The 55111-nt window shown below is 62.7% G+C and carries 59 protein-coding genes (2 of these 59 running past the window's edge); 27 read left to right on the top strand and 32 right to left on the bottom strand.

Annotation, left to right across the window (positions count from 1 at the left end):
• On the bottom strand, positions 1-345 hold the 5' portion of the coding sequence (locus D3D01_RS24905; protein ID WP_121511391.1) for a 2Fe-2S iron-sulfur cluster-binding protein. Its footprint begins 240 nt before the window's first position; 345 of the gene's 585 nt are visible here — the first part of the coding sequence; it begins with the start codon at positions 343-345; the stop codon falls past the left edge of the window.
• A 190-nt stretch (positions 346-535) separates the two neighbouring features.
• Between D3D01_RS24905 and D3D01_RS04535 the strand changes: the two genes are divergently transcribed.
• Positions 536-985, top strand: a complete 450-nt coding sequence (locus tag D3D01_RS04535) for a type IV pilin N-terminal domain-containing protein (RefSeq protein ID WP_101351006.1) — start codon at positions 536-538, stop codon at positions 983-985.
• An 18-nt stretch (positions 986-1003) separates the two neighbouring features.
• Here D3D01_RS04535 and gnd read toward each other — a convergent pair whose 3' ends face one another.
• On the bottom strand, positions 1004-1903 hold the full coding sequence (gene gnd, locus D3D01_RS04530) for a phosphogluconate dehydrogenase (NAD(+)-dependent, decarboxylating) (protein ID WP_121511390.1): 900 nt from the start codon (positions 1901-1903) through the stop codon (positions 1004-1006).
• A 271-nt stretch (positions 1904-2174) separates the two neighbouring features.
• On the opposite strand from gnd, the gene D3D01_RS04525 reads away from it, so the two are divergent.
• Positions 2175-3272, top strand: coding sequence for an aminopeptidase (locus tag D3D01_RS04525; protein ID WP_121511389.1), 1098 nt, complete (start codon positions 2175-2177; stop codon positions 3270-3272).
• Positions 3273-3538: 266 nt separating this feature from the next.
• On the opposite strand, the gene flaJ is transcribed toward D3D01_RS04525, so the two are convergent.
• From flaJ to D3D01_RS04475, 10 genes are all read right to left on the bottom strand, one after another.
• Positions 3539-5287 (bottom strand): archaellar assembly protein FlaJ, encoded by a 1749-nt coding sequence (gene flaJ / locus D3D01_RS04520; RefSeq protein WP_121511388.1) that lies wholly within the window; start codon positions 5285-5287, stop codon positions 3539-3541.
• A 2-nt stretch (positions 5288-5289) separates the two neighbouring features.
• Positions 5290-6963 (bottom strand): type II/IV secretion system ATPase subunit, encoded by a 1674-nt coding sequence (locus D3D01_RS04515; RefSeq protein WP_053967201.1) that lies wholly within the window; start codon positions 6961-6963, stop codon positions 5290-5292.
• Positions 6964-6977: 14 nt separating this feature from the next.
• Positions 6978-7739: an ATPase domain-containing protein gene (locus D3D01_RS04510; RefSeq protein ID WP_053967200.1), complete on the bottom strand. Its 762-nt coding sequence runs from the start codon at positions 7737-7739 to the stop codon at positions 6978-6980.
• Complete coding sequence (locus D3D01_RS04505; protein WP_121511387.1) at positions 7736-8188, bottom strand: CARDB domain-containing protein; 453 nt, start codon at positions 8186-8188, stop codon at positions 7736-7738. Before D3D01_RS04505 ends, D3D01_RS04510 begins: the two co-directional genes overlap by 4 nt.
• A 1-nt stretch (position 8189) precedes the next feature.
• Positions 8190-8627 carry a flagellin gene (locus tag D3D01_RS04500; protein WP_101351011.1) on the bottom strand — a complete coding sequence of 146 codons (438 nt, stop codon included), beginning with the start codon at positions 8625-8627 and terminating at the stop codon, positions 8190-8192.
• The gene (locus tag D3D01_RS04495; RefSeq protein WP_121511386.1) at positions 8611-10209 is read right to left on the bottom strand and encodes a FlaD/FlaE family flagellar protein; all 1599 of its coding nucleotides are present in this window, start codon (positions 10207-10209) and stop codon (positions 8611-8613) included. Before D3D01_RS04495 ends, D3D01_RS04500 begins: the two co-directional genes overlap by 17 nt.
• Before the next feature lie 241 nt (positions 10210-10450).
• Positions 10451-10972, bottom strand: a complete 522-nt coding sequence (locus tag D3D01_RS04490) for a chemotaxis protein CheD (RefSeq protein WP_121511385.1) — start codon at positions 10970-10972, stop codon at positions 10451-10453.
• A complete protein-coding gene (locus tag D3D01_RS04485; RefSeq protein ID WP_121511384.1) occupies positions 10972-12189 on the bottom strand; it encodes a chemotaxis protein CheC in 1218 nt (405 codons plus the stop codon). Before D3D01_RS04485 ends, D3D01_RS04490 begins: the two co-directional genes overlap by 1 nt.
• Positions 12190-12549, bottom strand: coding sequence for a chemotaxis protein CheY (cheY, locus tag D3D01_RS04480; RefSeq protein ID WP_004515265.1), 360 nt, complete (start codon positions 12547-12549; stop codon positions 12190-12192). It abuts the gene before it with no gap.
• 147 nt (positions 12550-12696) lie between these two features.
• Positions 12697-13260, bottom strand: a complete 564-nt coding sequence (locus D3D01_RS04475; RefSeq protein ID WP_121511383.1) for a hypothetical protein — start codon at positions 13258-13260, stop codon at positions 12697-12699.
• A gap of 89 nt (positions 13261-13349) precedes the next feature.
• Here D3D01_RS04475 and D3D01_RS04470 point away from each other — a divergent pair, with 89 nt between their 5' ends.
• Positions 13350-13946, top strand: a complete 597-nt coding sequence (locus D3D01_RS04470; protein ID WP_049938970.1) for an archaellin/type IV pilin N-terminal domain-containing protein — start codon at positions 13350-13352, stop codon at positions 13944-13946.
• Between the two features lie 222 nt (positions 13947-14168).
• On the opposite strand, the gene D3D01_RS04465 is transcribed toward D3D01_RS04470, so the two are convergent.
• The 6 genes from D3D01_RS04465 to D3D01_RS04440 all read right to left on the bottom strand — a co-directional run bounded on the left by D3D01_RS04465 (position 14169) and on the right by D3D01_RS04440 (position 19595).
• The gene (locus D3D01_RS04465; RefSeq protein ID WP_121511382.1) at positions 14169-15443 is read right to left on the bottom strand and encodes an RNA-guided endonuclease TnpB family protein; all 1275 of its coding nucleotides are present in this window, start codon (positions 15441-15443) and stop codon (positions 14169-14171) included.
• A 434-nt stretch (positions 15444-15877) separates the two neighbouring features.
• A complete protein-coding gene (locus tag D3D01_RS24920) occupies positions 15878-17245 on the bottom strand; it encodes an archaellin/type IV pilin N-terminal domain-containing protein (protein WP_121511381.1) in 1368 nt (455 codons plus the stop codon).
• 250 nt (positions 17246-17495) lie between these two features.
• Entirely contained in the window at positions 17496-17771 is a 276-nt protein-coding gene (locus tag D3D01_RS04455; protein WP_004590763.1) for a hypothetical protein, read from the bottom strand.
• A gap of 83 nt (positions 17772-17854) precedes the next feature.
• A complete protein-coding gene (locus tag D3D01_RS04450) occupies positions 17855-18190 on the bottom strand; it encodes a helix-turn-helix domain-containing protein (protein ID WP_004515272.1) in 336 nt (111 codons plus the stop codon).
• A gap of 156 nt (positions 18191-18346) precedes the next feature.
• On the bottom strand, positions 18347-19072 hold the full coding sequence (locus D3D01_RS04445; RefSeq protein ID WP_101351020.1) for an ATPase domain-containing protein: 726 nt from the start codon (positions 19070-19072) through the stop codon (positions 18347-18349).
• Positions 19073-19160: 88 nt separating this feature from the next.
• Positions 19161-19595: a chemotaxis protein CheW gene (locus D3D01_RS04440; RefSeq protein WP_101351021.1), complete on the bottom strand. Its 435-nt coding sequence runs from the start codon at positions 19593-19595 to the stop codon at positions 19161-19163.
• Positions 19596-19765: 170 nt separating this feature from the next.
• Here D3D01_RS04440 and cheB point away from each other — a divergent pair, with 170 nt between their 5' ends.
• The 8 genes from cheB (at position 19766) to D3D01_RS04400 (ending at position 27694) form a co-directional block, all read left to right on the top strand.
• Entirely contained in the window at positions 19766-20875 is a 1110-nt protein-coding gene (gene cheB / locus D3D01_RS04435; RefSeq protein ID WP_101351022.1) for a chemotaxis-specific protein-glutamate methyltransferase CheB, read from the top strand.
• Positions 20876-20877: 2 nt separating this feature from the next.
• Positions 20878-22860, top strand: coding sequence for a chemotaxis protein CheA (gene cheA / locus D3D01_RS04430; protein ID WP_121511380.1), 1983 nt, complete (start codon positions 20878-20880; stop codon positions 22858-22860).
• The gene (locus tag D3D01_RS04425; protein WP_121511379.1) at positions 22857-23666 is read left to right on the top strand and encodes a protein-glutamate O-methyltransferase CheR; all 810 of its coding nucleotides are present in this window, start codon (positions 22857-22859) and stop codon (positions 23664-23666) included. Before cheA ends, D3D01_RS04425 begins: the two co-directional genes overlap by 4 nt.
• 6 nt (positions 23667-23672) lie before the next feature.
• Complete coding sequence (locus D3D01_RS04420) at positions 23673-24905, top strand: HEAT repeat domain-containing protein (protein ID WP_121511378.1); 1233 nt, start codon at positions 23673-23675, stop codon at positions 24903-24905.
• A 59-nt stretch (positions 24906-24964) separates the two neighbouring features.
• Positions 24965-25828: a CheF family chemotaxis protein gene (locus D3D01_RS04415; protein ID WP_101351026.1), complete on the top strand. Its 864-nt coding sequence runs from the start codon at positions 24965-24967 to the stop codon at positions 25826-25828.
• A 66-nt stretch (positions 25829-25894) separates the two neighbouring features.
• Positions 25895-26281: a 30S ribosomal protein S6e gene (locus tag D3D01_RS04410; protein WP_053967184.1), complete on the top strand. Its 387-nt coding sequence runs from the start codon at positions 25895-25897 to the stop codon at positions 26279-26281.
• Positions 26282-26286: 5 nt separating this feature from the next.
• A complete protein-coding gene (locus tag D3D01_RS04405; protein WP_121511377.1) occupies positions 26287-26715 on the top strand; it encodes a hypothetical protein in 429 nt (142 codons plus the stop codon).
• A gap of 100 nt (positions 26716-26815) precedes the next feature.
• On the top strand, positions 26816-27694 hold the full coding sequence (locus D3D01_RS04400; RefSeq protein WP_101351028.1) for a CheF family chemotaxis protein: 879 nt from the start codon (positions 26816-26818) through the stop codon (positions 27692-27694).
• A 22-nt stretch (positions 27695-27716) separates the two neighbouring features.
• On the opposite strand, the gene D3D01_RS04395 is transcribed toward D3D01_RS04400, so the two are convergent.
• Complete coding sequence (locus tag D3D01_RS04395; protein WP_121511376.1) at positions 27717-28139, bottom strand: dCTP deaminase; 423 nt, start codon at positions 28137-28139, stop codon at positions 27717-27719.
• A gap of 104 nt (positions 28140-28243) precedes the next feature.
• Here D3D01_RS04395 and D3D01_RS04390 point away from each other — a divergent pair, with 104 nt between their 5' ends.
• Positions 28244-28675, top strand: a complete 432-nt coding sequence (locus D3D01_RS04390) for a DUF5807 family protein (protein ID WP_121511375.1) — start codon at positions 28244-28246, stop codon at positions 28673-28675.
• Between the two features lie 7 nt (positions 28676-28682).
• On the opposite strand, the gene D3D01_RS04385 is transcribed toward D3D01_RS04390, so the two are convergent.
• The 4 genes from D3D01_RS04385 to D3D01_RS04365 all read right to left on the bottom strand — a co-directional run bounded on the left by D3D01_RS04385 (position 28683) and on the right by D3D01_RS04365 (position 33453).
• A complete protein-coding gene (locus D3D01_RS04385) occupies positions 28683-29120 on the bottom strand; it encodes a hypothetical protein (protein WP_121511374.1) in 438 nt (145 codons plus the stop codon).
• Positions 29121-29406: 286 nt separating this feature from the next.
• Positions 29407-30498, bottom strand: a complete 1092-nt coding sequence (locus D3D01_RS04380) for a DHH family phosphoesterase (RefSeq protein ID WP_121511373.1) — start codon at positions 30496-30498, stop codon at positions 29407-29409.
• Positions 30499-30582: 84 nt separating this feature from the next.
• Positions 30583-32892 (bottom strand): PAS domain S-box protein, encoded by a 2310-nt coding sequence (locus tag D3D01_RS23635; RefSeq protein WP_158600436.1) that lies wholly within the window; start codon positions 32890-32892, stop codon positions 30583-30585.
• Between the two features lie 96 nt (positions 32893-32988).
• A complete protein-coding gene (locus D3D01_RS04365) occupies positions 32989-33453 on the bottom strand; it encodes a universal stress protein (RefSeq protein WP_101351036.1) in 465 nt (154 codons plus the stop codon).
• Between the two features lie 123 nt (positions 33454-33576).
• Between D3D01_RS04365 and D3D01_RS04360 the strand changes: the two genes are divergently transcribed.
• Complete coding sequence (locus D3D01_RS04360) at positions 33577-34011, top strand: universal stress protein (protein WP_101351037.1); 435 nt, start codon at positions 33577-33579, stop codon at positions 34009-34011.
• On the opposite strand, the gene D3D01_RS04355 is transcribed toward D3D01_RS04360, so the two are convergent.
• The gene (locus D3D01_RS04355; protein WP_101351038.1) at positions 34008-34529 is read right to left on the bottom strand and encodes a GNAT family N-acetyltransferase; all 522 of its coding nucleotides are present in this window, start codon (positions 34527-34529) and stop codon (positions 34008-34010) included. The two genes, D3D01_RS04360 and D3D01_RS04355, sit on opposite strands and share 4 nt — an antisense overlap.
• Positions 34526-34897 carry a universal stress protein gene (locus D3D01_RS04350; RefSeq protein ID WP_101351039.1) on the bottom strand — a complete coding sequence of 124 codons (372 nt, stop codon included), beginning with the start codon at positions 34895-34897 and terminating at the stop codon, positions 34526-34528. The genes D3D01_RS04355 and D3D01_RS04350 overlap by 4 nt, the downstream gene beginning before the upstream one ends.
• 123 nt (positions 34898-35020) lie before the next feature.
• Between D3D01_RS04350 and D3D01_RS04345 the strand changes: the two genes are divergently transcribed.
• Together D3D01_RS04345 and D3D01_RS04340 are read left to right on the top strand one after the other, a co-directional pair.
• Positions 35021-35752: a DUF5806 family protein gene (locus D3D01_RS04345; protein WP_101351040.1), complete on the top strand. Its 732-nt coding sequence runs from the start codon at positions 35021-35023 to the stop codon at positions 35750-35752.
• Positions 35753-35763: 11 nt separating this feature from the next.
• A complete protein-coding gene (locus D3D01_RS04340; RefSeq protein ID WP_121511372.1) occupies positions 35764-36204 on the top strand; it encodes a hypothetical protein in 441 nt (146 codons plus the stop codon).
• Positions 36205-36221: 17 nt separating this feature from the next.
• Here the strand turns inward: D3D01_RS04340 and D3D01_RS04335 are convergent, their stop codons facing one another.
• Entirely contained in the window at positions 36222-36740 is a 519-nt protein-coding gene (locus D3D01_RS04335; protein WP_121511371.1) for a hypothetical protein, read from the bottom strand.
• A gap of 86 nt (positions 36741-36826) precedes the next feature.
• Here D3D01_RS04335 and D3D01_RS04330 point away from each other — a divergent pair, with 86 nt between their 5' ends.
• The 5 genes from D3D01_RS04330 (at position 36827) to D3D01_RS04310 (ending at position 43727) form a co-directional block, all read left to right on the top strand.
• On the top strand, positions 36827-39499 hold the full coding sequence (locus tag D3D01_RS04330; protein WP_121511370.1) for an ABC transporter ATP-binding protein: 2673 nt from the start codon (positions 36827-36829) through the stop codon (positions 39497-39499).
• Between the two features lie 97 nt (positions 39500-39596).
• Positions 39597-41333 (top strand): ABC transporter substrate-binding protein, encoded by a 1737-nt coding sequence (locus D3D01_RS04325; protein ID WP_101351044.1) that lies wholly within the window; start codon positions 39597-39599, stop codon positions 41331-41333.
• A 20-nt stretch (positions 41334-41353) separates the two neighbouring features.
• On the top strand, positions 41354-42436 hold the full coding sequence (locus D3D01_RS04320) for an ABC transporter permease (RefSeq protein ID WP_101351045.1): 1083 nt from the start codon (positions 41354-41356) through the stop codon (positions 42434-42436).
• Positions 42433-43362: an ABC transporter permease gene (locus D3D01_RS04315; protein ID WP_101351046.1), complete on the top strand. Its 930-nt coding sequence runs from the start codon at positions 42433-42435 to the stop codon at positions 43360-43362. The genes D3D01_RS04320 and D3D01_RS04315 overlap by 4 nt, the downstream gene beginning before the upstream one ends.
• Entirely contained in the window at positions 43362-43727 is a 366-nt protein-coding gene (locus tag D3D01_RS04310) for a hypothetical protein (RefSeq protein WP_121511369.1), read from the top strand. Before D3D01_RS04315 ends, D3D01_RS04310 begins: the two co-directional genes overlap by 1 nt.
• On the opposite strand, the gene D3D01_RS04305 is transcribed toward D3D01_RS04310, so the two are convergent.
• Both D3D01_RS04305 and D3D01_RS04300 read right to left on the bottom strand, forming a co-directional pair.
• Complete coding sequence (locus D3D01_RS04305; RefSeq protein WP_121511368.1) at positions 43719-45050, bottom strand: dihydroorotase; 1332 nt, start codon at positions 45048-45050, stop codon at positions 43719-43721. The two genes, D3D01_RS04310 and D3D01_RS04305, sit on opposite strands and share 9 nt — an antisense overlap.
• 24 nt (positions 45051-45074) lie before the next feature.
• On the bottom strand, positions 45075-45758 hold the full coding sequence (locus D3D01_RS04300) for a lipoate--protein ligase family protein (RefSeq protein WP_121511367.1): 684 nt from the start codon (positions 45756-45758) through the stop codon (positions 45075-45077).
• Between the two features lie 227 nt (positions 45759-45985).
• On the opposite strand from D3D01_RS04300, the gene D3D01_RS04295 reads away from it, so the two are divergent.
• Entirely contained in the window at positions 45986-46840 is an 855-nt protein-coding gene (locus D3D01_RS04295; protein ID WP_101351050.1) for a hypothetical protein, read from the top strand.
• On the opposite strand, the gene D3D01_RS04290 is transcribed toward D3D01_RS04295, so the two are convergent.
• Complete coding sequence (locus D3D01_RS04290) at positions 46841-47323, bottom strand: DUF4385 family protein (protein WP_101351051.1); 483 nt, start codon at positions 47321-47323, stop codon at positions 46841-46843. It abuts the gene before it with no gap.
• Positions 47324-47326: 3 nt separating this feature from the next.
• On the bottom strand, positions 47327-47899 hold the full coding sequence (locus tag D3D01_RS04285; RefSeq protein ID WP_121511366.1) for a cysteine hydrolase family protein: 573 nt from the start codon (positions 47897-47899) through the stop codon (positions 47327-47329).
• Between the two features lie 145 nt (positions 47900-48044).
• Here D3D01_RS04285 and D3D01_RS04280 point away from each other — a divergent pair, with 145 nt between their 5' ends.
• The 5 genes from D3D01_RS04280 (at position 48045) to D3D01_RS04260 (ending at position 52756) form a co-directional block, all read left to right on the top strand.
• On the top strand, positions 48045-49502 hold the full coding sequence (locus D3D01_RS04280) for an Hvo_1808 family surface protein (protein WP_121511365.1): 1458 nt from the start codon (positions 48045-48047) through the stop codon (positions 49500-49502).
• The gene (locus tag D3D01_RS04275; protein ID WP_121511364.1) at positions 49495-50856 is read left to right on the top strand and encodes an Hvo_1808 family surface protein; all 1362 of its coding nucleotides are present in this window, start codon (positions 49495-49497) and stop codon (positions 50854-50856) included. Before D3D01_RS04280 ends, D3D01_RS04275 begins: the two co-directional genes overlap by 8 nt.
• Before the next feature lie 52 nt (positions 50857-50908).
• Positions 50909-52069, top strand: a complete 1161-nt coding sequence (locus D3D01_RS04270) for a nicotinate phosphoribosyltransferase (RefSeq protein WP_121511363.1) — start codon at positions 50909-50911, stop codon at positions 52067-52069.
• Positions 52070-52103: 34 nt separating this feature from the next.
• On the top strand, positions 52104-52388 hold the full coding sequence (locus D3D01_RS04265; RefSeq protein ID WP_058994208.1) for a DUF6360 family protein: 285 nt from the start codon (positions 52104-52106) through the stop codon (positions 52386-52388).
• A gap of 68 nt (positions 52389-52456) precedes the next feature.
• Positions 52457-52756 (top strand): CPCC family cysteine-rich protein, encoded by a 300-nt coding sequence (locus tag D3D01_RS04260; protein ID WP_101351056.1) that lies wholly within the window; start codon positions 52457-52459, stop codon positions 52754-52756.
• A gap of 6 nt (positions 52757-52762) precedes the next feature.
• Here the strand turns inward: D3D01_RS04260 and D3D01_RS04255 are convergent, their stop codons facing one another.
• Together D3D01_RS04255 and D3D01_RS04250 are read right to left on the bottom strand one after the other, a co-directional pair.
• Positions 52763-53617, bottom strand: a complete 855-nt coding sequence (locus D3D01_RS04255) for a ZIP family metal transporter (protein ID WP_101351057.1) — start codon at positions 53615-53617, stop codon at positions 52763-52765.
• A gap of 97 nt (positions 53618-53714) precedes the next feature.
• Positions 53715-54851 carry a site-2 protease family protein gene (locus tag D3D01_RS04250; RefSeq protein ID WP_121511362.1) on the bottom strand — a complete coding sequence of 379 codons (1137 nt, stop codon included), beginning with the start codon at positions 54849-54851 and terminating at the stop codon, positions 53715-53717.
• 97 nt (positions 54852-54948) lie between these two features.
• Between D3D01_RS04250 and D3D01_RS04245 the strand changes: the two genes are divergently transcribed.
• Positions 54949-55111 carry the 5' portion of an MBL fold metallo-hydrolase gene (locus D3D01_RS04245; protein WP_121511361.1) on the top strand. It continues 584 nt past the right edge of the window, so only the first 163 of its 747 coding nucleotides appear in the window; the start codon lies at positions 54949-54951; its stop codon lies beyond the right edge, outside the window.

Here is a 55111-nt window from a genome sequence, read left to right as displayed (position 1 = left end):
GACCTCGATTGTCTCGCCTTCCTTGGCGAATTCGATTTCGTAGTACTCGACCTCGTCGTCGGCGATGTCGTCGGGGTCGAAGCCGTCGTCCTCCTCTTCGACCTCTTCGCCTTCGCCGAGTTCGCCTTCGGCCTCACCGGCCGGAATCGCTGTGGCACCGCCACCGCCGATAGAGCGGTTGTACGGCTCCGGGAAGTCCGTCTCGGGGACTGTCGCGGCCCGCTGCTCAAGGACCTCCTGAGAGATATCTTCCGGTGCCTCCCAACCGGTCCCTTTGGCGTAGTGGAGCGCGACCACTATCAGGGTAAGCGTGGCCCCGGCGGCGAGTCCAACGAGTTCTACCATGTGCACGACTATGGAATACTGGTTTAATTAGCTGTTGTTTCACCCGCAGCCACCCGCGAACGGCCCGGCCATATTAGCTGTTGTTTCACCCGCAGCCACCCGCGAACGGCCCGGCCATCAGACAACAGTGTGCCCGATGGAGGCGATTAATTTCCATACTGTTTAGTTCTATCAATTAATGGGGAGTGACATGAGAGTAAAAGAGTCGTGGAACAATCTCGGTACCGCTGGAAAGGTACTCGTCGGAATCGGTGTCAGTATGGCTGTTCTGGTCATCCTCATTCCGATTATCATCGTCGTCTCGGCGGTAATTGCGTCTTTCGTGCTGGGAATGGGTAGCGGTGGGGGCGACGTATCTGTGGCCCCACAGGCCTCGTTCTCGTTCGAGCACGAGCAGACACCAGACGGTGTGGTTACTGTTGTAACCCACGACGGTGGTGAGACGATCAGCGCGGAGCAACTCACTATCGAAGTGACGGACGGACAAACAGTGGGGTGGGACGATGACGACGGCAGAGTGACTGTCGGCGATCAGTCGAGCGTTAACGTCGAGGGCGGAACCGAAGTCAGCCTCGTCTGGCACGGAGACGACCAGACAACAGTGCTCGCAAGAAGCACTGCTCCAGCAAACGAATCCTGAAGCGACACGGTAGCACACTCACTCCCGTCGTGGGACGTCGTGGCGACCGAAGCCGTACCTGAGCCGGCTTGCGAGGCGGCGCGAGAAGCGGCCGTCGTCGGCCCGCGAACCGAACCGCTCGGCCAGCGCCTGGTAGATGAGCGGCACCGGGACTTCCTGTTCGAGCGCCTCTTGGACGGTCCAGGTCCCCGTCGACCCGCCCTCGACGCGGTCGGCCACGTCACCGAGGTCGTTGCCCTCCTCGCGGAACGCCTCCTCGCAGAGTTCCAGCAGCCACGACCGGATGACCGCGCCGTTGTTCCAGGTGTTGGCGACCGATTCGAGATCAAGGTCATAACGGCCGTTGGCCAACAGTTCGAAGCCCTCGCCGTAGGTCTGCATCAGTGCGTACTCGACACCGTTGTGTACCATCTTGACGTAGTGGCCCGAGCCGGCCGGTCCCATCCGGTCGTGGCCGTCGGGGCCGGTCGAGACGGCGTCGAAGACGGGAACCAGTTCGTCGTAGGCCCACTGCGGGCCGCCGACCATCAGTGAGAAACCCAGTTCTGCACCCGCCGGACCGCCGGACGTTCCACAGTCGAGATAGGCCGCGTCGGTCGACTCGGCGCGGCGAACCGAGTCCTCGAAGTAGGAATTGCCGCCGTCGACCACGATGTCGTCGCCGTCGAGTGTCGGAGCCAACTCGTCCAGCGCAGCGTCGACTGGGTCTCCGGCCGGAACCATCAGCCAGATGCGTTTCTCCGAGCCGAGTTTCTCCGCGAGGTCCGCGATGGACGACGCCGGCCGAGCGCCGGCGTCCGCCGCGTCGGCGACGCTCTCCTCGTCGATATCGAAGACGACGACTTCGTGGCCGGCTTCGAGTACGCGGTCGACGACGATTCGGCCCATGCGTCCGAGTCCGATGACGCCAAGTTCCATACCGAGGAGTCGCCGACCGAACAGGTAGGGGTTGCGGTTCGACAGAAAAGCGTGGCACGAACACCACCCGTGCCGTCGTCAGTCATAGCGCCATCGCCACCCAACTGCCTCGGAAGCGGCCGTGGGAAGCCAGCAATTGCCACGTAGCGCTGTCCCGTACTGCACCGAATACTCCGGCTCTGGAATCCAAAAAATCTACGGAATACAATCACATCATACGTGATATTCCGAGGACCACCGCCGTTTTGTTCCGGCCACTCTTGGTGAGGGCATGGACGACCGCATACGCGAACACGCTCGGATTCTCGTCGACTGGAGCGCTCGCATCGACGCGGGTGACGACGTGGTCGTGGCCGTTGAAGACGGAGCCCACGACCTCGCAGTCGCCGTGGCAGAGCAGCTTGGCGACCGCGGCGCGAATCTCCTGTCGACGTACCAGTCAGACGAACTCACACGGGCCTATCTGCAGGCTCACGACAGGTCGTTCACCGAGGACCCCGAGTACGAACTGGCGCTGTACGAGCGAGCCGACAGCGTGCTGTTCCTGAAGGGGTCGCGGAATACCACCGAGACGGCCGACGTGGACAGCGACCGGCGGCAGGCGTACTCGACGGCCCGGCAAGAAATCAGGGAGGCCCGGCTGGACACCGACTGGGTGTCGACCCAGCACCCGACGCGGGCGATGGCCCAGCAGGCCGGGATGGCCTACGCCGACTACAAGGACTTCGTCTACGACGCGACGCTGCGGGACTGGGAAGCGCTGGCCGAAGAACAGGCCCGGTTAAAAGACATTCTTGACGAGGGCGAGACGGTCCGTCTCGTCGCTGACGGCACGGACATCACGCTGTACATCGACGGCCGTCTCGCCGTCAACTCCGCTGCCAGCGTGGCCTACGACTCGCACAACCTCCCCTCCGGCGAGGTGTTCACCGCACCATACGACACCGCCGGCGTCGTCACCTTCGACGTGCCGATGACGATACAGGGCCGCCGGGTGAAAAACGTCGAGCTGACGTTCAAAGACGGCGTCGTCGTCGACTGGTCGGCCGAGCAGGGCGAGGCAGTCATCGAGGAAATCATCGGCACCGACGGCGGCTCCCGCCAGCTTGGCGAACTCGGTATCGGGATGAACCGCGGCGTCGACCGCGTCACCGACAACATCCTCTTCGACGAGAAGATGGGCGGGACCGTCCACCTCGCGCTCGGGCGCGCGTACGACGCCTGCCTGCCCGATGGCGAGTCCGGCACCGACAGCGCCGTCCACGAGGACCTCATCACGACGATGGGCGAGGGGTCGCGCCTCGAAGTCGACGGCGAGGTCGTCCAGCGAGACGGCTTGTTCCGGTGGGAAGACGGCTTCGAGGGGTAGCGTCGCGGGACTGCGGTGCTGTGGGCCGGGAATAGATGTCATGATTCTGTGGGCCGGGAGCGCCCTGCGTGGCGCGACCCGGGGAAGGGCAGGTTTGCCGGCGGTTGTAGCGCTGTCACTGTACCGCGAGCGGAGCGAGCGGTTTCACTCCGAGCGCGGCCACCGGCCGCGACTCGGCGGACGTTTTTAGCGTAGATTTTTGCGAGGAGCCCTCCCACAGCGGCGCGAAGCGCCGCGAGGAAGGGCGACGAAGTAAAAAGGTACTCTCAGATTGCGAGAAACTGTGACACCAGCCACTTCGTGAACGTCCCGGTAATAGCACCGATCCACGAGAGTACCACGAAGTGCATGTACGTGTTGGCGTTGTGACCGCCGTCGACAGTCCGGATCATCAGCGACGATAGCATCGCGCCGAACATGATGATGATGATGAGCAGGAACTCGATGAGCGGGATGTTGTAGACGCTGGTGTTGATGAGCGACGCGGCGTCAAGCCGGCTCCCAGTGCTCAGGTTGAGCGACATGTCGGCGAGGATGTTGACGACCTGCAGGCCGATGAAGAACGCGAACGTCGACGCGGCAGTCATCCCGTACAGGAGGCCGACGAGCGTCGTCGTCGCTTGCTCGCGCTTCTGGCGGAGTTGCAGCACCTGATTCATGTTCTCGGAGATGAGTTCGCCCAGTTGCTTTGGCGACCCACCCATCTCGCGGCCGATAAGATACATCTCGGAGAAGGTCTGGATAAGATAGGACCGACAGTCAGCGGTGAAAAAGCGCCAGGCGGATGTCGGCTCAATCCGCATATTCAGCCGCTTGTAGAGGTTATCGATGTTCGGTGAGAGCGCGCCGAAGTCTTTCTTGCGGAGCGTGCGAAGCACCGCCCCAGTGGTCGACTGCTTCGCGCCCTCGGTCGCACCGAGCGCGCGGATGAAGTTTGGAAACTCCGAGTCCCGGTCCTTGATGCGCTGTTCTTCCTGCCGGAAGACGAGACCAGGGATGAGCATCGGCGTGATCGGCGCGGCGGCATACAGCGGCAACGGCACTTCGTCGAACATGAAAAAGAGGTCATTCAGCGTGACCGGCGAGACGCCGAGCATCCCACCCATCGTGATGAACACGAGCAGCATCGACAGCCCCACGCCGGCGGCCATCGACTTGTTGAGCTTTGACTCAATCGGCGACGGGTAGTCGACCGGGTGGAACCACACTGGATCGTAAGGGGCCATCGAGCGGATGGCGAGGTAGAAGCCGGTCTGGACGAACACGAACATCACGATGACGGCGCTGACGGTCATCGTCGGATTCGTCCCAGTCAGCACCGGGAGAACGACGGCGAACACCAGCGCGAACGTCATCGACAGGATCATCGACAGGTAGAGGTCTTTCATCACTTCCAGGCTGTCGAGAGAGCTCTTGTACACCGTCGAGTAGTGCTGGATGATCTGCTCCTGTTCAGTCAAGAGATAGTCGTCGAGTCCCTGTCCGGCCCCGAGGGTGTACGCGAGACGGTCGAAGAAGTCCGACACGGCGCGACTTGGGACCTGCTTGGCGCGGCGGCGGCAGGCATCGTCGAGGCTCAGGTTCCAGGTGTCAACGAGCTGGACGATGCGGTGCATCTCCATCGCGAGTTCACCGTACTCGTCCTCTTCGGCCAGCGTTCGGAACACTTCCATCCGGTCGATCTTCGTCGTTGCCAGCACAGTCATGTGCGTGATGAGCAGGTGAAACCGGTTGTTGAGTTCGCGCTTGCGCTGGCTCAGGAGGATTTTCGGGTAGAAAATCGCCGACGCCACCACCAACAGGCCGAGCAGGGGAATCGGGGCCCGGATAGCGAGCGGCAGGTCGACCAGGGCGGCGACGACCGCGGAGATGACGAAGAAAGCGGCGGCCGGCAGCAGGATGAGAAAGAGATACCGCTCCAGCGGAATCGTCATCTGGCGGTAGGACTCAACGAGCGACTGGATTGTCTCGGATATCGTCAGATCGAGGTCGCTCTCGGCTTCACCCTGTGCCATCGTTAGTCGGGCCGTGCCATGTTGAACGGGATCCCTTCGACGCCGTCACGCTGGAAGTCCGAAATGAAGTCGTTGACCTCGTGATACCCCAGAATACCCTCCTGAATGGCGCGTTCGATAAGGTTCGCGCGGAACTCAAGGTCGTCGTAGATGTCACGCGTGTCCTCGTAGCCGAGCAGCGTCGCGATCTGCTCTTCGAGGACGAAGGAGTTGTTCATCCCCTGGAAGATGATCTCGTCCTCGACGGGGTCCCAGTTGAACACCTGCCGGGTGACGACGCCGTCCATCTCCTTCGAGTACCCCTCTATCTCCTGGACGCTGGTCACGCGGCGCAGGACCTGATCGCCCTGCTTGACGCGGTTCTGGAACAGCGCCACGTCGGCCACGTCCATGAACGTCTCGGGGACGTTGATGGGTTCGCCGGTGAACCGCTGAATCATCGACACGATGTCGCTCGCGTGGAACGTCAGCATCACCGGGTGGCCGGTCTGGGCGGCCTGGAACGCCATCCGTCCTTCCTCACCACGAACCTCCCCGACGATGATGTAGTCGGGGCGGGACCGCAGTGCAGCGGCGACGAGGTCGAACATATCAATACTGGTCCCCTCGTCTTCGCCCTCACGAGTCAACAGTTGCTGCCAGGTGTTGTGCGGGGGCAGCACCTCGGCGGTGTCCTCCGCGGTGTAGATTTTGGCGTCGTCGGGGATGAACGAGGTGATGGCGTTCAGCGTCGTCGTCTTTCCGGACGCCGTCTCCCCGACGACGAACACCGTCTGTTCGTTCTCCAGACAGAGCCAGAGGTACGCCGCCAGTTGCGGCGACAGCGTCATCCACTTGGTAATCTGGAAAATCGAGAGCGGAACGTCGTCGCCCTGACGAATCGTGAGTGAAGGCCCTTTGAGGCTCACGTCGTCAGAGTAGATGAGGTTCAGACGCGATCCGTCCGGGAGCGTCGAGTCGACGATAGGGTCCGAGTCGGAGACCGGGTCGCCCATCCGCTCGCCCATGTTTCGGAGCCACTGGTCGAATGCCTCCTCGCTCTGCCACTCGACAGTCGTCTCCAACATGCCGTAGACTCCGTGGTCGACGTGGCACTCGCTACGGCCGATGACGTGGATGTCCTCGTTGGCCGGGTCGCGCATGACCGGTTCCAGCGGGCCGAGGCCGACGATGTCGCGGTTCAGCCGGTAGAGGATGTTCTCGTAGGTCTCCTGTGTGACCTCGACGCTGCTCACGTCGGTCAGGTTCGAGAGGCGCGTGAGGACGCCGCTGTCGCTGTCCTCGTCCCTGATTTTGGTCGTCTCCTGCAGGAGTTCCTCGATGCGGTCGTCGAACTGGGCCTCGTTTTCCGGTGCGGGTTTGTTGACGCTACGCTGTAGCAGGCGGTTCCGGACCTTCCCGAAGACGGCCCGCTCGTCCTCGTCGAGTTCCGGCTCAATAGCGTAGTACTTCATGTCCTGACCCACGTCGCCGTAGATATGACAGAAGATGGGGCCACCGACCGGATAGAGCACGTTCGGCCGGTTCGTCTCGTACTCGTCGTCGGCCTCGTCGATGAGCATCGGGAACTCACCGGTGATCTGCTTGAACTTCTTCAGGTGGTCCCGCAGGTGGGGCCGCCGCGCTGCCATCTGTCGAAGTTCGTCCGACGGCTTCGCACGTCCGTGATCTGTCATATCTTAGCTCACCTCTAAGCGACGCTGCGCGATTCGATGACGATGCCAGTCCCCGAGCGGACCGAGAACCCGATGGTGTCACCGACCTGTTCACCCATGCCGGCAAAGCGGAGAACGTTAATCTGCCGGCGCACGTCGTTGCCGACCTCGATCATCTCCAGTTCGATGAACACGTCAGCGATGGCCCGGAACGGACCGATAGCCTCCTCGTCCAGCGTCGACGGGTCGACGGTGAGCATGATGCACTTGCCCTGGGAGATGACATCCCGGAAGTAGGAGATGACTTCCAGAGCGGCCTGGCGCTCCTCGTTTTGCCGGACGAGGGCCTCGAACTTGGGATCGTTGCGGAGGATAGCGTCGAAGGTGTCGATGACGACGACATCGGCGTCCCACATCACCTCGGCCTCCATCAGCCGCTTGAGGAGTTCCTTCCGGTCTGACTGTTCGTCACCGCCGGTGAGGGCGTTCGATTCGCCGATGTCGGCGTGCAGGAACAGCACGTTCTCGTCGAGGATATGGTCGACCATGTCATACGACAGCGAGTGCATCTGATCGAGGAAGCTCCCGACGGTCAGCTCCGTCGAGAGGTATGTCACCTCGTGGCCCTCTTCACAGAGGCCGTAGGTGAACCGCTGGCTCATGGCGGATTTGCCGGCCCCGTAGTCCCCCTCGACGAGGATGATGCTGCCGGGCGGGATACCGCCGCCCAGTTCCTTGTTCAGCCGGTCGTGATCGTCCAGTCCGAGCGAGAATAGGTCAGTACTTGCGATACTCATGTGTTGAACTCGAACACCTCCTCGTCGCCGTTGACGATGAGCTTGAGGCGGTGGTCGCCGCTGCTCAGGTTGTCGTTGATATCGATGCGGACGACTTCACCGGGCCGCCAGATGTTGCCACCGTCTGGCTCCAGCGTCACCGTGTAGTCACTGGCGAAAGTCCCGTCCACGAACAGATCCAGCTGTCCGGGAACCGGCGCTAGCGTCTCTGATCCGGTGTTTTTGACGTGAATAGTGATCGTTTCGTCGCCGTTATCGTATATCGTGTCGCTGCCGCTGTCAGAGATGATTTCCACATCGGTCCGGACGTCACTGCTCACGTCCAGTCCCTGTTCCGAAACCGCGTTGCTCAGTTCGCCGATACTGCTCGTGAAGACGCCAGCCACGCTCGCGGCGATGGCCATCGACGCGATGAACAGGATCAGGTGTGAGACTGAGACGCTCGCCATGTTAGCTCACCACCATCGTTTCGGCGATCCCGTTCTCGGTGACGACTTTCACCCGGTCGGGCTGATTACTGAGCGAGGAGACGGTAATCGTCAACCGCTCCTGTGACGCCCAGATGTCCGTCGACCCGTCACCGTCGACAGTCGTGCCGTATCCTGCGCGGTAATCGTTATCGACCAGCAGGTCGGTTGCGTCGACCGACAGCGTCTCCGAGCCGGTGTTGTCGACGGTCACGACGAGATTGTCGTTCCCGCTGCTGTTCCACGTCGCCGAGACAAGCGAGATGTCAGTGTTTTGCTGATCGAGCAGTCGGTCGCGCTGGTCCTCGCGGGCATCGTTGACGCGCTCGAAGCTGTTCGCGGCCGCGGAGTAGAACATCCCGAAGCCGATGAACGCAGCCACGAAGATGACGGCTGCCGAGCCGCTAACGCTGAATCCCATCGGAACCACCTCCACCCACCAGTTTCGAGAGCGCAACGGCGTCAGCGCCGCTGTCACTGTCAAGCTGCGAGATGTAGTGCAAGCTCTCGGTGTGGTGGTCGATAGACAACCCATCCCCGGTGTCGTTCACGTCGTCGAAGCCGCGGAGGTACGCCTTGAGTTGGTCCGCGACCGACTCGTCGATCCAGTCGATAGTCTCGTAGTAATCGATTGCGCGAGCCGTCTCGCGGTAGCCCGAGTGCTGGACCAGGAACTCGAGCCATTCGACGATGATGAGGTCCGCCGCGAACCCTTCCGGCATCGTCGACAGATACGGCTTCCCGCCGTCGTCCGCGTCCGCATCCGAGCCGTCGTCTACCGTTGATTCATCGCCGCTGCCGGCGGCTGCCGTGTCCGTTTGCGTGGCGGTCGGCTCTGGCTCGGGCTCCGGTTCCACGGCTGGCTCGGGTTCCGGCTCTGGCTCCGGTTCCGGTTCGGCTTCCGTAGCCGCCTCGGCCTCGTCACTCCCGTCGTCCTCGATGACCTCGTCGAAGAGGTCGTCGTCTTCCAGCCCGCCCATATCGTCGTCCGAATCCTCCTCGCCCAGCATATCGTCCTCCTCGCCCAGCAGGTCGTCATCGCCTTCGCCGAGCAGGTCATCGTCGTCGTCAGATTCGTCCTCGGGTTCCTCACCCTCGGCCCACTCGGCGTCGCCGGACTCGTACTCGTCTTTGAGCTCTGCAAACGATTTGCCGCCGTCGCCGTCGTCGCTGTCGTCGTCCATACTCTCCTCGTCGTCCATGCTCATGTCGTCCTCCGTGTCGTCGAAGTCGTCGAACGCCCCGCCGTCGTCCTCGAAGCCGCCCATGTCGTCGCCGTCGTCGGGAAACATGTCGTCGACGCCGCCGTCGTCCATCGACATATCACCGCCAGTGTCTTCAGTCAGGTCCTCGTCGAAGAACCCTTCTGCGTCGGCGTTGGCGACATCGTCGTCGATATCCTCCTCTGTGTCGTCGCTCCCGTCGTCGTCAAAGAGACCGAAGGAACCGCCACCTTCGCCCATGCCACCCATGCCGCCATCGACATCATCGGCGAAGGGGTTGACGCCGCGGGTGACCATCTCGTAGATGTCGAGCAGTTTCCGGACGTTCTCCTCAGTTTCTTCGACGGACTCGGAGATGCTCTCGTTTTCCGTCCGCACAGTGTTGACCGTTGAGGAGAGACTTCCGACCTCGTTTTCCAGTTCGTCGAGCCGGTGTTCCAGTTCGTCGGTGTCTGGCCCGCTCGCGTCCTCCATGTCGCCGAACTCGTCGTCACCGAACCCACCCATGTCGTCGCCGCCATCGTCGAGGCCGCCGAGACCGCCGAGGTCGTCACCACCACCGCCGTCATCGGCCATCAGACCGCCGCCGTCAGCCATCTCACCGTCACCGTCGTCCTCACTCGTGCCCCCGCTCTCGTCGTCCGAGAGAATCGAATCGAACATATTCTTGATGCTCATACCAACCAGCCCGCCGGTTAGCAAAATAAAGAGGGCTGGTGCCAGTCCAACCAGTTCCGGTGAAACGGCTGGAGCCAGCGGCACGAGAGCAGGACTACTCATCTCTTGTATATCAGGCCGTTTCTACTCTTGAATATTCCCCTTAGCGTATCATATTTGATAATAATATCCCATTTTCCCGGGTCAGATAGCGTAAATTAACAGATCAAGTACTAGCTTTTTACATTTCAGATTAATTCCGGTCAGACAATTGGAGAACAGATTGTCCCAGTGCGCCCCCGGCAGACGAGCGGCTGTCGTCCGTCTGACGCCGACCGTCAGGCACGGAGACTGCTCACAGACATCACAGTGTTATCGAGTCAGTGTTCGCGCTTTTGACGATGAAATTACCGGTGTCGGCTTCGAGTTTGACGGACCGGCCGTGGTCACCACCTAGGTCTTCACCGACAACGGGAACACCGTGTTCCTCAAGCGTCTCGCGCACCTTCTTCGCGTTTCGCGACCCGATAGAGGAGCCGCTCTCTGAGAAGTCGAGCATATCGCTCCCACCGGCGATTTTGGCTTCCATCGCCTCCGTCGACGCCCCGGCATCCGCCATGGCCTCGATGAGTGCTTCGATGCCTGTGTCCGCGAACTTCGCATGGTTCCCGCCGTCGATATCAGCCGCCGACGGAAGCATGACGTGAACGAGCCCGGCTACCGTCTTGCGGGTGTCGTATATCGCGATCCCGATACAGGAGCCGAGCCCACTCGTGGTCAGCACGGCCGGTTCCGTGGTCACCTTGTACTCGGCGATGCCGATCTTAATACGTTCGGGCGTACTTCGTTCGGGGCTCTCTGTTTGGCTACCATCGTATACTTTCATTATTTGAATATCTGTTCGACATCCGCGCCCGTCTCGGTCGCCCGCTCGACATCGAGGTCGTTGAGGGCGGCGCGCAACTCTTTTTCGTTGGGCAGGGCGTGAATTTCAGCCTGGAACTCGATGTCGTCGGTCTGCATCTGGGAGTCGATAATGAACGCATGCTCCTGATACTGTCCGACCTGCGCTGCAAGCGGATCCATAATCGCCCGACCCATGTCATGGACGACCCGTGGTGGCGTGTGTTCGACCGACGTCTGAAGGACGTTCGCCCAGCCGTCGACGAACCCGCTCGTCATGATGTTCCCCAGTTCCTCGATGGCGGCCTTGTGCTGGTCGGTTAGCTCGTCGCTGTCCATTTCGATGGGCATCATCGCCTCCGCAACATTGATTGCAGAGACTTCATCGAACAACACCATAAGGTAGCCACTGGGCGTCCCGGTGAACTCAACGACCGTCCCGACGAACGTGTCCGTCCCGATCTGCTTTGGCACGTCTTCGATGGGAGCGAAGCTGATCTGTGTCACCTCCGACTCAGTCGGAATACCGGTCATCATTTCGACGTTGTCAGCGGCTTTCTGAGTGCCCCGAGTCGTCATCTCGTTGAACGTCTGGAGCTTGTCAATGGGAATCGCGTCGCCGTCCGTGTCGACGTGCTCCACCATCATCTCCGTGAGCGACTCGTACTCAGGGAGCATGTAGATGTAGAAGTTCACCGACTCGTCGATCCATTCGATCTCCGATTTGAACACGAACACCTGCTGGTGGTCGGCGTCCACGGGTGCATCAGGGAGCACGTCACCGCCAGACTCCTCGATATACTCTGGCGGCGAGTGGTCGATGGTCGCACCGACGTAGTCGGCCCATCCATCGATGAACCCGCTCATCATGATGTTGCCGATCTCCTCGATGCAACTCCTGGCCATTGCCTCATCGTCGCTGCTGCCGGGCATCATCTCCTCGGTGATCGTTCCGGCGCTGTCCACGTCGAAGGCAAGGACAGTATCGCCCTCCAGTACGCCATCGAAGGAGAACTCGACCCCGACAAAGTCCCGGCCGGCCAGTTCCTCGCCGACATCTGCTCTGTCAAGCAGCGTAATCTTGGTTACGTCGACAACGGCGTCGATGCCCGTCATCTGGCCCATCGACTGCGTGGCCTGTTCGGCCCCCTCGTGAGCGAGTTGGTTGAACGTGCCCAGCGACTGAATATCGACGTTCATCTATGAGGGAACGACGTCCTCGATAGCCTCCATCACGCTGGGTTTCTGGAACGGCTTGGTGATGTACCCGTCAGCCCCCGCTTTCACGGCCTCCTTCATCTTCTCTTCCTGACCGACGCTTGTACACATGATGACGTTCGCATCGGGATTGGAGGATTTGATCTCGTCCGTGGCTTCGATGCCGTCCCGGATGGGCATCACGATGTCCATCATCACCAGGTCCGGCCCTTCTTCTTTGAACACTTCGACAGCTTCGACACCGTTCTCGACCTCCCCGACGATCTCGTGGTCTTCTTCGAGAATCTCGCGGAGGAGGTTACGCATAAACTCTGAATCGTCGGCGATCAGTACGTCTGGCATGCCTATCAAGCCTACATATCGTGATGAGTTAGATAAAGGTGTCCCGTAAATTATCGCGTGTGATATCGGTGGGGCCCGAAACCAAGCAACTGCGTTCCGATTCTGACCGCGATGACAGGTACAACGCCTTCGTGTGCTGGTCCTGTTTTAGAACTTCGCACCGTCTCGTGCTTCGATAGCCTCAACGAGGTCTGCGATACTGTCGTCCGGCGAGAGACCGGTCGACTGGACCATCCGCTTGAAGCTCTCTGGCGGGTGTTTGACTGGGACGTTGGACTCCGAGAGCAGAATGCCGAGCACGTTCTCGACCGATGTCGACCCGTCCATCTGCCGGCCGTACCAGAGCATGAAACTCTCGAACGCGGTGATGATGTCGTTGGACACAACCTGTTGCTGGTCAACGTTCCCGTCGAACTTCGCGGTCACATCGAACCCATAACGGCTGTTTGATTTCGCCATTTGCTCGGCGAGCCACTCGTGAACGTTCGCGTCGGTAAACTCAGGAGCGTCGGGCTCGGGAGCTGGGTCCGGGTCAGGGGTGGAGTCAGACGAAGCCTGATTGCCGTAGGAATCGTTGGTTCGAACATCAGAGGAGACGACATACCGTCCTTCGTCGATCTCTGTGACATGCTCGTCATCCGCGATGTCTAATTCTTCCGGAGAGAGGATCTTACCGTCCTCTGGATTCGGTTCGTCTGACCCCGAGGCCATGCAGATACATGAGAGATGGGATGATATAATTCCGTCGCTGCTCAGAGGCAGCCGACACGGTTTTGACTGGTCGTGGATACGTTCACAGTGTGAGCGAACCGAACCGGCGAGAGGAGCGAGCGACCGTTAAACGGCGGGCACAGAGCTCTCTCGGGTCGATTATCCTCCTGATTGCGGCGCTCCTGATCGCCGCAGCCACGGCTGGCGTACTGTTCGAAGTAGTCGGTGGGTTTCAGTCCGACGCGGCCACGGCCAGCGACAAAAGCGCCGACCGGGTCATTGCGCGGACCGAAGTCGTCGGGAGCACTGGCCACGTTAACACGACTGGACAGAGCATCGAAGCGGTGACGCTCGTGGTGAAGCGAGCGGAAGGGGGCGGGAACATGGACCTTAGCGATGTTGTCGTTGGGACGACAATCGGGAGCGGGGCCGACGCGCCGGTGGGTTCCGCTGCTGAGGTTACGGTTACCCCACTCAGAGATGACGACGACTCACTCTCGCGGGACATCCTGAACGACGACGGCGACCGGGCAGCCTTGCGTATCGACCTCGCGGCACTGACGGGGGTCGAGCTCCAGCCGAGCGAAAGCGGCACGATACGGTTGCTGTCACCTGACGGCGCGACGACAACGGTCAGAGTCTCGGTCCCGTCGTCGCTCAACGGGAAGACAACGGTCCCGCTCTGACGGCCGACAGGAGCAGCCGACCACCCGGACAGTGTGAGCCGGCTCACGGATACCGATGCGGAGAGGCGTGCCGACCCGAGTTCTTGACGCCCGACTTCGACCAGTTGACAGCCATGTCGCCGTTGACGAACGTACCGACGCATAGAAGCAGACCGCACAGCGACAGAAACAGTGTCAACCGCCTCGGGGTCAAGCCCCGAGGCTTGTCAGTGGACTCCCGTTCTAGCCGAGTAATTCGGCAGGTGTGTAGTCACCATTCACGTTCAACGCCCCTGACTTGAGGGCCAGTTGACTGGTGGCCCATCCACCGCGAGACTTCTGCCCGCGATGGATATACCCGCAATATCGGTTGGCAATGTTCTTCGCCGCGTTATAATCCGCGTTTGCCTCGTATTCGCAGTTCTGACACCCGAACTGTTTGTCCTCACGGTTATCCTTGTGAGTAAATCCACAGTGCGAGCATCGCTGGCTTGTGTAGGCTGGATTGATGAAATCCACGAACAACGCCGTGGATTCAACCTTGTACTCTACGAGTTCTACGAACTTCGCGTACGCCCACTGCTGGAACTTCGACCCGTTAGCGATGTTCTCGCGGATGTGGTCAAGCTCCTCGAAAATGATGCCGTCCACATCTCCGTTGCGGGCTTCTTCGATAAGGTCGTTCGCTCGGTTGTGCAACCAGTCCAGCGACCACTCGCTGAACGCACTTCCGATAGATTTGATGATGAGATGCGCCGAGCGTGTGCCTGTCTGTTGCAGTTTGGCCCGGCGTTGCTCGTACTGGTCGCGCTTGTGGTTCAAATAGTCTGCTGAACCGATGAACGCACCTGTGGAGGTGACGGCAAACGCGCCGGTCACGTTCAAATCCACTCCAAGAACCGTTCCGTTCTTTTCGTGGTCGTCGGGTGACTCGGCTTCGTGGCGTTCTGTGCCGTCAACCTCGCAATCTGGATTTTTCAACGTGACGTGGAGAAAGAACGTGTCTTCCTGTTCGTCGTACTGGAGTGTGGCGCTTGAGGCATCCCAGTCATCGCTCTCGTAATACCGACCAAACGGTGTGTCCTCGCGCTCGCCTTCCGGTGGAAGGACATACTCAGCTTTGACCCGCCCGTTCGGTGTGGAGAGCGTTGCATGGTCGTCATTGAACGTCGCAGACCGTTTGTCGTAGATGACACTCCACGAGTCGAACTCAGGTTGACTCGTTTTCTCGCCCTTCTTCAATTTCTCGACGCCACCTGTGACAGCTTGGATAGCACGTCGAATACCTTTCTGGACGAGGTTGGCGGTGAGGTCGGTTTCTTCGCGTAAGTCGTCGTACAGGGCGTCTTCTGCCTTGCTCTTGCTGGTAATGCAGTAGTCGTCGTAGCGCCACGCCCACTCGCTCGTGAGGTTGGCACAGTGGAGAAATTGGGTTTTGGTTTGATGGAGGTCGCCACGACGCTGTTCGGGTACATCGAGTTTGATGGGCACGGTACGCCGTGGCGCGTCATCGTCCATCGTAGTTCACATTCAGATTTACTACCTGATGAACATTTATATTATTATGGGGGAGTCGCCACTACTGTTGAGCGTTGTTTGAGTCAGCGAGTGTCGGCTTCCTCCACGGGGTCAAGCCCCGTGGCATCCGCCTTGCACCGCCTGTGAAACACTGACCTGTGTATGAGTTCGATCCGTCCAACCGAAGCACGTCGCAAATGTATCGGGCCCTCGGCGTGGGCTTCTTGTCACTGTCTGGATGTTTGGACGGGAATGTGAAACGGACACGACGTAACAGAATCGAGGTCGTACCTGCAAAGAGGTGCTTGCAGTAGAGCTTCGCTTACATGATAGAGCCGACCACAGAGCATAGTTGACGCCCCCACGAGATGGCTGTCGCTGGTCGCGGGTGGAAAACAGAGAGAAAAGTTCTGCAAGCGAAAGAACGGCTCGCGTTAGACCTGCACTGCGGTTTCGCCCGATAGCGTGTTGGGCACGCTAACGCGGATTTCGGTGGTCGCGCCGGACTCCGTCGTCAGTTCGAGAGTCATCGTCTCACCGGTTGCGAGCGTGCCGGGGTCGATGACAATCTGGAACCGGTCAGCATCGGTCATCACCGGGATCGAGTCGTCCTCGTCTTGGACGGCCTGGACACCGAACGTCTCACCCTGGGAAGCACTGGTGCCACCGTAGGTCAGCGTGTTGGTCCCGCTCGGACCGATGGTCGTGATCGTCGACGCTTCGAGGTTGATCTGGTCTGCACCAGAGCCTTTGATCGCGATGATGTTGATCTCAGAGACGCCGCCGCCTCCAGCCTCGTACTGTCCATTGACTAACAGTGCGTCGGTGACGAGTCCGTTGTTCAGTTGGTCAGCATCCTTCAGACCACCGAACGTGCCTCCAGAGCTGACAGAGACTGTAGTATCACCGTCAGTGAGGTCAAGTTGACTCGAAGCGGGCCCAATCGAATCGCTGAATGGGTCAAAGGTGACAGTATCTCCAGTCCCTTCGTTGGTGACTCTGACCTCGTCATTCGACACAACATCGAAGCGAAGTTCATCGCCAGCGCCGATTCCGATACTTCCGGAGCCCGCGTCAAGCGTGTCAGCAGTAGTTGCAGAGCCCACCGTGAGGGTCTGTCCGTCACTCACAATGATATTGTTGGTGCCGTCAGTGAGCGGGATGTACTGCTCAGTGTTACTCCCAACATTGAGGGCACCAGTAGTGGGAGTATTGTCGTCTATCGTGACGGACAAGAGGGTAACTTCACCGTTCACGGGGTCAGTGTACGTACGGCTCAGCTGAATGGTGTCAGAGGAAGTGTCACCGTCGTCGCCACCGAAGCTAAGAGCACTAGAGCCCGTGCTCACAGTTATCTCTGCACCGGTTCGAGTGTTCTGGATAGTGATAGTTGATGCCGAGTTGCTAGTAAGCCGGAGCTCATCGCCCTGTTGAACCGCAAGCTCACTATTCTGGCCTTGCAAGTTGTTGAGGTCGTTGTTACCACCATCGTTAGTTGACTCAACAGTCAACGTTGAACCATCGTCGATTGCAAATTGGTTCCCGGATGCAGATTCAACGAGGATGGTGTCAGTGGCACCAGCACCAGAGACAGTCCCAGTCTTTGATGCCACCTGAATCTGGTTGGTCACTTGGTCGCTACTCTCTTGGCCGGTCTGTTCAGCTGAACTCTGCAGGAAGCCAGCAGTGTTAATCAGGACGCCTGCCGCAATCGCGGCGACAAGCACCATCGCGATGAACACGATGAGGGTCCCGATCCCCACTTGGCCTCGGTCTTCTGGATTTGTAATGCGTTCGAACATATGTAGTCCGGGTCGCTCTGACCCTATCGGAACGAGTACGTACCACCTAATAACATCATCCCTCAAAATTTTATTCTTGATAACGATGGTTTCAGCCGGTTCGGACGGTACTTCTCAATAGTATTCAGCGTCGATTTGAACCGATTTCACGGTCGTATGGCGACCGTCCGAAAGCCCGGAATCAGTATTGAAAATTAATTCTGCAAGCTGAAAGCGGCCGGTCGACCGGTCGGGTCACACGCAGGGACAGTCACTCGTACGTGACGAGACTGTACATCACGAACAGATAGCCGAAGGTCGTCAACCCACTGTTGACTAACAGCAACGAGCGGACACCCTCGAAGTCGTTGATGAACGCGCTAATCATCGTCGCAGCCGCGCCCGCGATGGCGAGCGAAAACCCCACCGAGAGGTGGAGCATCGCCTGCCGAGATGTCTGGATGTATGCCCGCATGGCCATCCCCACCATTGTCAGTCCGGCGACGACAAACACCAGCGTCGATATGGCATAGAGAAGTTCTATCATCAGCACTGTACAGTGCTACAGCGAACCCGTTATTAAATCCACGCTCGAAAATATCTTTCGTGATAACGTCGAGAGGAGACGTTCTACCGCTCGGATAGGGTCCGCCACGCCTCGTCGAGTTTGTTGGTCACTTCCGACCGTTCTTCAATATGGACAGTCAGTTCGTCGTCGAAGTCGACCCGGACCTCGTCCACGTTCCGCCGGTACACCTTGATGCGACGGCGGTCGTCAGAGAGAATATTGTCGTGGAGTTCAAGCAGATCGTGTTCGGTCAGTTCGTCGATGCGTCGGTAACACGTCGCGATGGGGATTCCGAGTTCGTCGCTGAGCTCCTGTGCGGAGACCGGTTCATCTGTCGCGTCAAGGATTTCGGCACTGTATTTATTGCCAAGCGTCTGAAGAATCTCCCCTGAATCCATCGTTATCAAATCATAAATTCAGTCGATAATAAAGCTATCGCCTGTGATATCGAGTGAAAGAGAGACAAACACGCGCTGCAGTGCGTTCGTACAGAAACGCCGTTCTATGTCGCTGTACCCGTCGTTCTACGGATTAATAATGGCTATATCTTATCGTTAAATTGGTGATTCTTCCTCGCTCATCATCGAGAAGGCGCTGGCGTTCTGATGGACATCGATGCCGCCGCGGTCAATCTCCATCGGATAGATGTCTGTCTCAATGTTCTGCTTTCGCATCTTGGCGACCCAGACGTATCTGTTCACGCCGGTGTCGGTCGGGGTCTGGATGAGATAGATGTTGCCGTCAGTCAGATAATTCTCGAGCCCGATTTCGGTATCTGGGAAGACGGCCCCCTGTTCGTTGGTCATCAGCGTCGTGAGGCCGCTGTCACTGAGAATGTCGGTGAATTTCAGGAGGTAGGTCCGTTTTTCCTTTTCATTTTCGAAGAACAGTTCGAACATGGCAAGCGAATCAAGCACCAGTCGGTCGTAGTCTCCGTCTTCGAGTTCCTCCAGCAGAATATCCAGTGAGGACGTGAAGTCGTTCTCGCGCAGGAGTACCTGCTTGTCGTACACCTTGATGTCGCCGTTATCGACGTGGTCCTGCCAGTTTTCGAAGCCGAGGGATTCGGCGGCCTCCCGGAGGTCCGACTCATCCTCCTCGAAAGAGAGATAGATGCCCTTCTCGTCGTACTTTTCGACGCCGTTGTAGATGTACTGGAGACAGAGGATCGATTTCCCGGCACCGGGGTTGCCGCTCACCAGTGTCGTCGAGTTCTTCACAATACCACCGTTCAGAATGTCGTCGAGGCCCTCGATCCCCGTTTTGGTTTGCTCAATCATAGTTTCGGAAGGAACTGGAAGTTGATTAGATACTTCTCTGTCGGGAATGTTAAAAAGTCTTGCTGGTGTGTCGCTAAACAGACCGGAATCAGTCACCAGCGTGGACGATGGCGGGGTCCACCCAGATAACAAAACTGTCATCTCGCTTGATGACGCCGCGAATCGAGCCCGCGTCGTTCGCAGGGGACCGGTCGACCTGCTCCGGAGTGACCTGCACTACCTGATACACCTCGTCGACGAGCCAGCCGGCCGCGCCCTGTTCTTCGACGATTTCCGGGTCAAAAACGATGATACGCTTCTCCGCACCCTCGTCCTCGATACCGAAGACGACCTTCGGGTCGACGATCGATGTCGTGCGCCCGCGAAGGTCCATGACACCACGGACGTGCGCCGGGGCGTTCGGGACGGACGTGAGCTCGCCGATGTCGACGATCTCAGTCACGTAGTCGATACTCACGCAGTACGTTTCCGATCCGAGCTGGAACTCGAGTACCTGGCCGGTGGTGGCTGACTGTGCTGCCATTGCGGTTCTTATCCACACTGTCGCAGATAGGAGCGCATAAAGGTGCCTGCTGGGCTATCAACTTTGATTACGTGGGCGGAGTATTTATTTCGGGGCCGAACGGGATTTCGAAGTAGGTATGAGGATGTCTCGTTCGCCAATGTCTCCTATCCGACGGGAGCGTTGGTGATATGGCAGATGGTGTCCGCGCGGTGGTCGCAGACGACTCTCACTTCATGCGGAGTGTCATCTCTGATATCCTCAGTGATGGCGGTATTACTGTTGTTGCGCAGGCGCGTGACGGCGAGGAGGCAGTGTCAGCCGTTGTCGAACACCAACCCGATGTCGTGACGATGGACGTCGAGATGCCGGTAATGAACGGCATCGAAGCCACGGAGCGCATCATGTCTGAGTCTCCGACACCGGTGTTGATGCTGTCGGCACACACCGACGAAAACGCCGACGTGACGTTCGAAGCGCTCGATAAGGGTGCGGTCGACTTCTTCACCAAGCCGGGTGGTGAGGTGTCGATGGAGATGTCACGGCTAAAAGACCAGCTGGTCGAGATGGTCAGCTCCGTCGCGGCGGTCGACGTTGGCGCGACGCGCAGCCACGGCGGGACAAGTAGCGACAGTGGAGCGACAGCGACAACAGCCGGCGGTTCAGCTACTGACCGGACAGAAACCGGGGGTTCGTCAGGTCAGACAGCCTCCGTTGCGAACCCGACGCTCGTTATCGGCTCCTCGACCGGCGGCCCGAAGATGGTAGAGAAGGTAATGGAGAACCTCCCCATCGAGGCAGACCTCCGGGTGCTCATCATCCAGCATATGCCGGAGGGGTTCACCGGCCGGTTCGCCGAGCGGATCAACACGCGAAGCGAGTACGAGGTCCGGGAGGCCACCGATGGGGCGCGCATCGGCGGCGGTGAGGGCCTTGTCGCCGCCGGTGACCAACATATGGAGGTCAAGAACTACCGGAACGGGCGATTGCGGACAAAGCTCACACAGGACGACCCGGTCAACAGCGTCCGTCCGGCCGTCGACGTGACGATGCGAACGGCCGCCGAGACAATCGACGACCCGCTCGTCGGGCTCATCCTCACCGGAATGGGTGAGGACGGCGCGGACGGGATTCGGCGGATCAAGCAGGCCGGTGGCAAGACCATCGCACAGGACGAGGCCACGTCCGCGGTGTACGGCATGCCAAAACGCGCCGTCGAGACGGGCTGTGTGGACACTGTCTTGCCGATCGACGACATTGCGGACGGCATCATCGACACGATTACTACTGAGGTGACCTGACAATGGACGACCAGTATCTAGACGCATTCATCCGTGAAAGTGAAGAAGCGATTACCGAACTCAACAACTCACTGCTCGAACTCGAATCCGACCCCTCCAACACGGAGGCGATGGATTCGATCTTCCGGACAGCCCACACGCTGAAAGGCAACTTCGGAGCGATGGGCTTTGACAACGCGGCGAATCTCGCGCACGCGATGGAAGACCTGCTTGACGAGATGCGCCAGGGCGAGATGGAGGTCACACCGGACCTGATGGACCTCGTCTTCGCCGGCGTCGACCAGATAGAGGTCATCGTCGGTGAGATCGAAGAGCACGGCGAATCGGAGACGGAGACCGACGAGATGGTCGACGAGCTCCGCGCCGTCCTCGAAGAGGGGGCCGCCGCCGCGGGCGGCACGGAGGCGGGAGACGACGGCGACTCGTCGGACAGCGACGAGTCGCTCACCACGGATGCGAGCGTCAGCGATGTCGACATCGATGGCGATGCCGTCGACGAGCAGGTCCTGCAGGCCGAAATCAGCGTCGGGGAGTCGGACATGCTCGGCGTCGACTCGATGCTGGCCGTCGAATCCATCGAGGAGCGATTCGACATTCTCGATTCGAGTCCGAGCCGCGCCGATATCGAGGACGGCGAGTTCGAGGACACGTTCGTTCTGTATCTCGACGGCCCCGATGCGGCAACCGTCGACGCCGAACTCGGGACGACCGGCAAGGTCGACAACTTCGACGTGACCGACGTGACCGACGACCTGGTGAGCGACGGAGACACCGACGACGGCGATAGCAGTTCGGGCGGGGACGCAAGCGCGGACCCCGACCCCGGAGCGGAAGAGGAACACAGCGTCGACGAAATCAAGTCCGTGCGGGTCGACGTCGACCAGCTCGACGACCTCCACGGCCTCGTCGAGCAACTGGTCACGAGCCGGATCAAGCTCCGGCGAGGCGTTGAGCAGAACAACCTCGACTCGACCAGCGAGACGCTAAACGAACTGGACAAGATCACGGCGAACCTCCAGAACACGGTGATGGACATGCGGCTCATCCCGTTGAAGAAAGTCGTCGGGAAGTTCCCGCGACTCGTCCGGGACCTCGCACGCGAACTCGACAAAGACATCGAGTTCGAGATCGAGGGGGAGGACATCGAACTCGATCGAACGATCCTCACCGAGATCTCGGACCCGCTGATGCACATCCTCCGAAACGCCGTCGACCACGGCATCGAACCGCCAGAGGAGCGCGAGCAGGCGGGCAAACCGCGGACCGGCCACATTACGCTCCGGGCATCCCGTGAACGCGACCACGTTATCATCAAAGTCGAAGACGACGGGGCCGGGCTCGACGTGGATGGCATCAGAGAGAAAGCCATCGAGAAAGGCGTCCGCTCGCCAGAGGAACTGGACGCGATGGACGACTCCGCGGTGTATGACCTCGTGTTCCACCCCGGCTTCTCAACGGCCGACGAAGTGACCGATACCAGCGGACGCGGCGTCGGGATGGATGTCGTCCACGACACGGTCTCCCAGCTCGACGGATCGGTCAGCGTCGACTCCGAACCGGGCGAGGGGACGACCGTCTCACTGCGCCTGCCGGTGACGATGGCTATCGTCAAGGTGCTGTTCGTCAAGGTCGGCGACGAGGAGTACGGTGTCCCCATCAAGAACGTCGACGAGATTACGGGGACGGAGGAGGCGAAACAGGTCAACGGACAGGAGGTCATCAAGCACAACGACGAGATTTATCCGGTCATCCACCTCGACGACACCTTCGACATCGAGGGCGAGACGGCCAACGGCGACGGGATGCTCGTCCGCATCCGCGAGTCCGAGCGACAGGTTGCACTCCACTGTGACTCGGTCAACAGCCAGGAAGAGGTCGTTGTCAAGCCCCTCGAAGGGATCCTCTCGGGAACGCCCGGGCTCTCTGGGACGGCCGTTCTCGGCGACGGGAACATCGTCCACATCCTCGACGTGGTGACGCTATGAACAAAGGTAGCGAACGGACCTTCAACGATCTCGTGGAGTTCATCGGCGAAGAGATGGACTTCGAGTCGGGCTTTTACAACGACTCGTATCTCGACCGCCGCATCACCGCGCGGATGCGTCGGACTGACACCGATGACTACCAGTCCTACCAGCAACTGCTGGAACGCGACGACGGCGAGCGCGAGGAGCTACTGGATTCACTGTCTATCAACGTCACCGGCTTCTTCCGGAATCCGGAGGCGTGGGAGCGGCTGCGGCCGGTCCTCCGGGAACTCACGGAGAACAACCGTCGGGTGCGGCTCTGGTCGGCCCCGAGTGCCGACGGCCGCGAGCCGTATTCGGCGGCGATGCTGGCACTCGACGACCCCGATATCGACGCCCGCCGGGTCGAGATCACAGCAACGGACATCAACGCCGACATCCTCGAAGAGGCCCGTGACGGGACCTACGCGACCTCCCAGACGACCGACATCGCCGATGAACTGGAGCCGCTGGACGATTATACGAAGTATATCGAACAGGACGGTACCACGTTTCAGGTTCGGGACCGCGTCAAGGAGATGGTCACGTTCGAGCAACACGACCTCATCCGGGGCGACCCCAAGCGCGATTTCGATCTGGTGTTCTGCCGGAACCTCCTCATCTACATCGATTCGGAGTTCAAGGTCCCCATCTTCGAGACGATTCGCGGGTCGCTTCGCGAGGGCGGCTACCTCATGATCGGCATGACCGAGACGCTGCCCGCGGAGTGTCGGGACTCCTTCGAAGCGGTCGATAAGCGACACCGCATCTACCGGCGTGTGTAGCGATCAATGAGTCTCTACGAACTGGAACGTGACGGCAAGGCACAGGAACTCATCCGCCTCCTCAGAGAGAGCGACAACGAGCGAGTCAAGACCCGTGCCGCGGAGCTACTGGGAAGCTTCGACGACCACGACGACCGGCGCGACGTTGTCAACGCACTCGTGGACGCGGCCCAGAGCGACAGCGACGCGATCACCGGCGCGGCTATCGACTCGCTTGACGAACTCGGTAGCGACGCAATCACACAGCTCATCGGGAGTATGGCCGGCGTCGACCTCGAAGACGACGCCGCCGACTGGGTGAAGGCGAAAGCGTACATGCAGGTCCTCGACGCCGACGTACCGGAACTCCGGATGGCAGCAGCGAACGGTCTCGGAAACCTGGACCAGGCCGACGCGGTCCCGAAGCTCGCCGAGCGTTTCGAGGACCCCGACCCGCGAGTACGGGCGCGGGCGGCCCGGTCGGCCGGGAAGATCGGCGACTCGCGGGCAACGACACCGCTGGAATCGGTCCTGTCGGACCCGAAGGCCGGCGTCAGGCGCGAAGCTGCCGACGCACTGGGCAACATCGGGAACCGCCAGGCGCTTCAGGCGCTGTTGCCGCTGTACGAGGATGACGACGAGCGGGTCCGGCGTATCGCCGTCGGCGCGTTCGGGAACTTCGGCAACGACCGGCCGGTCGACTATCTCATCGAAGCACTCTCCGACGACTCGGCCGCAGTCCGTCGGACGGCCGTTTACTCGCTCATGGAGCTCCTGTCGAACGTCCCGACCGACCAGAGCCACGAGATACGGGACACCGTCGTCGAGAAGCTCTCGAACACGGACGACCGGAGCGTCGTCGTGCCGCTGGTCGAGATTCTCGAAGAGAGCACGCAGGCCGCCCAGCGTCGCAACACCGCCTGGATGCTTGGCCGAGTCACCAGTCAGGAGGAACGAGACCGCGTCATCGAATCGCTGGTCGATGCGCTCAGCGACGACGACCAGATGCTCCGGCAGTTCGCCGCCACGAGCCTCGCCGAACTCGGCGGCGACGACAACATGGTGGAGCGGCGGCTACTCAAAATCGTGCAGGACGACGACATCGACCCCGAGGTCCGCGGACAGGCCATCTTCACGCTCGGGAAAGTCGGGGGCGAGCGCTCCCGGAAGACGCTCGACAAGCTCATCGACGAGACGGAACACGACGTAGTCCGGAAGAAGGCCTTCTCGGCTATCTCGAAGCTCGGTGGCCGCGGATGAATCAGCCGAGTGGATTAAGACGCGGCGGGGCGTACACGAGAGCGATAGCTGGCTAACCGATGAGTGACGGAGAACACGCACTGGTCGATACGAAGGGGAAGTTCGTCCAGGTCGTCTCGGACGGGCGCAAGCGCAACGACATCGAGTGGCTACCCGGTCGAATTTTGCTCTCGAACAAGCGGCTCGTCCTTGCAACCAACGACGGCAAGCGAACCATCCCGCTATCGAAGGTCAGCAGCGTCACGGCCAGCCAGATGAACCAGCCACTCGCACAGGTCGACAGCTACATCAAGGTGCAGGCTGGCCGGAACGTGACACTCATCTCGGCAAAGAAGGCCGAGGAGTTCCAGGAGAAACTGTACAGTACGCTGCTCGACCAGACCGTTGTCCTCGTCAACCACCCCGCAGTCAAGGGTGGCGTTGTTCAGGACGGCGGCTGGGAGAAGGGGCGGCTCAAGCTCGACGGCGACTGCATCAATCTGGCCATCGCCAGCGGTACGTTCGTCGAACTGGACATCGACGACGTTGGGACCGTCGAAGCCAAGGAGAAGACGATTCGGGGCGACGAGCGACCGTTGCTGGAGGTCGAACACACCATCGAGGGCACCAGCGTCGAGACCCACATCTCGGGGACGCCGCGTCACGTCTCGCTCATCGAGGGGCTCGTCCGGCAGGGCGAGCAGCGCAATATCGCCGACGACGTGGACCTCTCCGACAAAGAGACGCAGGTTCTGATGGCGCTGTACTCCGGCATCTCACCGTTCAAGATCCCGGACTTCGTCGACATGGAGATCGAGGAAGTCGAAGCCGTGTACGACAGGCTGATCGAGGCCGATATCCTCGAACCGGTCCGGACACGCCGGGAGGTACAGCTGGAGGCCCGTGGCCGCTCGATTGCGAGCGATGCGATGGCTGACCAGTAAACGAGACCGTGTGGCCGGGACGGACGGTTCGACGCGTTTTTGAAGCGCGGTTGATTGAGAACAGGTATGGCAGAATTCACGGTCGCCGTCTCCGACCCGGAAGACGGCCACACCTACCAGATCGACGTTGACGGACAGGACGCAAATCGCTTCATCGGCCGCGAGCTCGGCGACGAGGTCGACGGCGGGGCCGTCGGGCTCGACGGGTACACGCTCGAACTGACCGGCGGCTCGGACACCTCCGGCCGACCGATGCGACCTGACGTTCGCGGCGTCATGACGAAAGAGATCATGTCCGATGGCGGCGTCGGCTTCGAGCCGACCACCGACGGCGAGCGCAAGCGGATCACCGTCCGCGGCCGCGAAGTCAGCGACGACACGCGCCAGATCAACGCGAAGATCACGGCCCGCGGCAGCGACGACGTGGCCGACCTTCTCGGCGACGACGAGTAAGTCACGTGCCGGACCGCGTTCCCAGTGATCACGAAACCGTCGAGACGCATCGCGTTCCCGTCGAGTCGGTCGGCCGAACCGACCGACCGCGGGTTGTACTCCCGGACGAACTCGATTTCGACGACGGCGACACCGTCCGTCTTGCACTGGACGGCGACCGGTACCACGCTGTCGTCGAGACGAACCTCGACGGCGAGCCGGTCATCTCACACGTCGCCGACAACCGCCGCCTGGCTCGCGAACGGGACGGGACGAACCGCCTCGCGGAGTGGGTTGCTAACAGCGATATCTCGCTCGGCGGCTCGGCGCACCTCGACGTGGTCACCGACGGAACCGAGTACGGCCTCCGGACGCCCGGCAAGCGCGTCGTCTATACAGCGACCGGCGGACCGGACGCCTCGCTGTCAGATATCGCTCGAAATCTCGATAATTGACGTCAGTGGTCCCTGTTTTCCCGAGTGAACCCGATTTTTGCTGCTGATACTCGCGCGAAACGCTCAATATCAGTGCTGATGTACATCAGGTAACGGACGAATGTCGGAATCAGTGATCGCGGATTTCGTCGGCAAATTCAATTCCGAAGTGGCCGGTCGGGGCGACCCAATCAAGGGTCGGATCGTCCTCTCCCAGAAGCGGCTGGTGCTGGCCGCGAGCGAAGACGACAAGCTGACGATCCCACTGGATTCGATTTTCGATATCGCCATCGGGCAGGTCCCGCCCGACTTGGGCGATTTCTTCGACTCGACGGTGACCATTGCCTTCGAGCGAAAAGGGAAGCGACTCGTCGCAGCCATCGAAGCTGGCGACGAAAAAATCGAGAAGTTTGGGACGGTGCTGTTCAAGGCGATCATCAACGGCACCGAAACGACGGTCAAAGAGCGCGCCCGCGTCGGTGGTCGCGTCACCGACGAGGCGTTCAAGACGGCGAAGCTGTTTCTCACGCCCGGTAACGTCGAGTTCCGGCGCAGCGACGGGTCGTTCGCTGTCGACCTCAAGACGGTGTCGGACTTCGACCGGAACACGCGGGAAATTAACGGCAAGAGCCGGCCGGTACTGACAGTCCGGCATATGAAAGACGGCACAGCCATGACGACGCTGGCTGCGATGGCGTCGAACCGAAAGATGTCCATCCTCGGGCGCTATCTCCGCCGCGAGTACGCCGAGCTCATGGAGGAGCTCAAAGACGTCGAGCTCACGAAGGACAAGAAGGAGGTGCTGGTCGCCATGTACTCGACCGGCGAGATGGACGGGATGCCGTTGGCGAGTATTCTCGGCAAAGATTCCTCACAGGTGTCGATGATTCTTCAGGACCTCTCCGCCGATGGACTCGTACAGGACGGCTCTGACGGCCCGACGCTTACGCCAACTGGCAAGATCGTCGCCAGCCGCCACCTCGAAGACGTGAACGCCTGACAGACCGCTGCCACTCGTCGTCTTACTCCTCGGCCTCGACAATCGTGCTGACTCGGGCGTTTTCCTTGAGCTTCAGCCCTGCGCCGCCGACCGATACTGGCACGCGCGGGAGCGCGTCGACGTGCAGCGTCGGGTGAGTCGCCCCGCGTTCGAGCAGTTCCGTCCGCGGCTGGAGCGTCACCGTCGCCTCGCCGGTCAGCGATTCGTTGTACTCAACGAGGTACTGGCCACCCCGTAGCGTCCACCACTCGTAGTCGTCAGCCGGGTCTCGTTTCTCGCTCGAATGGGGTGTGACGCCAGCCGAGTCGAGTTCGCCGCCGCCGAAGTCGATGCGCCCCGGCTCGACGACTTCGTACACCTCGGCGACGGTGAGGTCCAACCCCGGGCTGTCGGTCTGGGTCGGTTCGTGGACGATGTCCGTGACGTACTCCGCGAAGTCGGTCATGTGTGACTGTATGCCGTGAGTGTGCCTAAAAGTGAGGCTACGACGGGGCGGTGGCCTGCGGGAGGAACGCGGCACTTTTGCCCGGCGAGTGACTCCCTGTCTGCATGACCAAACACACGGAGTTTCTGGCCGGCGAGCGGTCCGAAGACGTGCTGTTCTTTCTCCACGAGGACGCCGTCTCGAACCCGGGCGCGCTGGCCGAGTACGCCGACGAAGTCGATGACGGACACGTCCTCGTGTTGCCGGGCGACGACGGCCGGAGCGCGTTCCAGTCGGCGACCGGTATCGACCCGATGGGGCTGGCCCAAGAGGCGATGGGAACCGAGGGCGACATCGGCGACGACCTGACCGGCGCGGTCTGTCCGGTCGCCGAGGAGGAACCGGAGAGCGACCACACGACCCGCTTTATCTTTGCCTTCGCCGAGGAACAGAACGAGGACGTGGGCGGCCTCTACGCCGAGGGCGACGTGGTCCACGCCTACGCGGTGTGTGCCTGCGGAGAACGGTACAGCGACAAGTGGGTCGTCGGGGAGTAGCCGGCAGTTACAGCAAGAACGGTTCTGCCAGCCGGGCGAGCAGTGCCTTCGGCAGGCCTGTCACGGAGCCGCCGTCGTGTGAGTACGGCACCCCGGCCTCGTCGCGCGTGACGCCGTGGCGGAGGTGCTGGATACCGTCGAGGAGGAACCAGCCGCCGAGCAGCGCCCCGGGGACGACGACCCACGTTGGGCCGGCGGCCGCGGCCGTGTACGCCACGAAACCGAAGACGAGCAGTCCGAACACCACGTGGTCGGCGTAGTCGCCGACAACGACCTGCGCGGAGTCGGCGGCGAGCCAGACACAGAAGGCCATCGCGGCCACGGCCGTTGCGTACCGTATCGAGCCATCGAGGACCAGCAGCGTCGCGCCGACGGCGACGGCGCTTCCGAGTCGCCGTCGCAGGGCCGTCTCGCGTACGATTCGCGTGTGGAGGGACTCGGGCATCACCCGGCAGTGACGGCGGAGAGATAAATCAACGTTGCGTCGGGCAAGACTCACCGGCACTTCGCTCGCGGGTCCGCCTGTCGGGTTCTACCGACTCAGCGCTCGGTGTCGACGCCTTCCGCTTCTTCCTCCGGTAGCCGTCGGAACGCGTCCACGATGGCCTGCTTCGCCACCGCGCCCTGTGTCGTCCGAGTCCACCTTTTTCCCGCTCGGGTGGCCTCCGGCCACCACTCGCGGCAAAAACGTGGGCGAAAAAGGCCGCGCTCTCTCGATGTTCGAGCGCGGTTCAGCGGTCGGTGTCTACGCCTTCTTCCCCTTCCTCGGGAAGCCGTCGGAACGCGTCTACGATGGCCTGTTTCGCCACCGCGCCCTGTGTCGTCCAGTGGTGAGCGTAGTCCATCATGTCGTCGTAGATGTCGGGCTTACAGCCCGCGGCCTTCGGGTGGCCGCCGCCGTTGACCTGCTGGGCGACCTCGTGGGCGCGCTCGAAGTTCTCCGTGCCGCGGATGGAGGCGGAGCCGGCGGGCTTGACGATGACAGCGGCGTCGGCCCCCTGCTCGCGCAGGGCCTCGGCGACCTCGTTCTGTGAACAGCGGCCGTAGGTGACGCCGACCGTCCACTCGCCGACCTCGCGGAGTTCCGCCCGCTCGACGGCCTTCTCGATGAGCGCCTCCTTCTCGACGCGCTTCTCGTCGAGGAAGTCGTGGTACTCCGGAGAGAGGTCGGGGCCGTGGTCGCGGACTGCCTCGATGTACTCCTCGGGTTCGCTCCAGTACGAGAGGTCCGCGAGGTCGTCGCTTCGGGGGTCGTCCCGTATCCAGAGGTCGTGGTCGCGGGTGACGGCGGCGAGGTCGGCCCACTGGTCGTCGAAGTCGTAGTCGAGCTCCGACAGCGCCACGTCGGCAGTACACACCTCGTCGGAGTCGCCGACGGTGCGTTCGACACCAGCCGCGTCCACGTCGTCTGCGAGGTCATCGGGCCACTGGTGGTGGTCGAACCAGACGACCCGCTGGGCGGTGTCGACCAGCGAGCCGAGCGGGGCGATGTCGGACTCGCGGTCGGGACAGAGGTCACAGACGAAGACGGTCGCGCCGGGGTCGGCGTACTCGGCGGTCCATTCGAGCGCCTCCGTGAGTTCGTGCGGGCCGGCGGGCAGCAGTGCGCCCTCACCGTGGGCCTCACGAATCAGTGCAGTACAGGCCAGCCCGTCGGCGTCCGGGTCGGCGATAACAATGACGCCAGCGTCGTCCAGCGTCTCGGCGGCTTCGGCTTCGGCCTGCTCTTCCTCGTAGGAATCCGGAATAAAAAACCCCTCACCGGGGAGTGCGGATTTGCGGCCGATAGAGAGGCGGTCGTCGTCGATGAGCCAATCGTCCATGCCCCAGCAAGCGGACGTGGCGTCAAGAAGCCGTCGGGTTCGACCGTGACAGGACGCTGCCACGGCGGTGTGTCGGCGCGTCAGTCACGCCGTCTCGATACCGCGAAATTCGAACCGTGCGCCGCCGGACTCGCTGTCGGTCACGGTGACCGTCCACCCGTGGGCGTCAGCAATCTGCTCAACGATGCGAAGCCCGAACCCAGTTCCGTCTACGGCAGTCGAGTGGCCCGCCTCGAAAACCTCGTCGCGCTCCTCTGGCGGTATTCCGGGGCCGGTGTCTTCGACGTAGAACCCGCCCGCAAGCGAACCCACGGTCACCGTCAGGTCGTTTGCGTGCCCGGCTACGTCGTCCGACGACATAGCCGACTGGGGGCGAGCGTGTTCGACGGCGTTCCGAACGAGGTTTTCGAGGAGCTGTTCGAGCCGCCCTCTGTCCGCCACGACCGTCTGCTCCGTCCGGGGAAGCAGCGTCGCATCGCCTGTCGGGACGTTCTGCCAGCAGCCTTCGGCGATTGCTCGGAGGTCCAGCGACTCCGTCTCGGTGACCTCGTCCCCGCTGCTGGCAAGTGTCAGCAGGTCGTCGATGAGCCTGTTGCTCCGCTCGATTGCCGCGGCGACGTTGTCGAGGTGGTCGCTGTCACACTCTGTCCGGGCCAGCTTGAGCTGTCCCTGCGCGACGTTGAGCGGGTTCCGGAGGTCGTGGCTGACAACGCCAGCGAACTCCCGGAGGCGTTCGTTCTGGCGTTCGAGCGCCTGCTGGCGTTCTCGCCGCTCCGTGACATCTTCCGACACCGCCAGTCCGGAGATGACAGCCCCGTCGTCGTCCCGAACCGGGACTGTGCGAATCCGATAGTGCTTGTCCTGATACTGCTGTTCGAAGCTGTGGGAGTGACCGTCGAGCGCCTCGCCGTAGTAGTGTTCAAGTTCGTCGGCAATCGACTCCGGGAACAGGTCGTGCGGCGTCGCCCCCTCGAAGTCGTTCGACGTGAGGCCGACAGACGAGAGTTCACCGCCGCCGGCAACGGTGTACCGGCAGTCGCGGTCAAAGAGGAACACACCCATCTCGGGGAGGTTCTCGATAAGCGTCTCGTACTGCGCTTTGAGTCGCTGGAGGCGGCGCTCGCGTTTCGTCCGCTCGGTTACGTCCCGCACAAGTCCCTGTACGAACCGAACTGATCCGTCGTGTGTGACCGGGCTGGCGCTGACCTCGACATCGACCAAGTCCCCGTCGGCGTCGATAAGACGCAGTTCGAATTCGCGGACGGTCTCGCCGGCCGCGACCCGGGAGAATCCGTCGAACGCCGTTTCCATGCTCTCGTCCGGAACGTATGTCCGGAATGGAGTGTCGACGAGGTCCTCGGGGGCGTAGCCGAGAAGCGATTCGATGACCGGGGAGACGTAGGTGAATACGCCGTCGGTGTCCAGACGGAATATCGTGTCGGGGCTGACCTCCGCTATCTCGCGGAACCGGCGCTCGCTCTCGCGTCGGCGCTGCTCGGACCGCTGGCGCTGGATAGCGTTCCCCAGCAGGTTGGCGACGTTCTGGACGAACGTCACGTCGTCGTCGGTGAACGTGATCTGGTCGGTCGAGTGAGTGCCGAAGACGCCCCACGGGTCGTCGGTCTCGCCAATGACGACGCTGATACCGCTCACGACGCCGTGGTCCAGTAACAGCGGCGGGCCGCGGAAGCGATCTTCTGTGCGCAGGTCCTCGACGACGACCGGGCCGCCGACCTGAAGCGTATGCCCGGCCTGGGACTCCTCGTCGGCCCCGACGGCCGCGTTCCCGACCAGTCCGTCCTGCCAACCGACGCCGGCCTGCAACAGGAAGTCGTCGCTGTCGGAGCGGTATTCGAGCACCTTGGAGTACTCCGTGCCGAGGGCGTCCGACACGAGTGCCACTGTCTCCTCGAACAGCGTCTGTAGCCCACAGCCGGAGAGGGCAGACTCTCCCAACGCCGCCAGGACCGACTGCTGTTCGATACGTGACTCCAGCCCCGCCTCCGCGCGGTGTTGCGCGACGAGGTTCTGGATTCGGTTCGCGAGCAAGGTGTACCGCTCGGTGCCGCGTCCCTTCTGGAGGTAATCGCTGACACCCTTGGAGACAGCCTCGCTGGCGACCTCCTCGCTTCCCTTCCCGGTGAATAGAACGAACGGCAGGTCCGGATACTCCGCCCGGACGGCCTCCAGAAACTCGATACCGTTCGTCTCAGGCATATCGTAGTCCGAAACCACACAGTCGAACGACGCCTCGGCGAGACGCGCGAGCCCCTCGCTCACGTTCGCCGCCGTCTCGACACTGAAGCCGTCGCCCACGCGTTCCAGAAACGTGGCGGCTACCTCAGCGAACTCCGGGTCGTCGTCGACGTGGAGTACGCGGACTTGCCGATGCATCTCAGCATTTATACGCGGCAGATAACAATAACCTTACTGTCAAATATTCTGTCGATCGGACGGTGTGGCCTATGCCGTGGCGCTTCGAGCAGCGCGTCAGACCTCGGTTCGCTCGGGATTCGGCTCGCCTTCGAGCTGACGGACCGTCAGCACCGGCATCGGGGCCTCCCGCACGAGTTCTTCGGCGACGCTCCCCAGCAGGTACCCGTGTTCACCGTGGCGGCCGCGGGTCCCGCTGACGATGACATCTGCGTCGTGTTCCACCGCGTACTTGGAGATTTCGTCGGCCGGGTCGCCCTCACGGACGGCAGTGACGAGCTCCTCGTCTGCCTCGGCGTCAGCGGCCTCCAGAATAAACGAGAGGGCGCGGCCGCCAGTGGTCGCCAGCGCGCGCTCCAGCGCCTCGCGAACCTCTTCGGGAGTCGTCTCAACCTCGCCGGTGTCGACGACGTACAGCCCGTGGACAGTTGCGTCGAAGCGCGCCGCCAGGTCCAGCGCCGCTTCGACGGCCCGCTCTGCGCTGCCGGAGCCGTCCGTGGCGATGACCACCGTATCGAACATACACCACGCATCGAAGCCGCGACTAAATACACTGTTGGTCACGGCGAGGGACGCTCCGGATGCCACTGCGGGGTGGCGCGAACCTCGGTGGATTTTTGCCGGCCGGGGTCACAGTGGCGAGTGATGGACATCGACCTCGTACTCGCGCCGGTCGACGGCAGCGACCAGTCGGAACGAGCGGCCGAGTACGCGATCGCCGTCGCGGAGCGGTATGACGCCGATCTCCACCTGCTGTTCGTCATCGACGAACGGCTCCACCGGGATATCGACAGCGGCAACGTGAGCGCGACCGCGATCGCCGAGGAGCATCGAGCGTTCACTGAGAGCATCCGAGAGCGGTTCCGCGACGCCCACGACGGTGCGTTCGAAACGTCGTCCGCGACCGCGTTCTCGGAGACGCGACTGATGCAAACACCGGGCAGTGTCGTCCTCGACGTGGCAGAGGACGTCAACGCGGATTTCATCGTCGTCCCGCGCGAGGAGGGAAGCGAAGAGGCCGTCGGGCGCGCGGCGACCTACGTCATCGAGTACGCCAGCCAGCCGGTCCTTACAGTTTAAAGCCGGATCGCCATCTCTATCTCGAAGCTCTCGGCGCTACTGATCTCGAACCCGACCTTCTCGTACAGCGATATCGCCGGGTCGTTCCACCGCTCGACGGTGAGCCAGACGTGGTCGATACCTTCGGCCTGGCCGTACCCCAGCAGCGTCTCGACCAGTGCCGTTCCGATACCAGCGCCCTGGTAGCTCTGTAACACGAAGATAGCGAGTTCGTGCTCGTCCTCGTTGTCCGGGACCAGCGTCGCGTGGCCGGCAACAGTGTCATCGTGTTTGGCGACGACGTTGACACAGTCGCCGTCGAGAATCGTTTCGAGCCACTCGCGGATAGCTTCCTCTTTGACCGGCGGGATACCCTGCGCCCGGTCGGCGGGGTCGAAGTCGAGATACATCTCGACGAGACTCTGCGTGTCGGCGTCGTCGGCAGGGATGACGTCGATGGAACGGTCCTCACGGTCGGTGAGCGTCCGCGGTGGCTGTGGGAACGCTTCGGCGGATTCGTCTGGGTACGTGCGAGTCATCGGATGAGAGTCACCGGCGTCTGTGCGTTCAGGAGGACGAACTCGACGATGGGGCCGAGCTGTATCTTCCCGAGCGGCGAGCGACCGCCGCCACCGAGGACGATTCTATCGAACCCCTCGCTCTCGGCGATGTTCACCAGCTCACTTCCAGGAGAAGTGCCTTCGACGCGTCGAAGCGCCGGTTCGAGCCCGCTTTCGTCGATGTGCTCCTGTATCCGCTGCTGGACCGCCTCGATATCGGCGTCGTTGTCTTCGTTTTCGAAGACAGCGACAGTCAGCTCGTCACCTGTTTCGGCGACGCGTTCGAGTGTTTCGGTCAGTGCCTGGTAGGACAGGTCGCTGCCCCCGACACCGAGCAGTATTTTCATACTCGGGCCATGTATGGGAGCGGTAAAAAAGCCACCCGGCTGAACTGTTGGAAGAAGACAACGACAGCGGGACGGCGGCGATACGGCGATACCCTTTTTCGCCGCGGGCACGCATGCTCGGCTATGACTGAGGGCGCACCGCCGGACGAGACGGATGTCGAGGCGGCAGACGATGGCTCGGCCGGCCACCAGCCGGGCGAGGCGGCGGCCGCGGACGACGGGGCCGACGATGGCGACACCACGGGAAGCAGCCCCACCGAGTCGGCCACTGAAGAGTCAGACCCGTCCGATCAAGGCAGCGAGACGCCGGTGTCGGAAGCCGGTGACATCCCATCGGACGTACAGAAGTACGACCGATTCAAGAAAATTGAGGGCGGGACCTACGACCGCGCAAACGACTTTCTCCGGGACCGGACGTACATCACCGCCCGCGAGTGGGCTATCGCCCGTCTCTGTGCCGATTTCCGGACCGAAACGGGCGTCGAGATGACGAAGATCGGAGAGAACCTCCCCGAACTCGTCCCGTTCATGACGGACACGTACACCCCACAGGCTGTCAATCAGGCCCGCGCGGCCTTCGAGGACAAGGTCCGGAAGGCCGGGGCGACGTTCCTCTACGGTGCGATGTGTGACTTCTTCACCGCTGAGGACCTCGACGACGTGATGTACGAGGCGACCGAGGTCGCGAAGTTCCTCCTCGAAGTTGAGGGCGTCGACCTCGCCGTCGAGGACGAGATGGAGGCTGAAGACCGGATTTCCTCGGTGATGCGGGAAGTCCGCGAGCAGTCGGCGGCGCTGCGACACGACGAGGTGTGTTGTCCGGAGTGTGGAAATGAGTTCCAGGTCGACGAGTAGGCAGGGCTGAGATGGACGACATCGACCCCGATGCACAGCCGTCGATGTCGGCCCACGAAGCGACACAGAAAGTGCTACGGACGGACCTGGCCATCGGCATCGGCGGCGCGGTGCTTGGCTATGCGGAGGCAGGGACAGCGCTGGTCGATGTACTGGCGGTGGTTGTCGGGTTCGGACTCCTGACGGGAATCGCGATGGCGGTCGTCGAACACGACGCGGTCCCGGGTGTCTACCCGGAGGTCGCTGCACTGGCGTCGTTCATCGTGCTTGCCGGGGCTGTCGCCGGCCTCGTAACGCTTTCCGGGTCGCCGATAACGCTCGTACTCTCGGCCGTCCTCTCGGGCTTCGGTGTCGGTGTCATCGGCAACCGACTGCTCTATGGCATCGTCTTCGACGTGCCGGCGTACCGGCTGACCCGAGTCCGAGAGGGGTCGCCGTCGCGCAGTCGGTGACCGCTCTCGGACGGGGTTCAGCCTGGGAAAAACGGCTCGGGGTCCTCGTGGCTGACGGTGACCACCTCGTCGTCGGTAAGCGGGCGGATATGTGAGTACAGTCCGTGGTCGTCGGCGACCTGCGAGAGGTCCGCGCGGTCGGTCTGGTCGTAGTACAGCGGCACGAGCACGGCGAGGTCGTCGCCACATTCCAGCGCGACGAGCAGGAACACCATCCCGTCGCCGGTCGCCCGGAACACCTCGGAGCGGTCGACGGTGCGGTCTTCGAGCGCGTCGGCGACCCGCCGGAATTCGTCGCCGGAAACCACGACATCGAAGCCGAGTCGCCGGGTCTCTGGCTCGTACTCGCCGGTTTGTTCGGCCATTGTCCGCGGTTCACCGGTCAGCACGGTCACGTCGCCAGGGTGGAGTTCGATAGCCTCGCGGCCGTCGTCGCGGTACTGTGTTGTCGTCGCCGCCATGTCGTCGATGACCTGCTCCCAGTGACCGACGACACGGCCGAAGGGGTTAGATTCGGGGTCGGCAGGGTCGTTCATACGTCGAGTGTGGCGGCGGCCGGGATAAATTGTTGGTGGGATAGTGGCACAACAGTTTTACTGGTATTTTGAGAAGTGGGGGACAGATGCGCGACCTCTTAACGTTATGTGACCTCCGAACCCAGTTCGAGACGGACCGCGGCACCGTCAAAGCCGTCGACGGCATCGACCTCACCGTCAGGGAGGGGGAAACCGTCGGTCTGGTCGGCGAGTCCGGATCGGGGAAATCCGTCACAGCGCTATCAGCGATGGATATCGTCGATGACCCCGGTCACATCGCCGGTGGGGAGATCCGGTTCGGCGCAGTTGAGACCGTCACGCGGCTGTCCCGGCAGTATCCCAAAGCCGTACGGACAGAGGACAGCGACAGCGGTTTCATCACTATCGACGCGGCGACGGTCGACCGGAGTCGTCTCCCCGAATCGGTTGAGACGACAGCCGACGACAGGACACTCGCCACACAGTTCATCCGGGAAGCCCCGAAGAAAGCTCTCTCGGAGAGCGGCGACGCGCCCGTCACGATTACCGACGGCTACGTCGATCTGACGGCAGCCCCGGAGCGGGTGATGCGGGACATCCGTGGCGGCGATATGGGAATGATATTCCAGGACCCGATGACATCGCTGAACCCCGCGATAACAGTCGGCGAACAGGTCGCGGAGAGCCTTCGCCTCCACCGTTACGGGAACAAGCGAAACGACTCGTGGTTCAACGCCGTCCGTGAAATCACGCCCTCGATCAGCCGGAGCGGCGAAATGGACGAGGAGATCCGTTCGGATGTCATCTCACTGCTGGAAGAGGTCGGTATCCCGGAACCGGCCGACCGCGTCGACGAGTACCCCCACGAGTTCTCCGGCGGGATGCGCCAGCGCGTGCTCATCGCTATCGCGCTGGCGTGCCGACCGAAGCTGCTAGTCGCCGATGAGCCGACGACGGCGCTCGACGTGACCATTCAGGCCCAGATTCTGGACCTCATCGACGACCTGCAGGCGGACCTCGGGATGTCGGTGTTGTTCATCACACACGACCTCGGCGTCGTCGCGGAGACCTGCGACCGTGTCGCCGTGATGTACGCCGGCGAGATCGTCGAAGAGGGACCGGTCGAGGAGATCTTCCAGAACCCGTCACACCCGTACACGTACACGTTACTCGAATCGATACCCGGCGAGGGGACAGACCGGCTGACTCCGATTGAGGGGAACGTCCCCAGCCTCATCGACATGCCCGAAGGGTGCCACTTCGCCGACCGGTGTCCGTGGGCTCAGCCGGAGTGTCGTGAGGGCGAAATTCCATATCTCCAGCACGGGCCGGACGACGTCACCCACCGCTCGAAATGTATCCTCGAATCGTTCGATACGGACGAATACGGCACCGGAGACGCCGGTGTTGCCGCGACGGAGACGACGCGAACGGACAGACAGCTCATGGAGGTCGACGGGCTGAAAAAACACTTCTCGCGGGCCGACGACCTGCTGGACAAGTACATCGGCAACGAACCGGAGTCAGTCAAAGCCGTTGACGGCGTTTCGATGGACATCTACGAGGGCGAGACGCTGGGACTCGTCGGCGAGTCCGGCTGTGGGAAATCGACGACCGGCCGGACCATCCTCCGGCTTCTCGAGCCGACAGACGGAACGGTTGTTTTCGCCGGACAAGACCTTTCGGAGCTCGACAAGGGCGGTCTGCGGGAAGTCCGTCGGGACCTGCAGATGATCTTCCAAGACCCGATGTCGAGCCTCGACCCGCGGATGACCGTTGGCCAGACGATTATGGAGCCGCTGAAAATCCACGACCTCCCGGCAGACACCGGGGACGGCTCCCGCCGCGAGCAGCGTGTCGAACGGGTGGCCGACCTCATGGAGGCAGTGGGGCTCGACCCAGACCAGTACGACCGCTATCCACACGAACTGTCGGGCGGGCAGCGCCAGCGAGTCGGCATCGCTCGCGCGCTCGCCGTCGACCCCGATTTCATCGTCTGTGACGAACCCGTTTCGGCGCTGGATGTGAGCGTGCAGGCCCAGATAATCAATCTCCTTGAAGACCTCCAGCATGAGTTCGGCCTGACGTACCTGTTCATCGCCCACGACCTCAGTGTGGTGCGCCACATCTGTGACCGCGTCGCCGTGATGTATCTCGGCGAGGTCGTCGAAATCGCCAACACGCCGGACCTGTTCGCGGACCCGAAACACCCCTACACGCGGGCGCTCATGTCGGCGATCCCGGAGCCGGACCCGACCGTCGAGGCCGACCGAATACTGCTGAAAGGCGATGTCCCGTCGCCGATTGACCCGCCGTCGGGCTGTCACTTCCGAACTCGCTGTCCCGAGGTCATCCCGCCAGATATCGATATCGAACAGGAGACCTACCGCGAGGTAATGGACTACCGGCAGCGGGTTGAGGACGAGGCCATCGCCATCGATGCGGTTCGGGAGCAGGCCGGCAAAGCCGACAGCGCCACAGCGGCGACGGACGGTGGCGCGGACCTCGCTGAAGCGCCAAACGGTACAGAACAGGTGCCGGTGGCAGCGTTCAAACAGACAATGGTCGACCGGTTCTTCGAAACGAGCCTGACCGGAGAGAATCGTCGCGTCGTCGAAACGTCGATCGAGCATCTCGCGGACGGAGACTGGGACGCCGCCGCGTCGGTGCTACGCGATAGATTCGAGAGCGTCTGTGAGACGAAACATCCCGAACTCCAGCCGGACGCCCACCCAGCAGCCTGTCACCTTTACGAACAGGAAGACGGCGACAGCGCCTGAGTAATATTACTTAGCTGCACATAACTCTCAGGAGATATATAACAGAATCATTGTTCTATCCGGTACAATTATAATAGATCTGTTTGAACAAAGTCCCATGTCATCCGGTGATTCTCTGGACAGACGGAGCTTCCTTACCGCGGCCGGCAGTGCCGCGGCGGCCGCAACGCTCGCAGGTTGTTCCGGCGACGGCGGCGATGGTGGCGGAACCGAAGGTGGAGACGGTGGCGACGGCACTGGAAGCGATGGTGGCGACGGCGGCGACGGGGGCAGCGACCAGACGCTCGTGTATGCCCGTGGCGACCACCCGGAGAACTACGACCCACAGCAGACGACTAGCGGTGAAGTCGCGAAAGTCACAAACCAGATATTCGATACGCTCATCCAGTTTGCGGCCGGAAGCGGCGGCCAGCTAGAAGATGGGCTCGCAACCGACTACTCTCTCGAGGGAACCACCGCGACGCTGACGCTCCGAGAGGGTGTGATGTTCCACAACGGCGAGGAGTTCACCGCGTCGGACTTCAAGGCGACCTGGCAGCGGTTCACCCAGAGCGACTACCAGTACTACCTCGGCGACGAGACGCGGTCGGGGTACGGCCCGTTCACGCTGGGCGACTGGATCGAGAGCGTCGACGCGAGCCAGGACTACGAACTGACGATCGAACTCACGCAACGGTACGCCCCGTTCCTGCGGAACCTGGCGATGTTCGCCGCGGCCGTCCTCTCGAAGGCCCAGATCGAAGCGATGGGCGACAGTCAGGCTGACCTCGGAGCCGAACCTGCGGGGACCGGCCCCTTCCAGTTCGACACGCTCGATAATCCGAACGAGCGCATCCGACTGACAGCCAACGGCGATTATTGGGGCGACGGTCCGAACGTCGGGACGGTCATTTTCAAGACAATCACCGAAAACAGCACGCGGGTACAGGACGTCATCAACGGGGCCTCACACATCACGGACAACCTCGACTCCTCCGGGTTCCAGCGCGCAGAGGAGAGCGGGACGGCGACGCTGTTGCGGAAGAACGGCATCAACCACGGCTACATGGCGATGAACATGGCCCGGTTCGAGCCGTTCCGGGACCGGCAGGTCCGCCAGGCCATCGCCCACGCCGTCAACACCGAGGCCATCGTCAACCAGATCTATCAGGGCTTTGCAACGCAGGCCTCCCAGCCACTACCACCCGACGTGCTCGGGCACAACGACGACCTCGACCCGTATTCGACGGACAAAGACCAGGCCCGGTCACTGCTTGAAGAGGCGGGCTACGGTGACGGCTTCGAGTTCGAACTCGCGACGTTCTCGAATCCCCGAGGATACAACCCCAGCCCGGTCCAGACCGCAAACCAGGTGAAATCCGACCTGGAGGACATCGGCCTGACGGTCAACATCAACCAGTTCTCCAACTTCGGACCGTACCTGGACTACACCTCCGCCGGGAAACACGACGCCTGCTTCCTCGGCTGGTACACCGACAACGCCGACCCGGACAACTTCATGTACGTCCTGCTTGACCCGAAAGTCGAGATGGACGCCGTCCCCGACGGCCAGGACTGGGTCAGCTTCGACACCGAGGGGTACTCGACGCTCAACGTCTCCGGGTGGGCCAACACCGACTACATGGAGCTCGTCCGCGAGGCCCAGCGGACCTACGCCGAAGGCGACCGCGAGACGATGTACGAGGAGGCCGCACAGATCGCCTACGACGAGTCACCATGGGTGTTCATCGACTACGCAGAGACGCTCCGGGCGGTCAACGAGGCTGTCGTCGAAGATTCTTACACGGTCAGCTCCGTCGGTGGCCCGTATCTTAACACGGTCGAGCTGCAGTAGCGCTTCAAGAGAACTTTCGAATGAACTGGACACAGTTTCTTTTCAGGCTGATCGAGCCGGTGGTACCGCCACGGTTCGTCATCAAGCGGTTGCTGTTGCTCATCCCTGTGCTGTTCGGCGTGGCGTCGGTCGTCTTCGCGATTCTCCACCTGGCCCCGGGCGACCCGGCTATCGTCATCGCCGGCCAGCGAGCGTCGGCCGAACAGCTAGAACAGATACGTGTTGAGCTGGGACTTCGACGGCCGCTCTGGGAGCAGTACCTGAGCTTCCTGTGGGACGCGGCGCGGTTCGACTTCGGCCAGTCCTACAGCATCAGTCGCGGGAACAGCGTTCGTTCGGTCATCGCAGACCGGCTCCCAATCACGCTCGAGCTCGCGATATACGGCCAGGCGGCAGGCATCCTGCTCGGTCTGCCACTGGGCATTATCTCGGCAGTCAAGCAGGATTCGCTGACGGACCACGTCACCCGAATCGGTGCGCTGACCGGCATCTCCGTGCCGATATTCTGGTCCGGACCGCTGCTCATCCTACTGTTCTCGACCTATCTCGACGTGTTTCCGACCAGCGGCCGTATCAAATCGACGCTATTCCTCCCCGATACCTGGACGCTGCTGGGCCGTGAACTGCCCCTGACTGGGATGATAACCGTCGACACGATTCTGCTCGGGAACACCGAAGCGTTCCTCTCGGCGATCCATCACCTGTTCCTGCCGGCAGTGGTCATCGGCGTCTACTCGACGGCGCTCATCTCCCGGATGATGCGCTCCTCGATGCTCGAAGTCATCCGGCAGGACTACATCCGGACCGCGCGGGCGAAAGGGCAGGGCGCGAAGATCACGCTGATGAAACACGGCTTCCGGAACGCGTTGATTCCGGTCGTCACCGTCATCGGTATCCAGTTCGGCACGCTGCTGGGCGGGGCAGTCCTGACCGAGACCGTGTTCGGTATCAACGGGATGGGGCTGACCATCGTCACCGCCATCGGCGTCTCTGACTACCCGGTGGTTCAGGGCACAGTGCTCACCTTTGCCCTGCTGTTCACGCTCGTGAACCTCCTCGTCGACGTCACCTACAGTTACCTCGACCCACGGATTCAACAATGAGTACGGACACCGAGACACGGGGCACGCTGGGACGCCTGCGAGCGTCTCCGTTCCTCGCCGACCTGCTGACGAACCGCCTCGCCGTCGTCGGGCTGACGATTATCCTCAGCATGGCGGCCGTCGCCATCTACGCCCGCGTGACATACGACTTCGGCGCGCTCACGAGCTCGCAGTTGGGCACCGAGATTGCCGACCGCGCGCCGCCCGGCTGGCTCGGTCCAGCGCCCGCGAACCAGCAGCTGTTCGGCACGGACGCGGCGGCTCGTGACATCTACAAGCGGAGCCTGTACGGTGCGTGGCTGGCCCTGAAGTTCGGGACGATCACAGTCGGGACTTCGACAACCGTGGGCGTCGGTCTGGGGATTATCGCGGCGTACTACGGCGACGTGACCGATAACGTCATCATGCGGACGATGGACGTGTTGTTGGCGTTCCCGCCGCTGTTGCTCGCGCTTGCGCTGGTCGCCATCTTCCCGCGGGACCTCGGTCTCTGGCGGGCCGTGGTGGCGCTCGTGCTGGTGTACACGCCGCGGTTCGCCCGGGTCGTCCGTGGGGCCGCGCTCAAAGTGCTCGAAGACGAGTACGTCGACGCCACGGTCGCGCTTGGCGCGACCGATCCGCGGGTTCTCGTCCGGCACATCCTGCCGAATACGCTCGCGCCGATTACCGTCCAGTCCACGCTGAACTTCGGACTCGCCATCATCGACCTCGCGGCGCTGTCGTTCCTCGGGTTCGGTGCGCAGGCAGGGACGCCGTCGTGGGGCCTGATGCTATCCCGTGGTGTCGAGAACGGCCTCCTGACAGGGGAGTGGTGGCTCTCCTTCTTCCCGGGGCTGTTCCTCGCTATCACCGTGCTAGGGTTCAACTTGCTCGGTGACGGAATGCGCGACGCACTCGATCCACGGATGCGCGAAGCGGTCGACTGATGGCCCAGCGCGGTGACCCACCGCGGCTCCGGCAGTACGTCGCGGCCCGGGCGCGACTGGTTGGGAGTGGGCTGGGCGTCGGCTTCCTGCTTGGCAGCCTCGGCATGGCGGGCTGGACGCTGTACACCGGTGATGCACGGTCGAGTGAAGCGACGGTGTTCGCTCTCGGCGCACTGGTGTTCGGCTTTGGCCTGCTGGGCTGGTCAGGGTCGATACTCGCCGGCCGCGGCATCGAAGCTATGCAGGAACACATGGACACACGGAGCAACTGGACCGAGCGCGATTCGCGGCGGGCGATGGCACGACTCTGTGGCGGTGGCGGCGGGATAATGGTCGGGACGTCGGTCGTCGCGGCGTTATTCTAGTCGTTCGCTGTCCGCGCCCCGGACGTTCTCGCCCTGATGATCGTAGAACACATCTTCCTGGGCTGTTGTGTCGGCAGCGTCCAGCGCGTCGCCGCGCTCGTAGACAACTGTACCCCGGACCATCGTCCATTCAGGGAACACCGCATCGTAGCCCTCAAACGGCGTCCAGCCACATTTCGAGTGGAGCGTCTCACCGCTGATATCGCTCGTTTCGGTCGTGTCAACGAGCACGAGGTCGGCGTCCTTTCCGGCTTCGATGGCCCCCTTCTGTTGGATATCGAACACGTCGGCAGGATTGCGTGCGGTGAGGTCGCGAACGCGCTCGTAGGTGAGCCCGCTGTCCGGGTCACGGGCTTCGGCCAGTAGGAGCGGGAGGACCGTCTCGACGCCAGGGACGCCCGACGGCGCGTCCCAGATGCTGGCGTCTTTCTCCTCGCGAGTGTGTGGGGCGTGGTCCGTCGCAATCATATCGACGGTGCCGTCGACGACGCGCTCGTAGAGTTTCTGTCGGCGCTTCTCGCGGCGCAGGGGCGGATTCATCCGCCCGAAGGTCCCCAGCTCAGAGAGGTCACGCCGGGAAAGCAGCAAATGGTGTGGCGTTACCTCGGTCGTCATCCCGGCTTCGCTGGCGATGTCGACGCCCTCCGGCGTGGACGTGTGGGCGATGTGTATCGTCGCGTCGTGCTCTTTCGCGACTGCACAGGCCCGCTCGACGGCTTTCTCTTCGGCCTTTGCAGTCCGGAACGCGCTCCATGCGTCGGCGTCATCGCGGGCCTTGGCATCGTCGTTAAAGTAGTCGGCGTACTCGGCGTGGACCGTGACCGGTACGTCGTTGTCGGTGGCAGCGTTCAGCGCATCGGCAAAGAGGTCGGCCTCGATACCCATGTCGCCGGTCGAATCCGCGAGAAACACCTCGCCGAGTGCGAACAGGCGACGGCGCAGGAGGACGTTCGGAATCCAGTCGGCCGTAACGCCGCCGTTGATACCCCAGTCGACGATAGAGTCAGCAGCGAACTCGGCTTTCTGGTCAAACGACTCGCCGTCGATAGTCGGCGGGTCGGTGTTTGGCTGGTCGACAACGGTTGTGACGCCGCCGGCTGCCGCGGCCCGCGACCCGCTCTCCCACGTCTCCTTGTGCGGGTAGCCGGGCTGGCGGAAGTGGACGTGGGCGTCGATCATTCCCGGAAACAGCCGCTTGCCGGTCGCTTCGATGACGTGCTCGTCGGACGCGGCGAGATCGCGGCCGACTTCGACGATTGACTCGCCACGCACCCGAACGTCGCGTTGGCGGCCGTCCGGCAGCGTCGCGTTACGAATGAGCATACGCCCTGTCGGCCGGGCGCACCCCTAAGTCTCTCGGATAGCGCTCACCGACACCTCGCGGCCGTCAGCCAGCGACTGCTCCAGCGCCGCGATGACTCGGTCAGGGTCGTCGGTGCCTCCAGCATCAGCGACACTCCCGACGCTCTGTGTGTCGAACCGGACATCGAGTGCCTCGTAGACTGGGGCCAGCACCCCTGCGATGGCCTCGTGGTCCCGAACGACGACGATGCCGCCGACAACGGCGACAGACTGGCGGACGCGCTGGGCGAGTCCAGTTATTTTGCCGTCAGCCTGAAGCGAGTGGCTCCCCGGACAGAACGCGGCGTCTGGTTCCCCGGTCCGAGCGGTGATACCGCAGTCATCGAGGGCACGTTTTACAGCGGCTTTGGTCCACTCGTAGCGGTCGTCGATCGTCCCTCGCGGGTCCTCGGTCGGGACGGCGAGAGAGAACGAAACGGTCGATCCGGTGTATGCGACGGCGCGGCCCCCCACAGCGCGCTCGATGACGGTGTACCCCTGGTCGCGGGCAGCCCGGCACGCTCGGTCGTAGCCGTCGCTGTTCGCGTCACGGCGGCCGAACGCGACCTGTCTGTGCGGTCGCCAGGCTCGCAGGGCTGGTTCGCGGTCTTCGGCGACCGTCTCAGCCATCTCACGGGTCCGCTCGAAGTCGGTTTCGGGGTCGGCAGTGCGGCCCCGTAGCAGACGCATAGGCAGACTGTACGGACCCTCGGGATTAAAACGTCCGCCAGTTCAGCAGACAAGTCTCTCTCGACGGCAGAGAGCGAACAGGCGACACGTGGCCGTCGCGGCGGGACGTGTCGCACACCCGCTGCCCCCGCCGCGGTGGTCGTCAGCGCACACGAACCAGTGGTCACGTCATCCGTCTTGAACGCTTGGACGACAGAGCCATACCGGTACACGCCTAATCGCCGCCGATGGTCGTCACGATATCGCGAGACGTGCTCTTCCAGTACTACCGGTTCTCCCTGTACAACTCGCCGTTCGACGCCCACGACGAGGGGTGTGCCATCGACCTCTACCCCGACGGCGAGCGCGCGCCGTCGCCGGTCGCCGGCGAGGTCGTCGATACGAAGACGGTTCAGGCCCCACCGAAGGCCTACGCCGCCGAGCACGACCACCTCATCGTGATTGATACTGGCGATACTGTAGCGCGGTTACTGCACGTCGACCCGGCCGTCGAACCCGGTGAGACGGTTACCGTCGGCGACGACCTCGGAGAACTGGTCCGGGCGGGCTTTTTCGCCCCGTGGGTCCCGAACCACATCCATCTCGGCTTCCGTGACCCCGGCACGAACCCCTACCGGGCGTCGGGGTCGCTGCCGGTCGACGTGGCAGTGGACGTGACGCCGCTGTCGTGGGACGGGACCGGGACCGTCGTCGCCGGCGGCGAAACGTGGGTCCGACTCGACGAGCCGGTCCATCCAGCACCCGGTGACTCCTTCGCTGGCATCGCTAACGATATCGACGGCGACAATTCAGGCGTCCTCGACGGCGGCTTGCCACACTACTCGGGCGGGGGATTGCTGTCCAGTGACGGGACAACGGCCGCCGCTATCGCCGGAGCGGGTGTCGGGACAGCCGACGGCCGCACGGTCGCGTGGGACGACCTGACCGTACTGGCAAACGGCGACCCAATAACAGGTATCGCGCTGTTCTGTGGCCGCGAGCGTTTCGGCGCGAAGCTCGTCGGCGAGGAGGTCGACCTCGCCGTCGGCGACGAGGTGCGGGTGAGTATCGAACGGGACACGACTGGCGACGACGCCGCGTAGCTACGACTCCCCGTAGCGCTCGGCGTGGGCCTGCCTCGCCTGTTCGTAAGCCGGGTCCTCGCGGACCGCATCGAGGTGCTCCTTGTACGCCAGCGCTATCTCGCGTTTCTCCGGGTCGTACCACTCCTGCGGTTCGCGTTGCTCGCCGTCCACGTATTTCTGCCCGCCCGGATATTTTGCGTAGCGCATCGCCCGCGTCCACCCCATCTGGAGGTACTTGCGAGCCATGTCCATCCCGACGAACTCTCCATTGTCGCGGTACTCACGGTAGCGGTCGTGGATAGATTCGGCGGCCGTCGTCGCCCCGTCGAGGTCGGCGACTGTCCAGTCGGGAAGCAGTTCGCTCTTGTACGGTTCGATTTTGAATGCGCCCTGCTCATCGGCCGTGTGTCGGTAGTGCTCTGGGTGGTTGCGGAAATTCAGGTCGTACTCGGGACCGTCATCGACCTCGCCGACGTCGCCGTGGACCGGGTCCTCGCCCATCGGTCAGGCGAACGTGAGGTCGTCACGGTCAGTCAGTTCACCGAACAGCCACTCGGCGTGGTCCAGTGCGTACTCGCGGTGCTCCTCCTCGATGTAGCCGACGGCGTCCTCGACGAGGACCGGGCGGTAGTCGCGCAGGCCGGCACTGGAAGCGGTGTGGAGCACACAGACGTTCGCGAGCGTGCCACAGATAGCCAGGTCCTTGACCCCGTGGGCGTCGAGCCAGCCTTCGAGTTCCGTCTGGTAGAAGGCGTCGTAGGTGTGCTTGACGACGACCAGATCCTCGTCCTGCGGGTCGAGGTCCTCGACGAGTTCAGTCTCCCAAGAACCTTCGACGACGTGTTCGCCCCACCGGTCGAACTCGTCGTAGTAGTGGGTGTCTTCGAACTGGTCGGGCGGATGCACGTCGCGGGTGAACACAATCTTCGCGCCAGCGTCACGGGCACGGTCGACGAGTTCGGTGCAGGACTCGATGGCCGCTTCGCTGTCCGGTGCGTAGAGGCTTCCATCGGGGTGGCAGAAGCCGTTCTGCATATCGACGACGACCAGGGCGGTCTGTGCTGGGTCGAGTTCCATACGGGAGCTTTGGCGGGGCGAGACTACGAAAGTTACTCCGACGGTAGTTCAGACGCGCAAACAGACGCACAAATTCGTTCTGCCGGACGAATGTGTCCACAGTGAGCGTGTGACTTTTCACTGTGGTAACCTACCGTGGAAGTAGATGCGCCGCCCTTTCGCCCTCGTCGTTCTCTGTGCCGTTGTGCTGTTACTTGCGGGGTGTCAGGCACCCACCGCGTCGCCAGAGGCGGAGTCGAGCACCGTCGATCTGACGCCGAGCGAACCCGCGACCGACTACGGGAACAACGGCTCCGCTCCGGCAGCGCCTGCGACGGACCGGCTGGGCTACGAGAACGGCTACTGGTACAACGAATCGCTGTCGGTAACGACCGAGGACGGACTGAACAAGACGGAGCGGGACGCCGTCGTCGCCCGGACGATGGCCCGCGTCGAGCGGCTTCGCGGGCTAGAGTTCAAAGAGACAGTCCCGGTCTCCGTCGTCTCACGGGCTGAGTACCGCAACAACACGGGCGGCGGCGAGGTCGGCGATTCGCTGCGCCGGTTCGACAACGCGAAGTTCGAGGCGCTGTTTTTCATCGGCGAGGACCGCGATTCCATCGCCGTCCAGAACAGCAATCGCGGGGAGAGCGTGCTGGGCTACTACAGCAGCCAGCGCGGTGAAATCGTCATCGTCAGCGACTCCGAAACGCCGACGATTAGCCGGGGCACGCTGGCCCACGAACTCGTCCATGCGCTGCAGGACCAGCACTTTGGCCTCGGAAGTGACGCGCGGACGCGGGATCAGGTGCAGGGTCGGAACGGCGTGGTCGAAGGCGACGCCGTCGCCGTCACCCAGACCTACACCGACCGCTGTGGCGAGGCATGGCGCTGTATCGACAGGCCTGCCCAGAGCGGCGGTGGCGGCGGTGCTCGCCACTTCGGCATCAACTTCATGCAGTATTTCCCCTACAGCGACGGGCCCGGACTGGTCGGCGACCTTCGAGAACGCGGCGGTTGGAGCGCCGTCAACGACGCCTACGACGACTATCCCGACGGGGCCGCCGAAGTGACCTACCCCGGGCGCTACCCCGAGTGGGAACCCGAGTCAGTCTCGCTTGCGGACCAGTCCAGCGGCGACTGGGAGCGGGTCAGACCCTCGACTGACCGCAACCGTCCCGACTACGCCGTCGTCGGCCCGTCAGCTATCGCGGGGTCGATGGCGTACACCATCGCCGATGACTACAACGAGTCGAGCGTCGTCCGGACGCGAGATGTCATCAACTACGAGGACGGGTCGCTGGACAGTGACGACCCGTACAACTACGACCTGCCCGCCACCGACGGCTGGCAGGGCGGTCGGATGCACGTCTACGAGAGCGGCGACGAGACGGCGTACGTCTGGAAGACAACCTGGGCCAGCGAGGCCGACGCTCGCGAGTTCGCCGATGCTTGGACGGCGGTCATCGCTCACTGGGGCGGCACTCGAACCGCAGAGGGGCACTGGATAATAGCGGAAGACAGCCCCTACACCGACGCTGTTTCGGTCAGGGTCGACGGGCAGACCGTCACCGTCGCGAACGCACCGACAGCCGACGAACTGAGCGAGGTCCACGATGCGTAAGGAACTGCTCATTGCGCTGGCGGTCGTCCTGGCGGGCTGTACGGTCCCGTCCTTCGGCGGCAGCGACCACCCCGAGACGCCGACCGGTGAGGACGCAATCGGCTACGAGAACGGGTACTGGTACGACGACCCGGTGTCGGTGACGACCGGCGACGGGCTAAACGAGAGCGAGCGGGAGGCCGTCGTCGCCCGGACAATGGCCCGCGTCGAGCAGGTCCGCGACTTGGAGTTCAAAGACTCGGTCCCGGTTTCGGTTATCTCCCGAGCCGAGTACCAGAATCGCTCTGGAGGCAACGGCAGCGGCGGCAGCAGCCGTCCACAGGACCCCTGGAACGACCAAGTGTGGGAGGCGCTCTTGCTCATCGGCGAGGACTCGGGCAGCAGCGAGGAAATCGACAACACGCTGTCGACGACGGTCCAAGGCTACTACTCGCCGAGTCGGGACGAGATTGTCATCGTCAGCCCGACAGAGACGCCACAGATCGACCGGCGGACACTCTCACACGAACTGGTCCACGCCCTGCAGGACCAGCACTTTGGGCTGAACGGCTCCGCAAAGACGCAGGACACGCAGCTGTCACGACAGGGTGTCACAGAGGGCGAGGCTAACTACGTCCGCATCCTCTACGAGCGCCGCTGTGGCGACGGCTGGGGCTGCATCGCGCTCCCCGACCGGACGAACAGCGGGGGCGGCAGCGACGACGGCGACGGCGGGAGCCAGGAGCCGAGCTACAACGAGGGGCTGTTCACCGTCCTTTACCAGCCCTACGTCACCGGGCCGCGGTTCGTCGATCAGATGCGTTCGGACGGCGGTTGGGGCGCTGTCGACGAGCTGCACGATGATTTCCCGGATAGCACCGAGCAGGTACTCCACCCGGACAAGTACCCCGACGAAAAGCCCGTGAACGTCAGTGTCACCGACCGTTCGTCCGACGAGTGGAGTCGCTTCGACCACGACCCGGTCGGCGACACGGTTGGAGAGACCTCGATTTACGCGATGATGTACCACAACGGGCAGGTGGAGGCCGACCGCTACAGCTACGAGAGCGATATCTCGGCCGGCTGGGGCGGTGACCTCGTCGTGCCCTACCGCAACGGCTCGGGCGGCTACGGCTACGTCTGGGAGACCCGCTGGGATACCGAGGAAGACGCGAGGGAGTTCGAACAGGCCTACCGGGCGGCGTTGACAGAGGAGCACGACGCCAGCCAGCCCCGCAGTAACGTCTACGTCGTCCCAGAAGACGACCAGTTCAACGACGCCTTCCGCGTGGTCCGGTCGGGCAAGACCGTCCGCATCGTCAACGGACCGACAGTGGGCGACCTCGACGATATCCACCAGCAAGCAGGGTCCTGAAGGGAAGTCGCCGACCGGACCGCTTTTTTCGCCACACTGAAAACACCGTGCCATGAGCGAGGAGTTCGACATCGTCTCACCAGAGGCGATTCGCCAGGGGCGGGCGACCGACGCCTACTTCGACCGGACGATGGAGGCGCTAGAGCACGCGGGCAAGAACCCGGACGTGGTCGCCGAGGTGACGGCGAACCAGTTCGCGACAGGTCGGTGGAAGCTGCTGGCTGGGCTGAAAGACGCCACCGAGCTGCTTGAAGGCCGGGGCGTCGACGTTGACGCGCTTCCCGAAGGACAGCTGTTCGACGGCGGTCCAGTGATGCGAATCGAGGGGTCCTACCGGGAGTTCTGTCGGCTGGAGACGGCGCTCCTCGGTTTTCTCTCACATCCAACAGGCATCGCGACGCGGGCGTTAGAAGCGCGCCACGCCGCGCCGGAGTCGACGGTGCTATCCTTTGGCTCGCGCCACGTCCACCCCTCGATAGGGGCGATGGTCGAGCGGGCGGCGCTACTGGGTGGCCTCGACGGCATCTCGAACGTCGCCGCCGGCGAGGTCATCGGCCGCGAAGCCGGCGGGACGATGCCCCACGCGCTGATGATCTGCTTCGGCCGAGGCAACCAGGAGGCGGCGTGGCGAGCGTTCGACGAGGCAGTCCCCGAGGAGACGCCCCGCATCGCGCTGACCGACACCTACAGCGACGAGGCCGACGAGGCGCTGCGGGCGGCCGAGGCCATCGACGACCTCGCGGGCGTCCGCCTGGACACCACCGGGTCCCGCCGCGGTGACTTCCGGCACATCGTCCGCGAGGTCCGGTGGACGCTGGACGCATACGGCCACGAGGACGTGGACTTGTTCCTCTCCGGGGGGCTGACGCCGACGACGCTCCGGGAACTCCGGGACGTGGCCGACGGCTTCGGCGTCGGGAGCTACGTCGCCAACGCCGACCCGCTGGACTTCGCGCTGGACATCGTCGAGGTGGACGGCGAGCCGGCGGCAAAGCGGGGCAAGCTCACCGGCAAGAAGTCGGTGTACCGGACCGAATCGGGCGGCCACCACGTCGGGCTGGCCGACCGCGAGGGACCGGCCGAGGCCGAGTCGCTCATGAGGCCACTGGTTCGGGACGGCGAAGTCGTCCGGGAGTTCGATCTTGATTCTGCCATCGAGCGCGCGGCGTCGGACGCCGAGCGGGTCGGCTACGAGGGCGTCGGGGACGAGTAACGGGCGTTAAGTCGCCGGCCCGCCTACGCGGCGTATGGTCGACCGCATCATGAAGGTCAACGCGTACACGACCTTCGACTTGCTCGACGGTGAGGTAGAGGGCCACGGCTTCGAGGAGGAGGCCCTGGCCGTCCTGAACGTGACCGCGCCGCGGAAGAACCCGGACCACGTCGAACTCCAACTGGAGATGGACAACACCGACCTCGACGCGGTGAAGCCCCACGCTGACTCGGTGACGCTGTCGGCGGCCCAGGCCCGCGAACTGGCCACCGAACTGGAGGAGTACGCCGAAAAAGTCGAGGACGCACAGTCGGAGTAGTCCGTCACGGCAATAGTCATGCATCGCGGTTCGATAATTCTATGGTGTGAAGACACATACCACGAAATATGTCAACCGAGACGCCCGGTAATCCAGCCGCACGGGAGCTCGGCTACTGCCCGTGCTGTGGCTACCAGACGCTCCCGGAGGGCCGGCCCGGGTCCTACGAGATGTGTCCGGTGTGTCACTGGCTCGACGACCCCATCCAGTTCGGGGACGCGGAGTTCGTCAGCGATACGAACCACGTCTCGTTGACCGAGGCGCGGGAGAACTTCCGCGAACACGGGGCGTGTTCGCCCGACGAAGCCGGGGACTGCGAGACGCCGACGGACCTCGACCGCGACCCGAACTGGCCCTACGACGAGTGAGGTAGGTCAGGCCGCGAGCGCGATGTCCAAGTACAGCATGACGATGACGCCGGCCATCAGCCCGAGCGTGGCGACCCGCTCGTAGCCGCGCTGGTGCGTCTCGGGGATTATCTCGTCAGAAATCACGAACAACATTGCGCCCGCCGCAAAGCCCATCGCGTAGGGGAGCAGTGGCTCGACGGTCACGACGGCGACAGCGCCGAGTACGGCGAGCGGGATTTCCACGGCACCGGAGCGGATTCCTGAGAAGACGGCATAGAGACGGCGGTCCAGCCCCGCGTTGATTGCCGCGACAGAGACGGCCAGCCCCTCGGGTATGTTCTGGATGCCGATGGCAAGCATCAGCGAGAGCGCGCTCCCGATCCGGAGCGGGTCGCCGGCGGCCGCACCAAAGCCGACGCCGACGGCCAGGCCCTCGGGGATGTTGTGCAGCGTGATCGCGAGGATGAACAGAATGACGCCGGTCAGCTTCGAGTCGTCCACCGAGAGGTCCTGAGTGGGGTTGGCCGCGTCCGACCGGCGGCTTCCCGTCAGCAGGTAGTGGGCGTGCGGGACGAGCCCGTCCGCGCGATCCAGAAACAGCGCTCCGAGCGCGACGCCGACGAGCGTCGGAATCGGATTGCCGCCCGAGTACTGCTCGATGCCGGGGATGATGAGGCTCGTGAACGCAGCGGCCAGCATCACGCCGGCGGCGAACCCGAGCGCCGTGTCCAGCGCCCGCTCAGAGGGGTCACGCCAGACCAGCACGAGCGACGCGCCGAAGAGGTTCATCGTCGCGATGATGACCCCGCCGACGAGGCCGTTTATGAGCGGGTCGGTGCCGACGAGGTCGACAAACAGGTCGACAAACCCGGATTGCATTGTCCAGTAGTGCACGTCGCCCCCTCTTGTGTGTACCGACCGTTAGAGCGGGAGCGCTGGCCCAATTCGAAAACGTCTCGATGCCTCAGCCACGCTGCTAGAACGGTTCCGGCGAGCCGACGAGCCGCCGCATCTCCATCGCGCTGGCGAAGTCGTCCCGGGAGACAACGCGGGTTCCCTCGGGGCCGTCGACGAATGCGGCAGTGGCTCTGGCGGTGTCGAGTTCGACGAGCGCAATGAAGGCTGCCGTCTCTGAGGCAAAGCGCGGCAGGTCAGTGTCCATCAGGTCGGCGACGGTGTCGGCTTCGCGTTCAGTCTTCAAGAGTGCCCTGAAGTCGCCAACTGTGACGACGCCGATTACGTCGCCGCCGCGCGTGACGGCGAACTCGGTCCGCCGACCAGCGAACATCCGGTCGACGAGATCCTCGACAGTTGCGTCGGCCTCAATAGTCGCGTCGAGTGGGCTAGCCACGTCATCGACGGTCAGCCCCTCAAGCAGCGCTGCCAGGGCGACGGTACGGGATTCGCTCGATGCGGCGCCGTAGACGAACAGCGCGAGCAGCAGCAACAGCGGGCTGAACGAGAGGACGCCGACGACGGCGAACAGCACGGCGAACCCGGTCCCGACCCGAGCGGCGATTCGGGTCGCCGTCGCGTACGGCCGTTTTCGTGCGAGCAGTGCCCGGAGCACGCGGCCGCCGTCCATCGGGAAGGCCGGCAGCATGTTGAACACGGCGAGAAAGATGTTCGTGACGGCTAGCCAGCCGATAACGAACAGCGTCACCTGCGCACTCGCCGGCAAGGCAAACAGTGCGGCGTAGCAGGCAAGCCCGGTCAGAATACTCACGGCCGGGCCGGCCAGCGCGATGACGAGTTCCCGATTCCACTCTTTGGGCATGGCTTCGAGGTTGGCGAGACCGCCAAGAATCCAGAGCGTGATGGACTCGACCCGGAGGTCGTAGCGCATCGCTGCCCATGCGTGGCCCAGTTCGTGGAGGGCGACGCTGGCGAACAGGCCCACGGCCGCGGCGGTGCCGATGAGCCACGGTGTCTGGCCCGCGGTCAGCACCGTAAGGTCGAGTGGCACGCCCGACAGGGCACTCACGATACCGGCATACACAGATATCTGTGCTCCGCTGCCGATAATCCAGGCCAGCACCGGCAGGAAAATCAGCAGTGAGATGTTGACCCGTATCGGAATGCCCCAGACCGTCGTGATGTGGAAGTTTCGCACGGGCGAGCAGACGGGCAGCGCTCGGGTATATCTTCTGCCGAGTGGCGACGCCCGCGAGTAGCTGACTTATTCAGGGTGTAACGCGTATCGACAGTCAATGACAGTTCGACACGACGGGCTGACCGTCGACTGGCTGGGGTACGCGACGCTCCGGTTCGCCGGCGACGACACGGTGGTGTATGTCGACCCGGGCCGCTACGGCGTCCTCACCGGCGAGTGGGAACCCCACACGGACGGGATCAGTCATCCACCGAGCAGCG

It is taken from the genome of Haloarcula sp. Atlit-7R, from assembly GCF_003666065.1.
GTDB classification, from domain to species: Archaea; Halobacteriota; Halobacteria; order Halobacteriales; family Haloarculaceae; genus Haloarcula; species Haloarcula taiwanensis.
Note: the sequence above shows the minus strand (reverse complement) of the source record. Positions and strands in the feature narration are given on the sequence as shown.

What these genes read in the sequence shown, in the direction of transcription:
- D3D01_RS04535 (WP_101351006.1), top strand. Translation starts at nt 536, where the DNA reads ATGAGAGTAAAAGAGTCGTGGAACAATCTCGGTACCGCTGGAAAGGTA.
- gnd (WP_121511390.1), bottom strand. Translation starts at nt 1,903, where the DNA reads ATGGAACTTGGCGTCATCGGACTCGGACGCATGGGCCGAATCGTCGTC.
- D3D01_RS04525 (WP_121511389.1), top strand. Translation starts at nt 2,175, where the DNA reads ATGGACGACCGCATACGCGAACACGCTCGGATTCTCGTCGACTGGAGC.
- flaJ (WP_121511388.1), bottom strand. Translation starts at nt 5,287, where the DNA reads ATGGCACAGGGTGAAGCCGAGAGCGACCTCGATCTGACGATATCCGAG.
- D3D01_RS04515 (WP_053967201.1), bottom strand. Translation starts at nt 6,963, where the DNA reads ATGACAGATCACGGACGTGCGAAGCCGTCGGACGAACTTCGACAGATG.
- D3D01_RS04510 (WP_053967200.1), bottom strand. Translation starts at nt 7,739, where the DNA reads ATGAGTATCGCAAGTACTGACCTATTCTCGCTCGGACTGGACGATCAC.
- D3D01_RS04505 (WP_121511387.1), bottom strand. Translation starts at nt 8,188, where the DNA reads ATGGCGAGCGTCTCAGTCTCACACCTGATCCTGTTCATCGCGTCGATG.
- D3D01_RS04500 (WP_101351011.1), bottom strand. Translation starts at nt 8,627, where the DNA reads ATGGGATTCAGCGTTAGCGGCTCGGCAGCCGTCATCTTCGTGGCTGCG.
- D3D01_RS04495 (WP_121511386.1), bottom strand. Translation starts at nt 10,209, where the DNA reads ATGAGTAGTCCTGCTCTCGTGCCGCTGGCTCCAGCCGTTTCACCGGAA.
- D3D01_RS04490 (WP_121511385.1), bottom strand. Translation starts at nt 10,972, where the DNA reads ATGAAAGTATACGATGGTAGCCAAACAGAGAGCCCCGAACGAAGTACG.
- D3D01_RS04485 (WP_121511384.1), bottom strand. Translation starts at nt 12,189, where the DNA reads ATGAACGTCGATATTCAGTCGCTGGGCACGTTCAACCAACTCGCTCAC.
- cheY (WP_004515265.1), bottom strand. Translation starts at nt 12,549, where the DNA reads ATGCCAGACGTACTGATCGCCGACGATTCAGAGTTTATGCGTAACCTC.
- D3D01_RS04475 (WP_121511383.1), bottom strand. Translation starts at nt 13,260, where the DNA reads ATGGCCTCGGGGTCAGACGAACCGAATCCAGAGGACGGTAAGATCCTC.
- D3D01_RS04465 (WP_121511382.1), bottom strand. Translation starts at nt 15,443, where the DNA reads ATGGACGATGACGCGCCACGGCGTACCGTGCCCATCAAACTCGATGTA.
- D3D01_RS24920 (WP_121511381.1), bottom strand. Translation starts at nt 17,245, where the DNA reads ATGTTCGAACGCATTACAAATCCAGAAGACCGAGGCCAAGTGGGGATC.
- D3D01_RS04455 (WP_004590763.1), bottom strand. Translation starts at nt 17,771, where the DNA reads ATGATAGAACTTCTCTATGCCATATCGACGCTGGTGTTTGTCGTCGCC.
- D3D01_RS04450 (WP_004515272.1), bottom strand. Translation starts at nt 18,190, where the DNA reads ATGGATTCAGGGGAGATTCTTCAGACGCTTGGCAATAAATACAGTGCC.
- D3D01_RS04445 (WP_101351020.1), bottom strand. Translation starts at nt 19,072, where the DNA reads ATGATTGAGCAAACCAAAACGGGGATCGAGGGCCTCGACGACATTCTG.
- D3D01_RS04440 (WP_101351021.1), bottom strand. Translation starts at nt 19,595, where the DNA reads ATGGCAGCACAGTCAGCCACCACCGGCCAGGTACTCGAGTTCCAGCTC.
- cheB (WP_101351022.1), top strand. Translation starts at nt 19,766, where the DNA reads ATGGCAGATGGTGTCCGCGCGGTGGTCGCAGACGACTCTCACTTCATG.
- cheA (WP_121511380.1), top strand. Translation starts at nt 20,878, where the DNA reads ATGGACGACCAGTATCTAGACGCATTCATCCGTGAAAGTGAAGAAGCG.
- D3D01_RS04425 (WP_121511379.1), top strand. Translation starts at nt 22,857, where the DNA reads ATGAACAAAGGTAGCGAACGGACCTTCAACGATCTCGTGGAGTTCATC.
- D3D01_RS04420 (WP_121511378.1), top strand. Translation starts at nt 23,673, where the DNA reads ATGAGTCTCTACGAACTGGAACGTGACGGCAAGGCACAGGAACTCATC.
- D3D01_RS04415 (WP_101351026.1), top strand. Translation starts at nt 24,965, where the DNA reads ATGAGTGACGGAGAACACGCACTGGTCGATACGAAGGGGAAGTTCGTC.
- D3D01_RS04410 (WP_053967184.1), top strand. Translation starts at nt 25,895, where the DNA reads ATGGCAGAATTCACGGTCGCCGTCTCCGACCCGGAAGACGGCCACACC.
- D3D01_RS04400 (WP_101351028.1), top strand. Translation starts at nt 26,816, where the DNA reads ATGTCGGAATCAGTGATCGCGGATTTCGTCGGCAAATTCAATTCCGAA.
- D3D01_RS04395 (WP_121511376.1), bottom strand. Translation starts at nt 28,139, where the DNA reads ATGACCGACTTCGCGGAGTACGTCACGGACATCGTCCACGAACCGACC.
- D3D01_RS04390 (WP_121511375.1), top strand. Translation starts at nt 28,244, where the DNA reads ATGACCAAACACACGGAGTTTCTGGCCGGCGAGCGGTCCGAAGACGTG.
- D3D01_RS04385 (WP_121511374.1), bottom strand. Translation starts at nt 29,120, where the DNA reads ATGCCCGAGTCCCTCCACACGCGAATCGTACGCGAGACGGCCCTGCGA.
- D3D01_RS04380 (WP_121511373.1), bottom strand. Translation starts at nt 30,498, where the DNA reads ATGGACGATTGGCTCATCGACGACGACCGCCTCTCTATCGGCCGCAAA.
- D3D01_RS23635 (WP_158600436.1), bottom strand. Translation starts at nt 32,892, where the DNA reads ATGCATCGGCAAGTCCGCGTACTCCACGTCGACGACGACCCGGAGTTC.
- D3D01_RS04365 (WP_101351036.1), bottom strand. Translation starts at nt 33,453, where the DNA reads ATGTTCGATACGGTGGTCATCGCCACGGACGGCTCCGGCAGCGCAGAG.
- D3D01_RS04360 (WP_101351037.1), top strand. Translation starts at nt 33,577, where the DNA reads ATGGACATCGACCTCGTACTCGCGCCGGTCGACGGCAGCGACCAGTCG.
- D3D01_RS04355 (WP_101351038.1), bottom strand. Translation starts at nt 34,529, where the DNA reads ATGACTCGCACGTACCCAGACGAATCCGCCGAAGCGTTCCCACAGCCA.
- D3D01_RS04350 (WP_101351039.1), bottom strand. Translation starts at nt 34,897, where the DNA reads ATGAAAATACTGCTCGGTGTCGGGGGCAGCGACCTGTCCTACCAGGCA.
- D3D01_RS04345 (WP_101351040.1), top strand. Translation starts at nt 35,021, where the DNA reads ATGACTGAGGGCGCACCGCCGGACGAGACGGATGTCGAGGCGGCAGAC.
- D3D01_RS04340 (WP_121511372.1), top strand. Translation starts at nt 35,764, where the DNA reads ATGGACGACATCGACCCCGATGCACAGCCGTCGATGTCGGCCCACGAA.
- D3D01_RS04335 (WP_121511371.1), bottom strand. Translation starts at nt 36,740, where the DNA reads ATGAACGACCCTGCCGACCCCGAATCTAACCCCTTCGGCCGTGTCGTC.
- D3D01_RS04330 (WP_121511370.1), top strand. Translation starts at nt 36,827, where the DNA reads ATGCGCGACCTCTTAACGTTATGTGACCTCCGAACCCAGTTCGAGACG.
- D3D01_RS04325 (WP_101351044.1), top strand. Translation starts at nt 39,597, where the DNA reads ATGTCATCCGGTGATTCTCTGGACAGACGGAGCTTCCTTACCGCGGCC.
- D3D01_RS04320 (WP_101351045.1), top strand. Translation starts at nt 41,354, where the DNA reads ATGAACTGGACACAGTTTCTTTTCAGGCTGATCGAGCCGGTGGTACCG.
- D3D01_RS04315 (WP_101351046.1), top strand. Translation starts at nt 42,433, where the DNA reads ATGAGTACGGACACCGAGACACGGGGCACGCTGGGACGCCTGCGAGCG.
- D3D01_RS04310 (WP_121511369.1), top strand. Translation starts at nt 43,362, where the DNA reads ATGGCCCAGCGCGGTGACCCACCGCGGCTCCGGCAGTACGTCGCGGCC.
- D3D01_RS04305 (WP_121511368.1), bottom strand. Translation starts at nt 45,050, where the DNA reads ATGCTCATTCGTAACGCGACGCTGCCGGACGGCCGCCAACGCGACGTT.
- D3D01_RS04300 (WP_121511367.1), bottom strand. Translation starts at nt 45,758, where the DNA reads ATGCGTCTGCTACGGGGCCGCACTGCCGACCCCGAAACCGACTTCGAG.
- D3D01_RS04295 (WP_101351050.1), top strand. Translation starts at nt 45,986, where the DNA reads ATGGTCGTCACGATATCGCGAGACGTGCTCTTCCAGTACTACCGGTTC.
- D3D01_RS04290 (WP_101351051.1), bottom strand. Translation starts at nt 47,323, where the DNA reads ATGGGCGAGGACCCGGTCCACGGCGACGTCGGCGAGGTCGATGACGGT.
- D3D01_RS04285 (WP_121511366.1), bottom strand. Translation starts at nt 47,899, where the DNA reads ATGGAACTCGACCCAGCACAGACCGCCCTGGTCGTCGTCGATATGCAG.
- D3D01_RS04280 (WP_121511365.1), top strand. Translation starts at nt 48,045, where the DNA reads ATGCGCCGCCCTTTCGCCCTCGTCGTTCTCTGTGCCGTTGTGCTGTTA.
- D3D01_RS04275 (WP_121511364.1), top strand. Translation starts at nt 49,495, where the DNA reads ATGCGTAAGGAACTGCTCATTGCGCTGGCGGTCGTCCTGGCGGGCTGT.
- D3D01_RS04270 (WP_121511363.1), top strand. Translation starts at nt 50,909, where the DNA reads ATGAGCGAGGAGTTCGACATCGTCTCACCAGAGGCGATTCGCCAGGGG.
- D3D01_RS04265 (WP_058994208.1), top strand. Translation starts at nt 52,104, where the DNA reads ATGGTCGACCGCATCATGAAGGTCAACGCGTACACGACCTTCGACTTG.
- D3D01_RS04260 (WP_101351056.1), top strand. Translation starts at nt 52,457, where the DNA reads ATGTCAACCGAGACGCCCGGTAATCCAGCCGCACGGGAGCTCGGCTAC.
- D3D01_RS04255 (WP_101351057.1), bottom strand. Translation starts at nt 53,617, where the DNA reads ATGCAATCCGGGTTTGTCGACCTGTTTGTCGACCTCGTCGGCACCGAC.